Origin of the sequence: Arcticibacter eurypsychrophilus, assembly GCF_001730525.1 — a bacterium.
Taxonomy (GTDB): domain Bacteria; phylum Bacteroidota; class Bacteroidia; order Sphingobacteriales; family Sphingobacteriaceae; genus Arcticibacter; species Arcticibacter eurypsychrophilus.
Genome location: NZ_MDFN01000017.1, coordinates 57,672 through 113,883, shown reverse-complemented (window position 1 = coordinate 113,883; position 56,212 = coordinate 57,672). Strand labels below are relative to the sequence as shown.

Here is a 56,212-nt window from a genome sequence, read left to right as displayed (position 1 = left end):
GCTTATTTTTAAATGAGTTTAATTTTTATCGAACAGCAATGAAAATAAATAAAAATTTCAGGGCTAACGTACCCTTATTAGTTACCAATCGCAATCCTCTAATGCATGACAGGCATAATATTCAAAAAGGTCTTAACCCTATCTATTAAAGTAAACCCGCTTATTTAAAGTAACATCAGGAACCACTTCCTTAACTCTAGTAATTTTGCTAATTATAACGGCCTGTTGACCTATACAGGTAGAGAGCCCCAACATCAGTAAATTACCTTTATAAAACATTTCAGAGATCTTCTCTTCCCTCCCTGGATATGAAGATGGTTCCATATCAACCTCTTTTAAAGGATAATCAGAAGGCTTTTCAGACTGGAAAGTTCCGATAATAGCACAAGGGCTGAACGCTGCACTATTCAGCAAGATCTTTTCATTAGTTTGACTAATAGTGGAATATAGCATCAGCGACATGCTTACTAATGCCAAACAATCCTGAGGAACCTTTTCAGTAAAAGTTACCACTTGTCCTTCAAAACTTTGAAACCCTTCCAGATCGACATCCTGAAAGCCCAGATTTTCATAGTACTCCTCCCTAAAGTTAAATGCAACCAGCATTAAACGTATACGGTGTTTCATATAAGCTCCACTGACATTTCGCGGCCTTTTAATCCCTGTTAGAGTATCCAAGGAACCTAAACTAACACTTACAAACCCATCCACACTTTTACTCACCGAATGGCTCATCTGCAGCACCTCATGCAGTTTACTGTTCGCATTAAAGTCCAGTCCCTCTAATAAGGAAAGATCCCCATCATGCAAATCCCTCTTCCCCTTCTCTCCAGTTACATTGTTCAATATCGACCGGTACACCACTTGCGTACTCCTGTAAGCCGCCGTTCCATCCTTAAAAAAACAAGCCGGTTCAAATGCTGTCCTGATCACTGCTGCCGCTGAACTCGATAGTCCAAACTCTGTAGCACTCCTGATCGTCTTTTCAGTTTGTTTAAATGCTTTTGCTTTCCCCTGGATGATGTTCTTTCCCCGGTACTCCCTGTAAATCACTGAACCTGCGGTTCCGTGTACCATTCCTTTTTTATCTATAGTTGCCATAATCTTTATGTTAATCACGTAAAGAAATGACTAAAGATTATTTAAAATAAAAAAACTGCTAAAATTTCTCAAATCTTCTTTATAACGACATGAAACAGCAAGAATTACCTATTAAGAGTTTCAGGATAAGGCCCCCTCAAATTCACAAAATAAAAAATACAAGGATAAACGATAAACTAAAACTTATTGAAACCAAAAACCAACTCACAACAATCCCTCCTAAGTCCGACTTAAACAAGCCCACCTTGGACTTATACCAGACTCATATCACTACCATACTAGAATAAAAAAAAAGAAGTTTAAATAGAAACCAGCAAATTACTCACAAAACCCACCAGCAAAGATTTACCGTGGATCTTCCGCTAATATCTCCATCTTCGGGTTTCTTAGATACTCTGCATACCACCTAATCGCCTCAATGACCAATAAGGGATCATTCCCGTCATATTCTGAGGTTTCAAATGCAAGCAGATCGCCATTATCATTGGCATAAAACTGGAGTTCGTCTTCCTGAGGATCAAACTTATCTGAACCCAAACAGTAGACTCTAATTCTTAACGATCCGTCACGATGCCTGATAACATCCTGACAATTGTTATGAGGGTCCTTTACCAATAAAAATACTGAATGATCCATACTATATAAATACGGAATTACCCGCGATGTTTTAAAAAAAATTAAGTGTGTTGATTAATAACTTGTTGCAATTGAACACTGGTCAACACTCCTGACTGCCTCCACTTTATTTCACCATTTTTGAACAAGATCAGCGTTGGAACACCTTGCACATTATAGGCTTGCGCCGCTGCTGGATTCTTATCTACATCTATTTTAATGATGGTCACGGTATCTTCCAAAGCGGCCTTGAGTTCGCTAAGTATAGGCGACATCATTTTGCATGGCCCACACCAATCAGCAGAAAAATCTACCAGCGTGGGTTTATCCGAGTGTATAATATCTGAAAAACTTGGTCTTGTGCTCATAATATTAATTTTACAAGTAACACCTGAGATACCTCCTTGGTTTAAAATATAAACTAGATTTTTATTCGCAAGCCATCGTAAGCTATAAATATCCCTTCCGGCAGGTCTTTACTTACGTCGGCATGCTTACCCATAGTATGACTGAGATGAGTAAAATACGTCCGTTCCGCTTTTATTTCCTGTGCTAATGCAATAGCTTCACTAAGCGTCAGGTGTGAAATATGCGACCCTTTTTGCAATGCATTCAAAACCAACACCTTCGAACCCCTTATTTTTTCTTTCTCCGTTTCCGAAATAGTCTTTGCGTCTGTAATATACGTAAAACCTTCAAAACGGAAGCCCAGGACAGGCAGCATATAATGCATCGCCTCTATGGGAATAATCGTTTCGCCTGCTGCAATAAAGGGTTGATCTTTACTGATATCATGCAGGATAAGCAAAGGAATTCCGGGGTACTTCTTTTCAGTAAATACATAATGAAAATCACGTTTAATAGACTCCTGAACCCTTGGATGGGCATAAATATCCATCGCCTGGTGTTGCATATGATTGAATGCCCTCACATCATCCAGACCTGCTATATGATCTTTATGCTCATGTGTAAACAGGATCGCATCGAGCCTTTTTACCTGCGCACGCAACATCTGATAGCGGAAATCGGGACCAGTGTCTACCACAATATTCTTTCCATTAATTTCGACCATCACCGAACTGCGCAAACGGTTATCTTTCGGGTCTGCTGAAGTGCATACCGCGCATTGACATCCGATTACCGGCACGCCTTGAGAGGTTCCTGTTCCTAAAAATGTAACGATCACAGTAGTAGAGTAAATTGTTTCAATGTGTAAAGAAACTGTTTTTGTTTATCATTCAGCACATTTTCGTCTAAAGGAATTTTCAATAACAATTGGGACAGTTCATTAATTTTACTCTCCAATGTGGAAAAGCGATTAATTACAATCACCTTGCTCTGATCTAACACACAGGCGGCAGTTTTAAAATTCCCCTTTTCATACCGCAATTGATAATGCTGGTCTTTCAGTACCGATTCAAGCTTTTCCAGTGTATGTTTCGTGTAGGTGATTGGCATTCTGTTGCTTATATTAACGTAAATCTACAACTTCTACTCCGGGATAACTCTGCGAATTGAATGAAAATATAGATTCTGCAATTTTTACCGGTAGAAGTGATTTGATCAGGTAGCTGTAACGGTTTCCGTTTTTGTCAAATATCATCGCCTTGTAAATTTGTTTATTCAGCTTATCGATGGTGAGTCTGATCTTGAAAAAATTATTTCCAGAGGCGGTTGGGGTAAGATCAATGACGTTATAGACTCTTGAATTTTCCTTGATATCGGGCATGGATACATATTTATACCCCTTTTCATAGATCGTAAAGATTCGTGCCGGATTAATAGAATTGCTGCTGTTATCCACATTGCTCAGGTTGACTTCCTTATCCTGTTTCAGATAGGTCCACTGACTTTTTCCATCACTGATCATATCCTGTGTAGAGGTGATAATTTTATATTTATTGGTCTTTGATTTCGTATAAAGCGTGCCTGACTCGGTTTGCTTAAGTTTACTTTGCGGATTTTCTATGGTGTAGGTAAAGTTTGCTTTGATGATATCGTAAGCGGAATATTTTTTACTTACAGCGGCAAGGATTGCCTTTGCTTTTGAATCTGTTTGAGCACTGCTTAGCGCAGATATGGAAAAGAGTATTAGGATAGTGAAGAGTATTTTTTTCATGTGTTGTTTTTTACAAATCCTGCATGATGTGGGCAGGTATTGGTATAGACTCTATTTGGAACGAATAGTTTAGTTATTTTTTCAGGTTTTCGAGAAAGCTCTCCAGTGCATAGTCATCCGGAAGTCGTACCTCACGGGCTTTGCTTCCTTCAAATGGACCTACCACACCTGCTGCTTCCAGCTGATCGATGATTCTTCCTGCACGGTTATACCCTAATTTAAGCTTCCGCTGGATTAATGAGGTTGATCCTTGCTGATGCATCACGATGAGTCGCGCTGCGTCTTCAAACAGTGGATCACGGTCGCTGGCGTCAAAGTCCTTAATACTTCCTCCATCTCCGCTTTCATCTACATATTCGGGTAACATCCATGCAGAGTCGTAACCGCGTTGCCCGCCTATAAAATCGGATATGCGTTCTACTTCAGGGGTATCTACAAAGGCACATTGTAACCTGATCAGTTCGCTACCTGTGGATAAAAGCATATCCCCTCGTCCGATGAGCTGGTCGGCGCCTCCTGAATCTAGTATGGTACGGGAGTCAATTTTAGAGAGCACCCTAAAGGCTAAACGGGCAGGAAAATTGGCCTTAATCGTACCGGTAATAATATTAACGGATGGACGCTGTGTGGCAATGATTAAATGGATTCCTACGGCACGGGCTAGCTGTGCTAAACGCGCTATAGGGGTTTCTACTTCTTTTCCGGCTGTCATCATCAGGTCGGCAAACTCATCAATGATCAGCACGATAAAGGGCATAAAACGGTGGCCTTCTTCGGGATTCAGCTTACGGTTGATGAACTTATGATTGTATTCCTTCAGGTTACGCACCTGGCCATTTTTTAGCAGGTCATAACGCAGGTCCATTTCAATACAAAGCGAATTCAGCGTATTAATTACCTTCTTCGTATCAGTGATAATGGCGTCTTCTTCTCCGGGAAGTTTAGCCAGGAAATGTCTTTCTATTTTACGGAACAGGGTAAGCTCTACTTTTTTAGGATCGACCAGCACAAACTTCAGTTGTGAGGGATGCATCTTATATAAAAGCGAAACAAGTATGGCATTGATTCCGACCGACTTACCTTGTCCGGTTGCTCCTGCTACCAGTAAATGGGGCATTTTAGCTAAATCGGCAATGTACACTTCATTGGAAATCGTTTTCCCTAATGCGATGGGAAGATCCATGGTTGTATTCTGGAACTTCTCGGTGTTCATGATGGAGCGCATAGGCACCATCTCCGGATTCTGGTTGGGCACTTCTATTCCTATAGTTCCCTTTCCAGGCATTGGGGCAATGATACGGATCCCTAAAGCGGCCAGACTAAGTGCGATATCATCTTCCAGGTTTTTGATCTTGGAAATCCGTACGCCTGGAGCTGGAATAATTTCATAAAGGGTGACTGTGGGGCCAATGGTTGCCTTAATCTTATCAATCTCGATATTGTAATGATTCAGCGTTTCGACAATTTTGTTTTTGTTGGCTTCCAATTCATCTGCGTCTACCGATATTTTATTCGAACGATAGTTTTCCAGCAGGTCGAGTGTAGGGTACTTATAGGAGGACAGGTCAAGCTTCGGATCATACTGTCCAAATTTTTCCACCAAATGATCAGCCGTTTTTTCTTCTTCTGTTTTGACTACAGTGAATGCAGGCTGCGGTTTTTCTTCTTCTTCCTTTGGTTCCTCATTGCGTTGCACATTTAGAGGAATAGCGGATGCGACAACAGTGGAAAGAGGTATTGCTGTAGATGCAGCAGCGGATGCTACAGCAGGGATCGTTTCAAATGGAATAGTTACTCTTGGCACGAGCGGCTTAGATTCAGCGGGTGCTTCGTATTCTAAAGGTCTTGTAATGCGTTCCTGCTGTAAAGGTAGATGAGATGCCCCCTCTTCGGGTTTTTGCTGTTCGCGGTTCAGGCGACTTCTCCGGTTTGCAAGAGGGAATTCGACTGCCTCACTTCGGTATTCTTCTTCAATATCAGGATCTTCTGCAAGAACTGGTTCAGTATTAGGAATCTTTTTCTCTCTTTCAGGGATCTTAAAGTCTATATTATAGGCGATGATCAGGGCCGTTAATGCTGCAAAACCTAATAAGCCTGCTATACCTGAATTACCAATCTCGCTTTGCAGCAAGCGGTTCGTCCAAAAGCCAAACTCTCCTTCGAGATAATGTGGATAATCGGAACTGAAACTATGAAAGAAGGCTAATGTAATGGAGATGAATATCAGCAGGAAAAAGGAATATCCTAATGATTTGGCCAATGGTAAAATCTGCACCTTAAATAAGAGGCGATAACCAATTATGAAAAGGATGCCTATAAAAATAAAGGATGCTACGCCAAACCATTGGTAGATAAACTGATCTGATAATAATGCACCCAATCGGCCTAACCAGTTTTCGACAGGTAATTGCTGAGGCCCTGCAAGAACAACGCCATCAGTGTGCCCGAATAATTTATTCCACCCCCCGTTTGGTCCGGATACATAACTCTGATCGTCCTGCCATGTAAAAAGGTAGGAACTGAAGGCAATTAGAAAGTAAATAGATAGGATTAAGAAAAATAAGCCCACAATTTTAATCAGTCTGCCGTTATTAAACGTAAACTGAGGTAAGGTTTCGGTTCTTTCTTTCGATAAACGCTCCTTTGCAGTAGGTTTTATCTTGCCCTCTTCCCTGAATGTATTTGATCTGAACTGATTTCCTTTTACCGGCATTTGTAAGCGGTTTTAACCGTTCAAATATATGAAAGATATTATTTTTAAGATTACGGTATTCGCATATGAGCGAAGATAACAGCGTGTATGAGTTTAAAAATCCCAGATCCGGGTGCGGATACGCTTCATATAGGTCCTGATACCCAGTACAAAGACCGCCAGAAAATAAAAAATGATTGGAAACCCTACCGCTAAAAAAGAGGAATAAATAAAAAACAAACGAATTTTGGAGATAGACATATCAAACTTTTCCCCAAGATAGGTGGATACCCCAAAAGAATATCGCTCAAAAAAGGTTAGTATACGTTGTATCATTTTAAGCGGAATTAATAATTCTTGCTCCGATTGCACAATTTAAGCATTTTTTTCTGTCGCAGTATGTTTTTTTTAATTGAAGTAGTGCTTGTGAGCTATCGGCACCTACAACTTTTACTCCTAATTCTCTATAACGCAATATAATATGATTTGTTTCAGCTGGAATATTTTCTAACAGGTCTAAAGCACGATTACTAATCTCTTCATTGGAAATGTATTTACCATAACTGAATAATAAAACAGATACCGTGTTGATTAAAATATTAATTATTGATTCCTTGCCAAGTGATAGGGAACCTGGACGACAACTTTTTCCGGGCTTATTATGGGTTTGCCAATAGGGGCTTACGTTGATGGAACCAAAAAGTGCCTTAATTTCTTTTGCACCCCGGGCATCAAGCAACTTGGAAAACAATTGAGTGGAATGATGAAGCAGGGCGGCAAACTGCGATAAACGGATTGCAGGGAAATTTTGAGGCCGCAACCTTAAGTACTTCCACAAATAAGAGTCGATGGGATGTAGCTGGTATTTGTGCTTCAGGTAATGGTACTCTTTTTGAAGCGTGCCTATATATTCATCTTCTGGTGGTTCTTCTAAAAAACCGGCTTGTCCAAAGATTAGAGCTTCGAGCTGGAAGGGGTTTGTTTTATGCTTTTCAAGAATTTTTGAGGTTAAGGAACGGGCTACTAATTCGAAGGGCAGTGCATTAAGTTTAAACCCGAAGTTACGGGCAAGCAGGACATAGAAAGTCTGACTCCAATCGCCTTTATTTTCTTCCAGAAGCGTATATACGGCATTTGATTTTTCCTCTAGTCGTTCTGCAAGCATGCGTTGCAAACAACTTTGAATATGTACGGGATCTACCAATGCCAATTGTTTTTCGCAAGGAATCCAGGTCATGTTCTCAATAAGGAGATGGTAGCGATTTTCTATATTTTCGTTTATATAGGGTTTGATTTCGAGCACGCAGGGTTCTGTGCCGTCTTCACGGAATGCACTGCCATCATGTTCGTATACGACATGGAGAATAACATTGTTATAGGCCTTGTCATGGGTATGCTCATGGCGTTCCCAGTCGGAAGTTCTGATATGTATTTCGGCACTCCCTACCCATGTGGTACTGCCGATCCTGACGTGTACATCAACAAAATCAGGACCGGCATGACTATTATATAATCCTGGAGAAATAATTTCTATTGATTCTCCTTTTGTGGTACAGAGGAGTTTTTGATTAAACAACCTGTACTTCCAGATAAAATTGATAAAGTCTTCATTCATTGTGCTATCGGCTATAGTTTATGTATAGCAGAAAACGCAACACTTACATCGCTTCAAGTATAATCGCCATTTCATTTTGAACCTTACGTGCTTCTTCACGTGCAGCTTGGGCGAAATCATGTCCGGAGGATGCATATATCACAGCACGTGATGAGTTGATGAGTAATCCGCAATCTTTATTCATTCCATATTTACAAACGTCTATCAGGCTTCCACCTTGTGCGCCAACACCCGGGACGAGCAGAAAGTGATCGGGTGCATGTTTCCGGATGGTTAAAAAGGCATCGCCTCTTGTTGCACCTACCACGAACATGATATTTTCATTGCTCCCCCAATCTGCTGCCTTTTGGATCACTTTTTCAAAGAGCTTATTATCAGGATCTGCCTGCAGGAATTGGAAGTCCTTGCTGCCTTCATTAGAGGTAAGGGCCAGGATGATAGCCCATTTATCTTTAAACGTTAGAAAAGGTTTAACGGAGTCGGTTCCCATATAAGGTGCTACGGTAACGGAATCGAAGCTCATTCCGGAGGATGCCTGGTCAAAAAATGCCTTTGCATACATCTCTGAGGTGTTTCCTATATCGCCGCGTTTGGCATCTGCAATACTAAAGGTGTCTTTGGGCAGGTAATTCCAGGTGTCGATCAGACTTTTCCAGCCGGCCAATCCACGGCTTTCATAAAATGCGGTGTTAATTTTATAGGATACGCAATATTCTTTTGTTGCATCAATGATCTGTTTGTTAAATTCGAGTACAGGGTCTTCGGTATCAAGAAGATGTGCTGGTATTTTGGTAATATCGGTATCGAGACCTATACAAAGGAAAGATTTCTTTAGACGGATCTGCTCAATTAGCTCTTTACGGTTCATAGTATTATTATCCCTCAAAGTAACCAAATAAGTCAAGGGCTTTAAAATTTTTTTTACTATTTTTTTGTTTTTTCCAATTTATTGATTTAAAATTGTGCTTTATCTCAAAAAAGCAATCCCCTCTTCATCAAGAAAATTCATTAAGCCTTCTTTGCACATGTGATTTTCTCTTATGATTGTGGATTAACTTCTTAAAAAAGAATCCTATATAATATTTCAAATTGAATGAAAAGTACTGAATTGAACGACAAGCTTGTGTCCGAGCTTCGTGAGATTGCTAAATCCTTTGGTGTCGATGGCGCTGATGTCTTAAGAAAACAAGAACTTATCACTAAAATAAAGGAGCATACCTCACAACCTGCGGTTGCTAGCAACAATACTCCAACAACAGAAGCAATAAGCCCAGTGCCTGTAGCAACTACTGAGGAGGAAAAGCCAAAAAAGCGTAGCCGGACTGTAAAAACGAAAGAAGAAGCTCCCAAAGAGCCTACTGTTGCACCTGTAGAGGCTGCAACTATACTTACTACTCCTACTCCGGTTGAAGAACCTGAAGTAGTGGTAAACCAAGTAGAAGCAACTCAGCAGCCTGTGGTTACTGAGCAACCTGCTGCTGCCGTTCCTAATTTACCCCGACCGAGAAGACAGATCACCATCAAACAGGAGCGTACAGTTTCTGCACCGGTTGAGCCTTCTTCAAGAAGAGTGGAACCATCAGGAAACACAGAAGCTCCATCCCGAAGAGTGGAAGCGCCTTCAAACGCTGAAGTTCCAACCAGAAGGGAAGAAAATCAATTGAATGGGGAGTCTGCTTCTGCTGAACCCAGAGCACCACGGTTTGAGAAAAGGTTTAATACCGCTTCTGGTAGATCTGTTGAAAGCCGTCCTGTGGTACAGGAAACCCGTCTTTCTGATCAGAATGCTGCTGTTAATCTGGATTTTGATAATGTAATTGTGAATGAAGGTGTTTTGGAAATCATGCCTGATGGGTATGGCTTTCTGCGCTCTTCGGATTATAATTACCTATCCTCTCCGGATGATATTTATGTATCACAGTCGCAGATTAAGTTATTCGGTTTAAAAACCGGCGACACAGTAAGAGGTAGCATCCGTCCCCCAAAGGAAGGTGAAAAGTACTTTCCATTAGTTCGTGTGGAAGCCATTAACGGCCGCATGCCAGCTGAAGTACGGGATAGGGTTCCTTTTGATTACCTGACTCCTTTATTTCCTACGGAAAAGTTAAATCTTTTCATGGATACCACCCATAGTTCAACGCGTATTATTGACATGTTTACCCCGATTGGTAAAGGTCAGCGTGGTTTAATCGTGGCTCAACCGAAGACAGGTAAAACTATTTTATTGAAGGATGTGGCTAATGCAATCGCAAAAAACCATCCTGAAGTATATCTGATCATCCTGCTAATTGATGAGCGTCCGGAAGAAGTAACTGACATGGCAAGAAGTGTGCGTGCAGAAGTGGTTTCCTCTACTTTTGATGAGCCTGCTGAACGACATGTGAAGATTGCCAACATCGTGCTTGAAAAAGCGAAACGGATGGTTGAATGCGGACATGATGTTGTGATTTTGCTTGACTCGATCACTCGTTTAGCCCGTGCTTATAATACAGTTGCTCCTGCTTCAGGAAAGATTCTTTCGGGTGGGGTTGATGCGAATGCGTTACACAAGCCGAAGCGTTTCTTTGGTGCGGCACGTAACATTGAAGATGGCGGTTCGCTTACTATTTTAGCTACTGCACTGATTGATACTGGTTCTAAAATGGATGAGGTTATTTTCGAAGAGTTTAAGGGTACCGGTAATATGGAACTTCAACTGGATCGTAAATTGGCTAACAAACGTATTTACCCTGCAATTGATCTTACTGCTTCCAGCACACGTCGTGATGATCTTCTTTTAGATAAAGAAAGTTTACAACGGATTTGGATCCTTCGTAATCATCTTGCAGATATGAATTCTCAGGAATCAATGGAATTCTTGCTGAGTCAAATGAGAGGTACTAAGTCCAACGAGGAGTTTTTAGTATCCATGAATAGTTAACTATAATGAAAAAACATATACCTAACGCCATCACTTGCCTTAATTTATTAAGCGGGTGTGTTGGTGTTACGTTTGCCTACAGTAATAATCTGATCTATGCTGCTATCTTCATTTTTATTGCAGCTGGATTTGATTTTATTGACGGAATGTCTGCCCGGGTTTTAAAGGTACACTCCCCTTTGGGAAAGGAACTTGATTCACTTGCCGACATGATCAGCTTTGGATTTCTACCAGCCTCTATTGTATACCAGCTCTTTTTGCAGGCACCACAATTGGGAGAGATGAGTGTTTATTTAAACTACTCCGCATTTTTTATAGCGATGTTTTCAGCTTTACGGTTAGCAAAGTTTAATATTGACCCGCGTCAGGGGGATCATTTTATTGGACTTCCTACTCCTGCTGTGGCGATTCTAATTGCATCTCTGCCATTTATTACCGCCGGAGGTGGTAGTTTTTGGATGGCTTTTATACAGAATCCCTTCTTCCTATTCATCTTCAGTATTGGATCTGGCATTTTACTGGTCATGGAAGTTCCACTGATTTCTTTTAAATTCAGAAATTTTGAACTTAGAGAAAACCTGTTTCGCTATATATTGATATTATCTGCGGTGATCCTGATCTTAATCTTTAAGTTTGCAGCTGTTCCGATACTTATATTTTTATATATCGTTTTATCCATCATTCAATTTACATTTATAAGATGAAATTTATTGCCGAAATCAATGTAATGCCTTTAAAAGAAATTCTTGATCCTCAAGGTAAAGCCGTAACCGGTAGTATGAAAAACCTGGATCTTGCTGAAATTCAAAACATCCGGATAGGCAAACATATTACACTTGAAATAAATGCCGACACTGAAGAAATTGCACGTCAGAAAGTAGATACTGCTTGTAAAAAATTATTGGCTAACCTGATTATGGAAAGCTATGAGTTTGAATTAACGGCAGTTTAATAAAAGCTGATCGATACAGCTCTCATTTCATTAACTCAAGTTGCCTTTGTTTATTTGGCAACTTGAGTTTTTTTTTGCATCATTTTACGGTGCTTGTTCTGTTTTTTCCTCGTTCTTATTGGTATTGAATATTCCTTTAACCTTCCTTGATCCATTATCAGCAATAAGATACATACAAGGTACCAGGATTAAAGTAAGGAAAGTAGCGAAACTGAGTCCGAAGATCATGGTCCAGGACAAAGGTCCCCAGAAAGCGACGTTGTCTCCTCCGAAGTATAAGTGAGGATTAAACTCGCTGAACAGTAACTGAAAGTCGATATTTAACCCAACTGCTAAGGGAATTAATCCCAACATGGTGGCGGTGGCTGTTAGCAACACCGGGGTCATTCGTGTTTTTCCAGCTTCTATAGCCGCATCTTTTGTCGACATCCCCTGCTCGACCATCAGCTCTGTAAACTCCACTAAAAGTATTCCATTTCGCACTACAATACCGGCAAGGGCAATGATACCTACTCCGGACATGACGATTGACATTTCCATCTGAAAAATAACCACACCAAGCAATACGCCAATTACACTAAACAGTACTTCACTTAATATAATAAGTGGTTTGCTAATGGAATTGAACTGTAAGACCAGGATAATAAGTATTAACCCGAAAGCCGTCATCAGGGCACCTCCTAAAAAAGCGGCGGTTTCCATTTGTTCTTCCTGCTCACCGGCCATTTTTATTTCAACTCCATCGGGAGACTTAAACTGGTTTATTGAGGATTGAATGGATGCAACTACTTCATTGGAATTGTAATCGCCTAAAACGTTGGATGAAAGGATGATAATTCTTTTCTGCTGCTTCCTTTTAATTCCTCCATAGGTATTGATGTAGTCCATGTCGGCAAATGAGGACAAGGGAACCTGTCGTATTTGTCCGCCCATAGCCATATCCCGATAGGTAACCTTCATATTTCTTAAGGATTGCAGGTTATTGCGCTGGTCTTCTTTTGCCCTAACATTTATTTCGTAATCTTCATCATCGTCGCGAAACTTAGATACTTCCTTTCCATAAATGGCTGTACGAAGTTCCATACCGATCTGTCCGCTGGAAATACCTTCCCGGTTAGCCCTCTCCCTATTTATATTGAAAAGAATTTCCGGTTTGTTATTCTGAAAATCAGATTTAAGATCTTCTACTCCGTCGATATTTTGGGCATCAAGATATTTCTTAAGCCTGTCTGATGCTTTCACTATGGAATCGAGGTTATCTCCCGTTATTTCGATAGAAATAGGTTTTGCGGTAGGTGGTCCGGATTGCTCTTTAGTGACAGCGATAGCAGCTCCTGGAATTCCCTTTACTGCATTCCTCACTTTATCGAGATACAGGGAAGTATTTTCGCCATGGCGCTTGCCGAACTCCACAAAGGCTACTGTGACTTTCCCCCTGTTGGGGTATTCCCCCTGATCTTCATCCTGCGGATCGGTAACCCCTACTGTGACGTTGGAAATAATGGAAGAAACGATTTTATTATTTTTCCCTCCTACGGCCTGAGTGACCCGATCTTCGAGCTTTTTAATTACTTCATTGGTGTAGGCCTGATCGGTACCTACCGGTAACTGTGCGTAAACGTAGATAAAGTTGGGATCTGATTCGGGAAAGAACACTACTTTTGGAGGCACTACAGCTACCAGAAGAATGGACAGAATAAACAGTCCGATGGTACTGAATATTATAGTACGGGGGCGTTCAACTGCCCATGTTAATACCTGAACGTACTTTCTCTGAAAAGCAGGCCAGGCAGTTTCCTGGAATGACTTTACTGCTCGTGTAAAAAAGAAATGGTTAGCAAGATAAATAAGGGCCAAAAAGACAACAAAGTTGCCTAAGCCAAAGTTGAACAAGTAACATAGGCCCGCCAGAACAAGCATCACAACAAGGACACGTTTAACCGACCGATCAAATTTAGGTTTCTGATTCACCTCGTGCTCCTCATGCGATTCCATAAAATCTACCGCAAACACCGGGTTGATAATATAGGCTACCACCAAGGAAGCGAGTAACGTGATAATAAGTGTTACCGGAAGAAAAAACATAAATTCTCCTATAATTCCGGGCCAGAACAACAGGGGGACAAACGGAGCCAGCGTAGTTAATGTACCGGAAAGTACAGGAAGAAATACTTCACCAGCAGCCATTTTAGCGGCTCGTTTAATGGGAACTTTACCGTTGTCGAAAATCCGGTGCGTGTTTTCAATCACCACGATGGCATCATCTACAACAATACCTAGTCCCAACAAGAAGGAGAACAGCACGATCATATTCATCGTAAAGCTAAATCCAAACAGCGCTCCCAATGCAGGCATGGTTAAAAACGCGATGAACATGGATAAAGGGACTGACATGGCCACAAACAAGGCATTGGTCACTCCCATGAAAAACATCAGAATGACTGTGACCAGGATAAACCCAATAATGATGGTATTGATCAGGTCATGGAGAGTTACCCTGGTTTGATCTGACTGATCGCCGGTTACGGTAATCTCCAGGTTTTGAGGTAAGGTAGTTCCCTTCATTTCTTTGATTAGTGCATTGATCTTATCAGATGCTTCAATCAAATTTTCTCCACTTCGCTTTTTTACATTCAGGGTAATTACATTCTTTCCATATAAACGGGCATAACTATTTTGCTCTTTAAAGGAATCTTCTACATCTGCAATATCCTTGAGATACACAACAGATCCGGTTGCCGATTTCACTATAATATTTGAAATTTCTTCGGCACTGACGAAGTCTTTCTTTATATTCAGGGTACGACGAACACCGTCCATCTTTACTGTACCTCCGGAAATAGTCATGTTTTCATACTTTACCGCATTTTCAATATCGGTAAAGGAAATCTTTGCGGCAGCCATTTTCGGCAGGTCCACATTGATTTGCACTTCAGGGTCAAGGGCTCCTACAATGTCCACGCCTGAAATCTCTTTCAAACTTTCAATCTGATCCTCCAGGTCATCGGCGTACTTCTTTAAACTTTTCAAATCATAGTCACCAGATATATTGACGTACATGATGGGAAGATCAGATAGATTGATATCCTGTACATCCGGTTCGTTTGGCAGGTCGCTTGGCAGATCCTGCCGCGATTTGTCCACGGCATCTTTTACCCGCTGCTTGGCATCTTCAATCAGTACTCCGGTGTTGAACTCTGCTGTGATGATGGAAAAGTCCTGGTATGAATTGGATGTTATTTTCTTTAAACCTTTAATTCCTCGTAATTCCTTCTCGATCTGTTTGGTTACCAGATTCTCCATATTGGCAGGAGATGTACCCGGATAAATCGTCTGAATAAATATTTTAGGAATAATAATCTCCGGAAAGTTCTCCTTCGGCAGACTATTATAGGCTCTGATTCCCATCAGGGTAACAATAATAGTCAGCACATAGATGGCCATCTTATTATCTATTGCCCAGCTGGAGGGTCCAAATTCTTTATTTAAGTCTTTCATGTGATCGGTATTGTGAGGTAAGACCTATGAGCTTTTGAGAGATCTTAATTTAAATTTTAATCAAGTCGCCATCATTCAAATCCTGGAATCCTGCGGTGATAACCTTATCCCCTGCTTTTAATCCACTTAATACCTGAGCCTGTCCGGCTGATATTTTACCTGATTTGATAGTTGTCCGTTTCGCTTTTCCTTTTTCGGCAATGAAAACATATTCACCGCTTTCGGATCTTTGAATGCTATTGATCGGCACTGTTAGGGTGTTTTTGGATTCAAAATCTATAATTTTAAGAATTGCAAGCATATTGGGACGATAACTGCGTTTAGGAGGGAGTTTGACTTCTACCATAAAACTTCGGGAGGAGGGGTCAATAACCTTGGAGGCGAAGGTTACTTGGGTGTTTAAACTATCAGGAATATCAGGAAAAATCACCTTCACATCATCTCCTGAGTTCACCATTGAACCGTAAGATTCAGCAAGCTCTGCTTTAACGCGAAGATTACTGGCATTCAAGACTGTTATTCCAGGCATCCCTGGACTAACGGCTTGTCCCAGTTTAAGATCCATCCGGTCTACCGTCCCTGCTATTGGAGATTTCAGTCTAAATGTAGAAAGCTGAGATCGCAGTACGGCCATTTGTTTTTCTAAGCCATCTCTTTGTGCTTTAACATTCAGAAATTGCACTTCAGTACCTATTTTTTGGTCCCAAAGATTCTTCTGACGCTGAAAGATGTTCTTTGCCAGATCCAGTTGTGTTTGTACCTGTGCTACATTCTGAAGGAGTACCTTATTATCCAGCTGAGCCAGCACCTGTCCTTTACTTACGTTTTGTCCTGCCCTTACATAGATTGCAGTAATGACACCGGGAGATTCTGCGCTAACCTGTACATTTTCCTGTGCATCCACTTTTCCCTGCACCTCTACATAACTGTTGAAAGTCACCGGTTTTACTTCTGTAACCGCCACGTCTACAGTTTGCTGCTGAGGTTTGGTGCCGACTTCTTTTTCGAGATCAGCAATTTTGCTGTCAAGCGAAGTACGTGTTTTTTTTAATTGCTCTAATTCAGCTTTTTTGTCTTTGGGTTTTCCACATGCAACGATGAAAACCAGTACTGCCAAATAAATTAAGTTCTTCATTATTTTTCTATTTGCTCTTTTAATGGATCCGCCCATAGGCATTTTCTAAATCTACTTTGCTTATCAAAGCGTCATATAATGCCTGGATATAGTTATTTTCAGACTGCTCTAACTCTGTTTGAGCCTGGGTAACTTCAATACTTGAACCGACACCCTCCTGGTATTTTATTTTCGATACGCGCAGTACTTCACGAGCAAGCTCCATATTAGCTTGTTGATTTTTTAAAGATTTCACTCCATTCTGGTAGGTAATACGAGCTTGCTCCTGTTGGAGTAGAATTCCATTTCTAACATTATTGAGCGTATTATCTAACTTTTGAAGCTCTACCTGTGCTTGTTTAACTCGATATTTACGTTGGAAACCGTTAAAAATTGGAATATTAAGTTGTAAGCCTACTACTGTATTGGGGTATTTATTATCAAACAGATCGCCAAAACGGTTGGCCTGGTACTGATAGGATGAGCTACCGAAAGCAGAGAGTGATGGGAGGTACTCCGATTTTAAGTTTTGTAAATTGAGGTCATTCAGCTTCCGTTGAGTTTCTAATAAGCCATACTCAATTCTATTCCGGTAAGCTGTAGTATCTACCTCAATCGATGTGTTACTATCGAAAACCACGTCGACAATCTTATCCTTTACCTGTAAACTATCTGTAACAGTCATACCGATCTGGAACTTCAACAGTTGATTGGATAACACAAGCAATCGTTCTGTATTTTCTCTTGTAGTTAAAAGATTATTATAAAGAACCCTGATGCGGTCAAGATCAATTTTTTCAGCGAAGCCTTGTTTGTTTAATTCGGTAGTTTCTTTTACCTGCTGACCCAATTGAGTCACGTTCGCATTTAAAAGCCTCAATTGTTCATTGCTGACCAGAACCTGGTAGTAGGCTTTAGAAACCGCTACGTTTGTGGCGATCTTAGTCCGGTTAAAACTACGCACGCTTAGTTCTTTGTACGTTTTGGCTCCCTTTAAAGCAACGATATAACTACCGCTAAATAAAAGCTGACTAATTGATACCCCTGCACTGGATTGGTATTTTACGCCAAACTTTACTGGTTTAAATGTGCCGGGTTCATCAAAAAACTCTCCTGGAAGCAGCGTAGTAGGAATCTTTAAGAAATCCTGAAAGTCGGCGCTGGCGCTAAGCTGCGGTAAACCTCTTCCAATCGTTTCTTTTACTGCATAGTTCGCCTTTTCTATATCCAGTTTTGCATTTTTCAACGAGTCCTGGTTTTCATACGCATACTCGAGGCATTCCTGTAAGTTGAATTTAAATGTTCTTTCCGGGGAATATTTTTGCGCCTTTAAAGTGACGCTGCTAAAAAGCATGAAGGTGAGCAATAGGGTATTTCTCATAATCCTATATTATTCTTCTATTATTTGTTTGTATTCATTGATTAAGACATGTCCTTTTAAGGTGCATAAACCATATAAAAAATGCTCAGTAATTTCGGTCATTACCTCTGATAAGTCAAAATTACCAATAGGATAAACAATATGATTAAAAATTGCATCTACCTGATCCATACGCATTATAGAGAGTATTTCCATATTTATATTTCCCCTGTAAAGGCCTTCGCGAATACCTCTTTTGAAGTTTTTGATCAGGCAGCCCCGCATATTATCATAACGATGATTTTGGAACAGCTGCCATGTTTGAGGGTGAAACTTCTGAAGGTCATAAAATATAATTGGGTTCATTCTGGAGATGAGACCACTTAACTGTGCAACCACATGAAAGATCTCTTCTACTGCATTGTTTGTTTCCAGCTCATTCTTGGCCATTACACTGGTTTCCCTTCCAAGCATTTCTGTGATAAGCAAATGGACTAGTTCATCCTTATCTCTAAAATGGACATAGATGGTTCTCTTGGATATGCCCAGATCTTTGGCCAGATCATCCATAGTGATTCGCTTAATGCCATAGTGGCAAAACAAAACTTCAGCTTGTACCAAAATTCTTTCTTTTAATTCGGGTGTTGTCATCACGATCATCCTAATATAAAACTAGGAAAACTTTTTTGTTATTAAAAGTTTCCTAAAGAAATTGTATACTAAAAGGTGATATTAAGGTGTAAAGGATCATAATGTTGGTAAATAACTAATTTCAGAAATAGGCGCGCTCCTGATTTTTAAAGTCGCAAAGTCGTTATGTAAATTCTCTATTTTACCCGCAGCAGGAATAATCTGCTCAATGGAAAGAGAAAGGAGTTGAAAGAAAAAATCCTCAAAAAATACAGTGCTGATCAGACTTTATTTTTGAGGATTTGGAGCAAAAAATGCTTTAATCGTATGGATGTTTTGAAAACAATAAATAGCTTGAACTAGATCTTAGATAAAAGTTCTTGTTTGGCTTTCGCTAATCCTTCATAAATCAAGATACAGGTTTGATTTATTTCTAAAAAATCTGCTTCTATTGTATCTACATCGATTAATTTACGTGCATTGGATTCAATAACAGACATCATATCCTTAAGCTCATCGGCACCCACAAAAGCAAGTGTTGGTTTGATTTTATGCGCCAAATCAGCTGTAGCTTTCCAGTCTTTTTGCTGAATGGCTTCGCCTAATTGCGTAAAATAAATTGGAGTCTGCTCAATAAATATATCGATCATATCAATGATAAACTCTGTACTTCCTCCTGCGATGTCATTTAAATAGGCGAGATTTACGTCAAATATCTTTGTTTTCATGTTGTGTATGGAAAAATTTGTATACGTGCAAGTTATCTAAAAGTTGTTTAAATAGTTCAGCTATTTGCATTTTTAGAACAGGATGCATTAAGGATGGGGCAATTTCATTTAAAGGAGCAAGTGTAAACCTCCGTGTATGCAGCAGAGGATGGGGAATAACAAGGTCTGGTGATTGAATATGTTTCTGGTCATAGAATAATATATCAATATCTATAGTGCGTGAACCCCACTTTTCGACTCTTACTCTACCTAGCTGCTTTTCAATAAACTGTATCGCATGAAGCACTTGTTTAGGAGTTAGTTTAGTTTCGACCTGCATCACTTGATTTAGATATTTTGGCTGATCCTCTATTCCCCATGAAGCCGTTTCATAGATAGATGATTTCTTTATGATCATACCAATGTCTTCATGTATTAATTGAGCTGCTTGTTCCAGATAATATATTCTGTCTCCAAGATTGCTTCCGAGTAACAAATATATAATGTGCATAAAACTTAATAAGCATGTAACGTTTCAAATATATTCATATCTAATTGCATATAATTGTATTACTATTAAAGTTTACTTCCATGAAGGGTTTTTTTAAATTTGTTTTCGCTTCCATGCTTGGGTTTATCCTGTCGTTTATCGTACTGGGATTACTACTTGTAGTGGGTATTGTTGGTTTAATTTCTTCTGCTGGTGATGAACCTGCTAAAGTGGAAGCTAACTCGGTCATTCATTTCTCTTTAAATTATCCGATTGTAGAACGGACTATAAAAAACCCGCTCGACAATATTGATATTGCAGGTATTCATGGCGATAAAACCCTTGGATTGAACGACATCCTATCGGCACTAAAACGTGCTAAAAGCGATGAAAATATTAAGGGAATTTACCTGGACCTTTCTGGTGTTCAGGGCGGTATGGCCACCTTGGAAGAGATTAGAAATGGCCTTCTGGATTTTAAAAAGTCCAAAAAGTTTATTCTTGCCTACAGTGAAGTATATTCTCAAAAGGCGTATTATTTAGCTTCTGTAGCAGATAAAGTGTATATTAATCCGGAAGGAATATTGGAATTTACGGGTTTAAGTTCGCAATCTCCCTATTTTAAAGGTGCGTTGGAGAAACTTGAAATTGAAGCTCAGGTGATTAAAGTGGGAACGTACAAAAGTGCGGTAGAACCTTTTATCCTGGATAAAATGAGTGATGCCAATCGTAAACAGGTTACCTCTTTTCTTGGTTCCCTGTATCAACATCTGCTTTCCGGTGTTTCAACCTCTAGAAAGATCTCCAGAGATTCACTTTTTGCAATGGCTAATCAGTTAAAAATACAAAAAGCACAGGATGCGGTAACTTATAAATTGGTTGATGGTCTTCGTTATAAAGATCAGGTGATTGATGAATTAAAGACAAGAACGGGTATTGATAAAAAAAATGATTTGAAATCTATCAGCCTGATGGATTACATGAAGGCGAATACGCCTGAAGAAGGTGACATGGATTCTCGTGTAGCTGTCGTATATGCCTCCGGAGAGATTACTGGTGGCGAAGGTGATGATGAGTCTATCGGATCTGAACGAATCTCCAGAGCTTTGCGCAAAGTGCGTCTGGATAAAAAGATAAAAGCAGTTGTCTTTCGTATCAATTCTGGAGGAGGAAGCGCTCTTGCATCTGATGTGATCTGGAGAGAAGTTGCCTTAACCCGTAAAGTAAAACCTGTAATTGTTTCTATGGGTGATGTTGCCGCTTCCGGTGGTTACTATATTGCTTGTGCTGCTGACTCTATATTTGCCCAACCCAATACCATTACCGGTTCCATCGGTGTATTTGGAATTATCCCTAATATGCAGAAGTTCTTTAATAATAAGCTGGGCATTACTTTCGATGGCGTTAAGACAGCGGAACATGCTGATCTGGGTACCACTTTAAGGCCTCTTACTGATTCAGAACGTTTTATTATTCAAACTGAAGTGAACCGGATCTATGCTACTTTTACTAAAAGAGTAGCGGATGGCAGAAAAAAGACCCAGGCTTATGTGGATAGTATCGGTCAGGGTAGAGTTTGGAGCGGTACCGAAGCGCTGAAAATAGGATTGGTAGATCGTTTAGGAAATATTGACGATGCTATTCGTTCCGCTGCTAAGATGGCTAAGATTAAAAACTATAAACTGGTTGCTTATCCGGCACAGAAAGATCCTTTCGAAGCGATATTCAGTGGGGGTGAGGATAAACTAAAAGAGCATTTCTCTAAATTACAGTTCGGAGATAACTATGTTTATTTTCAACAATTGCAATCTGCTTTAAAGTTAAACGGCATACAAGCCAGACTACCTTATACCATTTCTATCAGGTAGATACCACTAATCAAAAAAGAGAGGTATGCGGGCAAAACCTGTATGCCTCTTTTTTTTATACCTTTTTTCCTATTTTTGACGCGTATGGAAAACAAACCCATAGCACGAGTATTAAAATTATTGAGTCAACTGATGGAACTCCATGAGGAAAACTCTTTTAAGGTTAAAACTATTGCGACTGCTGGATTTACAATTGATAAACTGCCCTTTTCTATTGCAAAGAAAAGTCTGCAGGAGATGGAAGGAATCAGAGCAATTGGTAAAAGCGTTGCCGCAAAAGTGCAGGAACTGATTAAAACTGGCTCTTTAAAAGAACTGGATGACTTACTGGCAGATACCCCTCCTGGTGTGGTAGAAATAATGACTATCAAAGGCCTGGGACCGAAAAAAGTTCTGGTGATCTGGAAATCTCTGGGGATTGAAAACATAGGTGAACTCTATTATGCCTGTAATGAAAACAGGCTGATTGAAGCGAAAGGCTTTGGATTAAAAACGCAGGAAGAGATAAAAAAAGCAATCGAATTTAAGATGGCCAGCAATGGTCGCTTTTTATATGCGCAGGCGGAAAGCTTTGGTTATAATTTGCTCAATGACTTTAAAAAGGTTCTTACTCATGAATTAATTTCGTTTGTGGGTGCTTTCAGAAGGAAAGTGGAAATTATTGACGGCCTGGATCTATTGGTAGGAAGTCCCCTTAACACTTCAATTTTAGATTATTTTAACGCCCTAGACTATCTTAAAGTTATACAAACACAAGATAACAGCATTGAGGCAGAAAGTCCCGCCGGCATTAAAGTGTATATCCGTTTCTGCAATCCGGAGAATTATTACAAAACATTAGTGATCCAATCGGGAAGTACTGAACATATTAAAGAACTGGAGATCAGAATAGGGTCAGCTCTCCCTGATGTGGGATCAGAAGAAGAACTCTACACCTTAGCCGGCTTACCTTTTATAGAACCTGAGTTACGTGAAGGGGAATTTGAGTTTAAGCTGGCAGACCAAAAAGCATTACCGACTCTGATCCTGCAAACAGATTTAAAAGGCTCTTTGCATAATCATAGCACCTGGAGCGATGGCATTAATTCATTGGAGGAGATGGTTGTTTTTTGTAAAGAGGATATGCATCTGCAATACCTGGGAATCTGTGATCATTCTAAATCTGCTTTTTATGCAAAGGGACTAAGTGAAGAACGGGTACTGGCGCAACAAACAGAAATTGACTTGCTGAATACGAAATATGCCCCTTTCCGAATCTTTAAGGGAATAGAATCAGATATTCTCTTCGACGGGTCGTTAGATTATCCTGTTGAAATCTTATCGCGATTTGACTTTATTGTAGCTTCTATTCATTCCGTATTTAAGATGTCGGAAGAGAAAGCGACAAGCAGGCTGATTAAAGCGATTGAAAATCCATATACAACGATTCTGGGACATCCAACAGGACGTTTACTTTTAAGTAGAAGCGGGTATCCTGTTGATATTAAAAAAGTCATTGATGCTTGTGCTGAAAATGGGGTGGTTATTGAAATTAACGCGAATCCTTTACGCCTGGACATTGACTGGCGCTGGCATCAATATGCGATAGAGAAAGGAGTTATGCTTTCTATTAATCCTGACGCGCATAGTATTAATGGTTTCCGCGACACACATTACGGTGTCATGGCAGCAAGGAAAGGTGGGGTTTCGGCTGTAAACTGCCTTAACACACTTAGTATGGATGAAATCAATCTATTTTTTGAACGAAAACGATTAATTACAACGAATTGAAAATACTTATCATACGATTCAGTTCTATCGGTGATATTGTGCTGACTACGCCGGTAATTCGTTGTATCAAGCAGCAAATACCCGGGGTTGAAGTCCATTATATTACTAAAAAGGCTTATGAAAGTGTGTTGCAGTTTAATCCCTACATTGATAAGCTTCATCTGCACACCGGTTCTGTTGCTGACGCAGTTCAACTGCTTAAACCAGAAAACTTTGATTATATAATCGACCTGCATCACAACTTTCGGACACTTCGAATCAAGCGGGCTCTTGGCGTTCCCTCCTTTTCATTTAACAAGCTGAATATAGCCAAGTTTATACTGGTTCAACTGATGATCAACATCTTACCTCCTATACACATCGTAGATCGGTATCTGAATACAGTATCTGCACTAGGAGTTAAAAATGATGGAAAAGGTTTGGATTATTTCCTTGGTGAGGATTATTCACTCAAACAACTTTTGCCCGATACTCCTCATTCCTATATAGGCTTTGTCATTGGAGCACAACACCTTACAAAAAGGCTCCCTGTCCATAAGATCATCAGCATTTGCCAGTTAATTCAATCGCCCATCGTTTTACTTGGCGGAAAGGAAGATTTCAATACCGGCGAAGCGGTTGTATGTGCAACAGGAAAGCATGTTTTTAATGCTTGCGGGAAGTTTAATCTGAATGAATCTGCTTTTCTGGTTAAAGAGGCGCAACAGATCATTAGTCACGACACCGGATTAATGCACATAGCCGCGGCATTCAATAAGAAAATCATCTCCGTATGGGGTAACACTATTCCTGAATTTGGCATGTATCCTTACCTAGTTGAGGAGCATCATGCCATGGAAGTTAAGGGATTAAGCTGTCGGCCCTGCTCTAAAATTGGGTTTAAGAAGTGTCCAAGGGGACATTTTAAATGTATGAATAATCAAAATGAAACTGCAATAGCTGCAATTATTAATGCCTGATTAAAGCTCTGACAGAGGAAAATAATCCGGCATTACCACATTGAAGCTGATGCATAAATTTGTATTAAAAATTATAGCATGAAAAAATTACTTTTAATTCGCCATGGAAAATCAGATTGGAACAATCCAGATTTGAGTGATTTTGAGCGTCCATTGAATGAAAGAGGAATAAAAAACGCACCTATGATGGCGCAACGTTTACTGGACAATAATATAGTTCCTCAGAAGATAGTAAGCAGTCCTGCATTTAGAGCAAAACAAACCGCAGAACTATTTACTAAAACACTAGGAATTCCAAATACCGAGATCCAGTTCTCCAAGGAAATATACGAAGCTACTTCTACAGAATTATTAGGATTGATCAACATGTTTGATGATCAGTATAAATACATCGCGTTAGTTGGCCATAATCCAGGGATTACAGACTTGGCCCTCCATCTTTGTGACAGCGGTTTGTACAACCTTCCCACTTGTGGCATGGTCATGATTCATTTTCCTTTTACAAGCTGGGAAATGGTGAGTTATGAAACAGGGAGTATGACGTTTTTTGACTTTCCTAAAAGCGATACAGAAATAGATTCTATACTATCTTAACCGGTACATTTTACCGGGATGCACAACTATAATGTCCTGCATCTCCAGGTTTAATAATACCATGGCAAGTTTAGATTGCATCAGGCTGGTTGTATGTTGTAATTCATCTAAAGACGCCGAAACACGTGTCTGAAGAAATTCAACGATAACTTTTTCGTCACCATATAGATTTAATGGTAGATGAAGCTGATCATTTACTTGTTTAGGAGCAGCAGAGGGTAACCAATCGAGTATATACTCCACATCTTTGATACCTGTCACCAGGTGTGCTCGATTTGATTTGATCAGAAAATTACATCCGGCGGAGTAGATATCAGTTACTCTACCAGGAAATGCCATGACGTCCCTATCATAGGAATTGGCTAATTCGGCAGTGATCAGGGCACCCCCCTTTAACCCTGCCTCCACAATGATAGTAGCATCGGATAATCCGGCAACGATACGATTACGCTTAGGAAAATTTTCTTTATCGGGTTTGGTTTGAGAAATAAATTCAGTGAGTAAACCACCACAGCCTAACATACTTTCTGCGAGTGAACGATGCTGAGCGGGATAGATACGGTCCAAACCATGGCCAACTACACCAATAGTGGGCACACCATACTTCATACAGGCCCGATGAGCTGCTACATCAATACCATAGGCCAGACCACTTACAACGAGCACATTATGCTGCTGCAGGCCTTCAACGAGCTGATCTGTTAATTCTTTTCCATATCCTGTCGCATTCCGGGTTCCCACAATACTGATTACTTTGCTTTTATTTAGGTCTGAGTTGCCTTTGTAATATAAAAGAACCGGGGCGTCATAACAATTCTGCAAACGCTGAGGATAGTCCGGGGACGTACAAAAAAGCGTTTGAATCTTATATTTTTTTACAAACTGCAATTCTTCCTCTGCGCGATCCAGAAAGCTCTTTGAAAGAATGCTATCTGCTGTCTTGGGACCGATTCCGGCTATAGACATCAACTGCGACCGACTGGCTTTAAATACGTCCGCAGCATCTCCAAATTGATCTAAAAGCAAACGGGAAGTAACGACACCAACGCCGGGAATGAGGGTTAAGGCAATTTCGTATAAAGCGGACATAAGGTTCTATTGGGCAGGGCAATATACCACTAATTTTGTATCAAAAAACTCTTCTTCAAAGTATTTTGACAATGGATATATGGTCACCTTTTTCAAGCCAGAATCGGCTATTTCCTGCTCTAAATCTCCCCCTTTTAAATACAAGACCCCGTTGCTTAAAGAATTATGAGATTGCGATTCAAATTTACCTTTAATCCATGGGTAGAAATCCTTCAGTTGAGTAACGGCACGCGACACAATAAAGTGAAACTTGTCATCGATTTGCTCTGCGCGTGCATGAGTGGCCACCAGATTTTTTAAACCAATAGCCGAAGAAACTTCTTTTACCACTTTAATCTTTTTGCCAATTGAATCCACCAGATGGAACTGGGTTTCCGGAAACAAGATAGCTAGGGGAATGCCAGGAAAGCCCCCTCCGGTACCAACATCCAAAACCTTTTCTCCGGGTAAAAAAGAAATGATCCGGGCAATACCCAGCGAATGCAGGATATGTTTCAAGTACAAACTTTCGATGTCTTTTCGGGAAATTACATTAATTTGAGCATTCCAGATGCTATATAATTCTTCTAGCTGATTGAACTGATTCTTTTGTTCAATGCTGAGATCAGGAAAATAATGAGTAATAAGTTCAAAAGTCACTTGCGGGATTTTTTTTTCGGCGGGTTAAAATATTAGCTAAAAGATCTCGAGCACGGAACAGCTGTGCTTTGACTGTCCCAAGCGGAAGATCCAATTGCTTAGAGATCTCCTCGTAAGACATCTCTTCAAAATACCGGAGGTTGATTAAAACTTTGTAGCGCAATGGCAGCTTATCTACAATTAATTGAAGGGTTTCTTTTTGTTGTTTTTTAATAGAACGCTCTTCGGGGTTCAGTACATCCGATTTTATATCATAAAAGCGTTCCTCCCCTTCTTTGTCTTCCATTGCATTCATGGAAACAACATTGAGGCGCTTCTTACGTATAAAGTCAATGCAATTATTAGTCGCTATGCGGAATAACCAGGTACTGAATGCAAAATCAGGCTTATACTTTTCTAAGTTTTCAAATGCCTTTGCAAAGGTTTCAATAGTCAGATCCATTGCATCATCTCTATTATTCACCATCTTGATCGCCATAAAGTAAATGGAGTCCTTATAGCGCTGCATCAACTCCGCATAAGCCTTCTGATCTCCTTCTCTGGCACGTACTACCTGATTAAAGTCATTGATGGCATTACTTGAAAAATTAGGATTTACTTCCATTGGATTTTTCTCTTAAATGACGACACTATCCCTAGTACGATAATAAAGAAAATATAGAACAAATCCAAGATTGGAAACCACCAAATTAAATTTTTACATTTTAGCTTCCGCATGGAAGGAAAATAAACGATTACCTGAACGATTAGCCTTATAAAATAGATACTTAGCAATACCCACCAATGGATTTGCATAACAGCCATAATGCCCAATAAGATATAAAAGGCTATTGAAGAGCCTGCCTGAATGCTTAAAACTCGTATATGTTTACTTTTGTATGCCTTTCCAGCACCCATATGACGGATCTTTTGTTTCCATAGAGAAGCCCAGGTTTTTTTAGGTTCCGACCAGGTATGACTCTCCGGATCTATTTCAATAACCGTATTCATACGATTTGCATTTTCATTCACAAACAAATCATCATCTCCGGAAAGAATATGCATATGTGAAGCAAACCCTTTATTCTTAAAAAACAAAGTCTTGGTGTAACTCAAATTCCTTCCCACTCCCATATACGGATTGCCGGCCAATGAAAAAGAAAGATAGTTTAATGCTGTATTAAAAGTTTCAAAGCGGATAAAGGCATTTAAAAAGCCCTTTGATCTTTTATAAGGTGAAAAGCCTAAAACAATAGCCGTGTTTCCTCTGAAGTTGCTTTGCATGTGTCTAATCCAGTTCAAGGAAGACGGGCGACAGTCTGCATCGGTAAACAATAAGTGCTCATGTTGGGCAGCCTTAATACCAAGGGTTACAGCGAACTTTTTACCATGTTTATAACGGTCATGCTCATTCAGCGTAACCACTTTAAGATTTGCATACTGTTCGGAGAATTTTTTCAATATAAATTCAGAGTCGTCCGAAGAACAATCATTGACAACCACTACTTCAAAATAAGGGTAGTCCTGTTCCAGAAAGAAACTCAGGTTCTCCTTCAGGTTGACCTCTTCATTCCGGGCGCATATTATAACCGAGACCGGTAATAAAACATCTTCATTGGAATCAATTTTCTTATACCCTCTTAGGCGGCCATGGACCACTAAAATAAAGTATAGCTGTATAATAAGAGCTATTTGTAATAAAGCAAAAGCAAGTAAAAATGGGAAATTAGTCAAGGCGTATATTCATTTCTTCAGGCAAAGTTAAAAGTAAAGTTGGAACCTCAATCAAATTCTTACCTTTGCGTGTTTAAAATGAAATTCAAACTAGAGGCAAGTGATAAATTTTCAAAGGCAAGAGCTGGAGAAATCAGTACCGATCATGGTACCATAAAAACACCCATTTTCATGCCTGTTGGCACTGCAGGGTCGGTTAAAGCCGTCCATCAGCGGGAACTTAAAGATGATATTAAAGCGCAGATTATTCTGGGAAATACGTATCATTTATATTTAAGGCCTGGGTTAAATACACTGGAAAAGGCGGGTGGACTTCATAAATTTAATGGATGGGATGGGCCAATTCTGACCGATAGCGGCGGATATCAGGTGTATTCCCTATCAGATGTACGGAAAATCAAAGAAGAAGGCGTAACATTCCGCTCGCATATTGATGGCTCCAAACATTTGTTCACTCCAGAAGTTGCCATGGATATCCAACGCGTTATCGGTGGGGACATTATTATGGCTTTTGATGAGTGTACACCCTACCCCTGCGACTACAATTATGCAAAGAAATCTATCGACATGACCCATCGCTGGCTGAAGCGTTGTTGCGATCGGTTTGATACTACTGAACCCAAATATGGGTATTCGCAAACCCTTTTTCCCATTGTACAAGGCTCGGTATATAAAGATCTGCGGATTAAATCTGCGGAAGCCATTGCATCATTCGAAAGAGAAGGAAATGCCATTGGAGGTCTCTCCGTTGGTGAACCTGCAGAAGAAATGTATGCCATGACAGAACTTGTATGTGGCATTCTTCCTGTTGAAAAACCCCGTTACCTGATGGGAGTAGGCACGCCTGTCAATCTTTTGGAGAATATTGCACTTGGTATTGACATGTTCGATTGCGTCATGCCGACTAGAAATGCACGGAATGGCATGCTATTTACCAAAAACGGAATCATGAATATGAGGAATGAGAAGTGGAAAAACGACTTTTCTCCTATTGAATCGGACAGCGAACTATTTGCCGACCTGGTTTATAATAAAGCCTATTTACGTCATTTAATCACGTCAAAAGAAATACTTGGCGCACAAATTGCAACTCTTCATAATCTGCATTTCTATTTATGGCTGGTAAATGAAGCCCGTGAAAAGATTATTTCAGGTGAATTTTATGACTGGAAGAAGAAAATGGTTATCCAATTAGCTCAACGTTTATAAGAAAATGAATAGATACATCAAGATTATAGATTGGTATATCATCAAGAAGTATCTGGGTACTTTTGTATTTACCTGTGCTATTTTTACGGTGATCATTGTAATTTTTGACGTCTCCGAAAAGCTGGATGATTTCCTCAAACATTCAGCTCCTTTATCTAAAATCATATTCAATTATTATGCCGGGTTCATTCCCTTTTACCTCAATTTCCTCTGGCCGTTAATCAACTTCCTCGCCGTAATTTTCTTTACCGCAAAGATGGCTGATCAAACCGAAATAGTGCCTATCTTAAGTGGTGGAATGAGTTTCAATCGCTTCCTGTGGCCCTACTTTGTTTCTTCAATGATCCTTTTCGTCATTAGTTTCATAGCGAATATTTACGTTATCCCGCAAACGAATAAGCTGATGATCGGCTTTGAAAATGTGTATGTAAAGCCTGCTAACAATGATTCCAAGGCGGAAACACACATGCAAATTGATAAAAATACCCTCGTTTTTATTAAAAACTTTGATAATGTCCAGAAAGTAGGATATACCTTCATCATGGAGAAGTTCGACGGCGATAAACTAGTAGAAAGACTGATGGCTGACCGGATAACCTGGGATTCAGTTCAAACTAAATGGAGGATTGAAAATTATTCCATCCGAACCATCAACGGACTTAAAGAAACCATGACATCCGGCATTAAAAAGGACACGACACTGGATATGAGACCTGTAGATTTTGCTGTATACGACAATATTTATTCGGCTATGTCTACATCAGAACTCACCGAACGGATTAAAAAAGAAAAGACCAGGGGAACAGGAGTGATGCAGCTCTTACAGCTCGAGAAGTACAAACGCTTCGTAAACCCTTTATCAGCCTTTGTTTTAACCCTCATGGGAGTCTCTCTGTCCTCTCGAAAAGTGCGTGGTGGTATTGGATTACATTTAGGGGTCGGAATCTTTTTAAGCTTTGCTTACATTCTATTTATTCAATTTTCTACTATGTTTTCCCTAAAGGGAGGATTACCTCCTCTCCTTGCCGTATTTATTCCTAACATCGTGTTTGGTGCTCTCGGTGTTTATCTTTTGATTAAAGCGCCCAAATAAAAACATGCCATTTTTTTCCCATAATCGCAATCTTCTTATCCTCCACGGAACAGTACTCGTTTGGGGTTTCACAGGTATCCTTGGAGCGCTCATTAACCTTTCTGCAGTACACCTGGTTTGGTATCGTGTTCTCATCGCTTTTGTTACTTTATTCCTCTATTTTAAGGCCACAAAAACGTCCATTAAACTACCGGGAATAACCTTGTTAAAACTGTTTTTTACGGGTGCTTTGGTAGGCGGTCACTGGATCCTATTTTTCCAGGCCATCAAGAGTTCAACCATTTCCGTGGCCTTGGTTTGCCTTTCTGCATTAACCCTTTTTACTGCTATTTTAGAACCCTTTATCAGTCGCAAAAAGATCTCTAAACTGGAGATATTTACCGGCCTTCTAATCATCTCCGGAATCATTTTAATCTTCAAATTTGAGACTAAATATACGCTTGGAATATCACTCGGATTATGTAGCGCATTCTTTGCAAGTTTGTTCTCAATTATCAACTCCCGACAGGTACAAAAACACCCTGCAAGCCTCATCAGTTTCTATGAAATAGGAGGGGCCATCGTTTGGATTTCGCTCTATCTTTTAATCAGCGAAGGCTTCAACTCTTCCATGAAACTGCATAATTCCGACCTCATTTACCTGTTGATTCTGGGGATCATTTGCACCTCTGTAGCCTATGTTGCTGGGGTCTCGGTGATGCGTGAATTGTCGGCTTTCCGTGTTGCACTGATCACTAATCTGGAGCCTGTTTACGGCATCATGTTAGCCTTCCTCTTCTACGGGAAAAAGGAACACATGACCCTTGGCTTTTATGCTGGAGCAGTCATCATTATGAGTGCGATTTTCATCTTTCCTTACCTTAAAAACAAGATTGAAAAGCATCGGATTACTAAATTATTACCGCAGGTTTAAGCTTTAACTGGTATAAACTCTGCTGTTTTTAATGTCCATTTTGTAGTATTATCTTTACTTTTTCGTGAAAGCCTTACTGATTTAATCAAGCGAATCGGTAAGGCTTTTACTTTTTCATGCATAATGTTATTCAGTTACCCTTCCAATTTTTACTCTTGTAATGACGAATTACCGTCTTCGAGAGAGTAAGTTTGGGTTGCTTTATGGACCTATTTTTATTACTGGAAACCCATATTTTTTGCTACTAAACGTACGGATTCTTATTTCTATATAGAAGAATTGCTGCTGCGGGAGGAGCGAATCGTCCTTAAAAACCGGACGTATCCTTAGTGTTAACCTCCCAGTATTCTCATTATTAAACCCAGGATTGTTTGTTCCTAAACAGAAGAACAGACCATACTCAAAGGCTAAACCTATTTACTCAAATTGCTGATCAGAATCGAAACAAGTCAACTTGACATGCTTAAAGATTTTATATTTATGCCTTAGCAACAGGGACAATCCTCTCTATCAGTCTTTTCTATCTCTCTTCCTAAGCGTCAAATACATCAACATTCACCGGAACTATAAGCCCAGTTAAACTACCCCTGCCCCTCAGAAAACCTAATCCTTACCCTTTTTTAAACCTTATAATTAAATCAAATTATGGCTAGTTTAAATCCCCGATCTTAATTGTTAAATTTCAAATTCACCAAACAAATTAACATCCCTAACCATTATCAGGAAAAGACCTTGTACCCAAACGAGCCTAATTTTAAAAAGATTTGCCACCTTAATTAAAATATTACAGCGCTTCGGAAAGTATACCATCAAAATATTGATATTAATGCGTAAATTCAGATCAGCTAATGCAAATACGTATACCATTCAATATATATAAATTTTTAATAATGAATAATTTAATGATTCTATCTAAACAAACAAAGCACATAACTCACTCATTATCTTCACTTTTTAACTAAAATATTTAGCAAGTGACATTATTGATCTTTTTTAATAAATATATAAAACTACTGTCCAGCCTCTTATTCATATTTGGTTTAACTAATTTAACAGGTAAGTTAAATGCACAAGTATTTAACTCGGAGCAAAATCCCCCTTCCATAAAATGGCGACAAATTAATGCCGAATATCTTCAGGTGATTTACCCTATGGAGCTGGAGTCAGAGGCCCAACGCATCCTCTCCGTTCTTGAAGCCATTATGGTTAGGGAGCGAATCTCTATCAAAGCCAGGCAAAAGAAGATCTCCATTATATTACAAAACCAAGGCACTACTGCTAATGGATTTGTACAGCTTGCTCCCCGTCGTTCGGAGTTTTACACCACCCCTTCTCAAAGCTTCGACTTCCAAAGCTGGCTCAATAGTCTGGCTGTACATGAGATGCGCCACGTAATCCAATTTGACAAACTGACAGATAAACTCAATGCTCCGTTTTTTGAAGAACTCGCCCTTGCTATATTTGGAATTACCCTCCCCCCCTGGTTCTACGAAGGAGACGCAGTAGGTATGGAAACAGCGCTAACAGATGCAGGCCGGGGAAGGATTCCAGAGTGGAGTAATATCCTCCGGGCAAACACATTAAGTCACCGAAACTTCTCCTACTCCAAAAACTACCTCGGATCATTAAAAGACTTCACTCCCGGTTACTACCAGCTCGGTTACTTCATGACCAGCAAACTCCGAAAAGACTACGGGGCCAACATCATGGATTCGATCTACTCAACCATGACCCGAAACCCGCTAAGACCCTACAATCTGAGTCGTGCTATTCATAAACTAACCGGTATGAATACCCGGCAACTGCACGATGCCACCATCAAAGAACTTCAGGATTTATGGCAGGTACAGGCCGATCAATCGAACACGATATCCTACCCCAGCATCAACAAAAGAAAAACGAATACACCCGAGAACTACTACCTCCCGCAACCAGTAAAGGGCGGCAACATTCTTGCTCTGAAACAAAGCAAAGCCAGCACCCCCGCACTAGTCCTCATCACGCCAGAAGGCAAAGAAAAAAGAATACTAAATATCGGCTCCCAAGAGCTCCCCTGGTTCAGCTATGGTGGCGGCAAAATTACATGGGATGAGTACCGCTCTGATGCCCGCTTTCACCAACGTTCTTTCAACGTCATCAATGTCTACAATCTGACCACAAAAAGAGCAAGACAGATCACGTATAAAACCCGGTTATTTGCCCCTTCATTATCATCGGATGGCAAGCGGATCATTGCCGTTTCCGTCTCCTATTCCAACCAAATTTCCCTTGTAGAAATCGACCCTGAAAATGGACGTGAACTGAAGCGATACGAGAGTCCCGATAACAACATGCTGCAGATGCCATCCTTCAATCCTGACGGCTCAAAAGTAGTGGTAGTAGGCGTAAATGATCGAGGCAAAACGATCTATGAACTGGATCTAAAAACGGGCAGTTTTACCTCCCTCCTACCCTTCCAGTCGCAGGAGATCCTTCGTCCCGTTTATGGCAATCAGGACATTTTCTTCAAAGCACACTACAACGGAACCGATAACATCTACCGCTTAAATTTAACAGACAAGCAAACTTACCAGGTTACATCGGATAAAATCGGCGCATATAACCCCTTCTACGACACGATCTCAGGACGTTTAACCTTCAACACCTATACCGTATCTGGATACGACATAGCGGCTCTAAATACGAAATCCCTTTCAAATAAAAACACAAACACCCTTAAAAGTCATTTTGTCGATTACGGTGCAGCGGCCCAGGAACAAGAAGGCCACAATAATGTACTGCAAAACATCAACTACAAAACCTATCCAAGCCGCAAATACAGCGAGTGGAACAACCTGTTTTACTTCCACAGTATCATCCCCATTGTAGAGGACAATGCTTATTTCGACGACTCCAATCTGGGCATCGAACTCCAGTCAGACAATAAACTAAACACCCTTAGTTTCTACACCGGCTACCAGTTCAATAACGCTTTGCGGAAAAGCGAATACCTGGCCGGTTTCAGTTATAAAAGATTCTTCCCTATTTTTAATATTAACTACACCAACAGACCCCGATTAATTTACCGGCAGAGTACCGTGAATAAGATCACAACTTTCAGTCCGGTTACCTGGCGCGAAAATGAAATTAAAGCCGAGATGACCATCCCCTTCAACTTCAATCGCTTTAACCATTCTTACAGTCTGGGCCTCAAAACAGGAACCAGTTTCACCAACCGCTACAACATTGACAACGGAATGCCATCGCTCATCACGCGATTAAATTTCCCCATGCATTATCAGTTTTATGCCTCTCATAACACGCGGCGAAGCTCAAGAGACCTGGCACCAAAATGGGGACAGAATTTCAGCTTCCTCTACCGGCATTTTCCTTTTGAGGATCAGGTAAAAGGAAAACTATTTTCAGCAAAGAGCACTTTCTATTTTCCAGGCCTTGCACAAAATCATTCTTTTGCGGCAAGCTTCAATTACCAGGATGGCGACGGCAGTTACCAAAATACGGTGGACATCCCCAGGGTATCGGGGTATAGCTTTCTAACGCCAATAGGCAACACCAACAATACGCTACTTCTGGATTACCGCCTGCCGCTCTTTTATCCCGATTTTGCCATTGGCCCCCTCGCTTACATCAAACGAATTCAAGGAGGGCTGTTTAGCGATTTCGAAAACATTGGCAAAGGGAAAAGCTTTTCTCCACGATCCTATGGAGTAGAGCTCCGTGCGGATGTAAATATGCTTCGCTTTTTTCTTCCTATTTTTACATTTGGAGGAAAAGTTGTATTTTTAAATGAGAAACCACATCGTAATCCAGTATTTGAAACCATTGCAACCTATAGCTTTTAACGTATGAGAGTCAAAACCATTTTCATCATCCTGATCACTGCTTTGGTGACGATCATTTTAATGAACAATACCGAAGAAATCGATATGTGGATTTTTGGCGCCAAACGAATTTCCAAGCTTTACCTGTTTGCTGGCATCTTCCTTGCTGGCTTCAGTGTAGGTGCCCTTGCCATGCGTCCCCGCAAAAAGGTTATCGAACCTGATGAAGAAAAAGAATACCCTGTGGACGATGAAAACCAACCCTTAACGAACGTATACCACGGCAAACTAAGTGACGAAGACCGCGATTATATCAGCTAACCTCATTCCTCGCTTGTTATTCACAAAGCAAAGGCCTACATTTGTATGCTTTTGGTTCCCAATTCTTGATTGGGATTAAAAGGGAATCTGGTGAAAATCCAGAACTGTCCCGCAGCTGTAAGCTCTATAACTAAGGTACACATCTAGTGTCACTGTTCGCTCAGGCGGATGGGAAGACCGTACCATTAGGGAGTAAGTCAGAAAACCTGCCATCGCATTATAGATTCATAGCTTTCGGGGACTGAAGCTGGAATGTAAATACCAATGGTGTATTTCCATTTTATCGTATTCTCTTTGCCGTTTGCTGTGGATTAAACCATAGGTATGAAAACAAAATCGGGGGTGCGGAATTATTTTAAAAAGCTGACTTATTCAGTTTCAGTACTGTTGATGTTCCTGTCAGCAGAGGCATTCGCACAAGCAGACACTTCCCGTACCTTAAAAGAAGTCAACGTATCAACTCCTTCTATTCCACAAGTACAAACCGTCAATCCATCGCAACAAGTTAATTCAGCCGAATTTAAACGTTACAATGCCTTTAACGTGGCCGACGCCATTAAAAACTTTTCAGGCGTCAGCATCAAAGACTACGGCGGGATCGGGGGATTAAAAACAGTATCGGTACGAAGTCTGGGCGCCAACCATACCGGTGTGCTCTATGATGGCGTTCAACTCACAGATGCTCAAAACGGGCAGATTGATCTCGGAACCATAAATCTCGATAATGTAGAATCTATAACCCTCTTTAACGGAACTTCGGAAGTTATTTGTCAACCCGCCCGGTCATTTGCATCCTCAAGTGTATTGATGATCAAAACCGTTTGGCCTCGCTTTGAACCGCACAAGCCAACCCATCTCTCAGTAACTTATAAAACAGGATCGTTTGGATTGACCAACCCTTCCTTCGTTTGGCAGCAGCAGATTAGTAAACAATGGTCATTCAGCATGGCTAACAACTGGCAGAAGGCCAATGGTCGCTACAAATACAAGGTGAATGGAGATGGATCGGATACGCTGGCCATTCGTAACAACGCCAATTTAGAATCATTGCAAAGTAATGCTTCCCTTTTCTGGAGTCGCAACGACAGCAACCGCTTTCATTTCCGAATCAATTACTATCGTGCAGACCGCGGACTTCCGGGAGCAGTCGTTTATTACAACCCCACATCCAATCAGCATCTTTGGAACCGTGATTTATTTTTACAAAGCGGATACGAAAAAAAATGGGGCAATGGATTCCACCTGCTTCTAAATGCTAAGTACGCTAAAAACTATATTCGCTATCTGGATCCCGATTTCCTCAATGAAGCCGGAGAGCTCAACCAAAAATACACGCAGACTGAATTGTATCAGTCGGCAGCCCTATCCTACAAACCATTTGTTAATTGGGAGATCTCCTATTCGAGTGACATGACATGGAACCGTTTAAAAACCAATCTCTATCAATTTGATTACCCGGAACGATTTACCTATCTAAACGTACTGGCATCGAGGTTTAACTGGAATAAATTTGTTATCCAGGGAAACTTATTAAACACCCATATCACTGAACACGTACAAACCGGAACGGCAGCTCCTACTAAAACCGTTTGGTCTCCTGCCCTGTCCGCCACCTACAAACCAAGCGAACACTCCAATTTTCTCGTAAGGGCATTTTATAAAGACATTTTCCGCAACCCCACTTTCAATGATCTGTATTACACCCGTCTGGGCAACCGAACGTTAAAACCTGAATATGCCAAACAGGTAAACCTCGGCGTCACCTACAGCAAGGCCTACACACACCTGTTGAATTATTTAACCTTTACTGCCGATGCCTACTACAACCGGATAGATGATAAAATCATTGCCATTCCGAATAAGGATCTTTTTACCTGGACGATGTTGAACCTGGGGAAAGTGGAGATCAAAGGTTTGGATCTTGGGATAAAAACTGAATTGCCGTTTAGCTCTTCCATCCAGGGATCGATATCTGGAAATTATACCTACCAGAACGCGATCGATGTGACCGATCCAGCTTCCTCTGTGTACCTAAATCAAATTCCTTATACTCCGGAACATAGCGTTGCCTTAAATGCCGGGATCCATAACAATCGCTTTAGTCTATACTACAACCAGATTGTGTCCTCCTCCCGCTATTATCTCCGGGAGAATCTACCCGAGAACTATGTTCCCGGATTTACGGTAAGTGATGCATCTGCCAGTTACCAGTTTTTTGCAGGAGGAAACTCAATCAACTTTTCCACCGAACTCAATAACATTTTCAATAATTCGTACGCCTTCATCCGGAGTTTCCCAATGCCAGGGCGGTCTGTCCGGTTTTCTCTTCAAATAAAAATTTAACTGGCTAATCTTTAAAAATTTAAAATAAATCAATATGAAACAACTAAAACACAAATTCTTACTATTTTCTTTACTGTGCTTAACTATTCTTGGATCTTGTAAAAAGGATAGTGTAGATGACGGATCAAAACCTGATCCAACGGCAGAACGTAAGGGAATTTTTATCTTAAATCAGGGCAAGATGGGTGATAACAATTCAACACTCTCCTATTTTGATTTCAATAGTGCTACGTTTACTCTAAACCAGTTTAATAAAGTGAATGCCCGGGAACTTGGAGACACGGGCAATGACGCACAAGTGTACGGATCAAAAATGTATATAATCGTAAATATATCCAGTACAATTGAGGTGATTAATGCCCTAACTGCAGTATCAATTAAACAAATTAAGGTCAAAAACGGAACAGCCGAAAGACTACCTCGAAGTATTGTGTTCTATAAAAACAAAGCTTTCATCTCAAGTTACGATGGTACGGTAGCAGTAATGGACACTACATCATTAGAAATTGAAAAATACATTACAGTAGGTCGTAACCCTGAGGAGATGGCTATTGCAAACGACAAGTTATACGTAGCTAATTCGGGAGGACTCTCTTATGAGACTGGTAATTATGACAAAACCGTTTCTGTTATTGATTTAAATACACTTACTGAGATTAAAAAGATTACGGTGGTCGATAACCCCCGTTATGTCACTAAGGATCAATATGGTGACGTTTATGTTTTATCATCGGGTAATTATAACGGAATCAACTCCAGCATGGCCATAATTGACAGCAAAACTGATTTAGTAAAATCACAAAAGGAATTTCTCAGTGGACCCATGACCATCAGTGGCGATTATGCTTACATACCTAGTTGGGAGGGCACAGTCAAGTTATTTAATGTTAAAACGGAACTTCTTGAAAGAGAAAACTTTGTGAGCGATGGTACAAAGATAAAATCTCCATACGCAGTCGCTGTAGATGACATCTCCGGCGAAGTGTATGTAACCGATGCAAAAACATATGACATAAATGGAAAAGTGTTCCGTTTTAATAAAACAGGAAAAGTAATAGACAGTATCAATGCAGGTATAAGTCCATGGAAAGTGCTATTTATCAATAAATAAAAAAAGTATTGGCTTCAAGTTAAACACCTCTTGTTTAACAATTAAGAATCCCAAATAATAATCCCTGTAGTAATCACTATTTATTATAGATTCTTCTCTTCAATGCATTGCAAAATGACAAGTATCAGTAAAAAAAAGAATTTAAGTTTTCATTCCTGAATTCTAATCGAAAATTCAATATAAAAAAACCCGGTTAAGATGATTCTTACCGGGTTTTTTATATTGAAACTAATTAATTATCGTATTTAAATTAATTAAAGTTCATATTTATACTTGCCATTTAATTTAGTCCCTTTGATGCGACCAGCTTTAAATAAAGAAGCTAATTTAACAGTAACTGCTTTACCTAATTTATCTGTATCTTTTTCGGGTTCTAATTCTTGAATCTTACTAATCACATCCGTATTAAAAGCCGCACCTATATCTGATAATATATAAGCTAGTTTTTTATCCATTTTATCATTTGCATTAAATTCTTGGGGAACAGCTAGTGGCTTGCTTGGCTTCAATGCAAGAACTTTTTTCCCGCGAACAGATTTAACTTTTTCTACCAATGCATCTAATGTAGGCTTTGCATTAGCTTTAGGTGCTGATCCTGTAAATGCTTGTAAAGCAGCTTGAGCTTTATTTAATTCAGTTTGTAGAGCGCTGACTTTTTCCTTAAGAAAAGCAATAATGTCCTGCTCTGTAACTTTTGCCATATTGGTTTTTTTTAATAAGTGTGAATTGTAAATATGTGAATAAATTCTCTAAACGAAAAAACATTTAAAATAGTTTAACCTGATATACAGTTGTTACTCATATACAAAATTTTACATGCCTTAATTTTTCGTAAATCTTACAACAAAAAATTAATTCAATTTAGTTAATCATATAAACAAAACTAGTTTTCTATCCTGAATTTTTTTAGCATTATAGGGATTCAATAATTGGATTGTCATTTCAATCACGCATATTAAAAATCCCTGAATTAAGCTTTATGTGCCAGTTAATTATCTACAAATTGGTTAATTACAATACTATATGTCTTTAATTGCAAAATTCATAGTGAGATCCTTTTAAATGGTATTACCCAAAGATCTTTCTCACAAGTTTTAATACCTTCTTAGTTTCTTCGAATAATTAAACTGTATCATCGGTAAAGATCAAACCTTAAATTATTATTAAACCTGACTGGAGCCAGGTACGACCTACATGTATAAGGGTATGGAGATAAAATCGGCATTTGTGGCTTTCTTGTAGCTTGCTTCTGGCTTGCTTGTTCGTCTAAAGTCGAACAAGCAAGCCAGAAGCAAGCTCTGAGAGACGAACAACCAAGCGCTCGCTAATCCTGTTCTTTCGTCGCAGATATCTAATAGGTACTATGTTTTTATTATTTAAATAACGCCATCTTTTTACCAAAACAAACTTGAATATTACTATCTAATCCATCTAATCGTATTTATTAGGCTCTTAAATAAATGATTTGATTATGATGTTCAAGTTTTTAATTGCTTCAACTATCTGTTTTTAGACGTATAATCTATAGATAAAACACATTGTAACTTTCATCAAATGAAGGAAGTTCTGGTTTTTGCGCAAAGATCCCATAAACAGCAGCTCCACTTCCACTCATAGATACATATAAGGCACCGGCATCATATAAACTATTCTTCAATCCTTGAATAATTGGAAATGCTTTAAAAACAGATTCTTCAAAATCGTTTTTAATATCCTGCTTCCATTGACCTAGAGGCAGCTTAATTAGTTCTTGTAAAGGAGTCTCGGGAATGCGGCATTTTACTCCACGAAAAGCATCAGCAGTAGAAACAAACACTGGAGGCATAATCAGAACTAGCGAATAAGCGGATAAATCCAGACTTACATCCTTAAACTCCTCGCCCTTTCCATAAGCAAATACAGGCTTGCTCTCGATGAAAAAAGCACAGTCTGCACCCAGTTTCCTGGCGTAGTCCTGCATGACTGCTGTATCCAGTTTCAAATTAAACTTTTCGTTTAACAATCGAATAAAATAGGCGGCATCTGACGATCCGCCACCTAGCCCCGCGCCTATAGGGATTTTTTTATGCAGATGGATGCTTAACGCAGGTAGCTCAAAATCCTTTTTAATCAGCTCATACGCTTTTAAACAAAGGTTTTCTTCATCCCGACCTGGGATAACAATACCTGATGATTCGAAATGCAGAACAGGGGCTTCTACCGCTTCTAAAGCATCATATAACGGGATGGGATAAAAGACAGTCTCCAGGTCATGGTATCCATCGTTTCGTTTGTTCAGTATATTAAGACCTATATTTATTTTAGCGTTTGGGAATAAGATCATAGGGAAAGAAAAATTGCTGATGCAGTAAAAATACATTTATTTCCATACTTAAGACAAAGGTGTTAAATTCGGGGGCTCAATCTTTGAGGAGCAGGGAATAGAAAATGAAACAATATTTAGATCTGATGCAACAGGTGCTTGATAAGGGCACAAAAAAAGAAGACCGTACCGGCACGGGAACGAAAAGCATCTTTGGTGCCCAATTGCGTTTTAACCTGCAGGAGGGTTTTCCGTTGGTGAGCACAAAAAAGATGCATCTGCATTCTATTATACATGAATTGATCTGGTTTCTGAAAGGTGATACCAACATCAGCTACCTGAAGGAAAATAAAGTGCGGATCTGGGATGAATGGGCGGATGAAAATGGAGAATTGGGTCCGGTTTACGGCTACCAATGGCGCTCCTGGCCTACTCCTGACGGAGGTCATATTGACCAAATCACAGAGGTTATTAATCAGATTAAGAATAATCCGGACTCCAGGCGCTTGATTGTATCGGCATGGAATGTGGCTGATGTGGGTAAAATGGCACTTCCCCCCTGTCATTGTTTCTTCCAATTTTATGTCGCAGATGGCCGTTTAAGCTGTCAGTTATATCAACGCAGTGCGGATTTATTTTTAGGTGTTCCCTTTAATATAGCGTCCTATGCGTTGCTGACGATGATGGTGGCACAGGTATGTGGACTGCAAGCGGGTGAATTTATTCATACATTGGGTGATACTCATTTATATACCAATCATCTCGAACAGGCGAAGCTGCAAATTAGCAGAGCGCCTAAAGCTTTACCTTTATTAACTCTTAATCCGGAAATTAAAAATATATTTGAATTCCGGTTTGAAGATATCAAGCTGGAGAATTACGACCCTCATCCGCATATAAAAGCGCCAATTGCTGTTTAATATGTATTTGAATACCCATTTATGAACTTAAGTATTATTGTTGCCATTGACCAGAACTTCGCTATCGGGAAGGATAATCAGCTTCCCTGGTATCTGCCTGAAGATTTAAAGTATTTTAAACGTGTAACTACGGGACATACATTAATTATGGGACGCAAGACCTATGATAGTATGGGTAAGGCATTGCCAAACAGACGTAACATTGTGATCAGCAGACAAAAAAACCTATTATTGCAGGATGCCGAGGTAGTACATTCTATAGAAGAGGCCATATCTTTGTGCTCAGATGATGTGGAAACGTTTATCATTGGAGGTGCTGAGGTTTTTAAACAAGCGATTTTATTTGTTAAGTCTTTGTATATCACCAAAATAGATCATACATTTGATGCAGATACTTATCTCCGGGGGATTGATTTAAAGGAATGGAAGGAAGTTTACAGGGAGGATAAAAAGACTGACGAGAAAAACCATTTTTCTTATTCATTCATCAGGTACGAAAAGGCATAAATATAATTCAGAGTTTAAATTAATTTAAGAATTTTATAAATTAAAAATTTATTTAGATTTGCCCTCTTATTTAGAGTAGAGTATTATAAAATTACACTATATACAATAAACAGAAATGCAAGGTAAAGGTTTGATTAAATTCGCCGCTATCGCATTAACGATTGGATGTTTATATTCCTTATCGTTTACGTGGGTGGCTAAGAAGGTGGAAAAGGATGCGCGCGAATACGCAAAGGGTGATCCGGATAAAGAAAAAGCGTATCTCGATTCAATGGCTACGCAAACGGTGTATAACCTGGGTTTTGCCAAGTACAACTACCAATATGTAAAAGAACGTGAAATTCCTCTGGGGCTGGATCTTGAAGGTGGTATCAACGTAACGATGGAAATTTCCATGACAGACTTGATCCGCAACCTTGCAAACCATAATCCTGATGCTACATTCGCTGCTGCATTAAAAAATGCGGAAGGCAGATTGAGCTCAAGTCAGAAAGATATCATCACTTTATTTGGAGAAGAGTTTTCAAAGTTAAGTCCCAATGGAAAACTTGCTCCTCTCTTTGCTACCCGCGAAAATGCATCTTTAGTTAAAATTGATGCTACTAATAGCGAGGTTTTAGCTTTTTTACGTACACAATCAACAAGTGCTGTAGAACGGTCATTTAATATCCTGCGTACCCGTATCGATAAGTTTGGTGTAACATCTCCAAACATTCAGATGCAGAAAGGTACCAACAGGATCCTGATTGAACTTCCCGGTGTAAATGATGTGCAACGTGTACGGAAGCTGCTACAGGGAACTGCTCAACTGGAGTTCTGGGAAACTTATGATAACACAGAGATCTTCAGTTTAATTGAAAATATCAATAAAACAATCGCTGCGACTCAGGTTAGTACCAAAGACACTGTTAAATCGGGTGCTGCTACAGCTAAACCAAGTTCTGGAAAGCTGGCTCAACTTGGAGCTAGAAAAGATTCTACGGGAAAGGATACTTCAGCTACTTCGGCTAATCAGGCAGAACAGGCTCGTCAAAATCCTTTGTTTGCTGTATTGGCTCCTGCAACCTATCAAGGTGAAAATGGTCAGACTGCACTTCGCCCAGGTCCTGTTGTCGGTTATTCTGCACAAAAGGATACGGCTAAGGTGAATGCTTACCTAAACTCTCCTGCGGTTAAAGCACTAATTCCTCAGAATCTAAAATTGCTTTGGGGTGTTAAACCGGTGAGCGATGAAAGTAAAGTATTTGAATTATATGCATTAAAAGCTTCAGGCTTTAACGGCGAACCGGCTATGGCTGGTGATGTGATTACAGATGCTCGTTCTGATGTTGACCAATCTAATAATCCGGAAGTGGTCATGGTGATGACTTCTGATGGTTCACAAAAATGGAGAAAGGTTACTGCAACTGCAGCTGCTGATCCGAATAATAAAAAGAGCATCGCTATCGTATTAGATAATTATGTTTATTCTGCTCCTACGGTTCAAAATGAAATTTCTGGTGGTATATCTTCTATTACTGGAAAGTTTACTTCTAATGATACAAAGGATCTTGCAAACGTGCTTAAAGCCGGACGCTTACCTGCGCCTGCTAAAATTGTAAGTGAATATGTGGTTGGTCCTACTTTAGGTTTGGAGTCTATCCATAAGGGATTGGTTTCCTCTATTGTGGGTGTGATTGTGATCCTGTTGTTTATGGGCTTATACTACAGTAAAGGTGGCTGGGTAGCTAACATCGCTTTGATTGTCAACTTATTCTTCTTAATGGGTGTGATGGCTTCTTTAGGAGCGGTACTGACTTTACCGGGTATTGCGGGTATCGTGCTTTCTCTTGCCATGTCTATTGATGCGAATGTGCTGATATATGAGCGTGTGCGTGAAGAACTTTCTGAAGGAAAACCACTTAAGGTGGCTATTACTGAAGGATTCAGCAAAGCAATGTCTTCTATCCTTGACTCAAATATCACGACTTTCCTAACAGGTTTAATTCTGTTTATATTTGGTAGTGGTCCGATCCTTGGTTTTGCGACTACTTTAATGTTGGGTATTTTAACTTCCCTGTTTTCTGCCATTTTCATTACCCGTATCATTCTGGAATGGTTAATCGAGAAAAAACAGAATATTTCCTTCTCTATTAAAGCAACTGAGAATCTATTTAAAGACTCCAAGTTTGACTTTATTGCTGGAAGAAAGAAATTCTACGCCATCAGTAGCTTTATCATTATTGCCGGCTTAATTTCGATGTTCACCAGAGGGTTTAGTCTTGGCGTCGATTTTAAAGGTGGACGTTCTTACTTTGTAGAATTCGACAAACCGGTTAAAACGGATGCGGTTCGCGATGTGTTGTTAACTGAATTTGGAATTGCTCCAGAGGTGAAAACTTACGGATCAAGTAACGAGGTTAAGATTACAACATCTTTCATGGTTGATAATAGCTCTGAAGAAACTGAAGCTATCGTAAGTAAGAAACTGAATGATGGTCTTTCGAAAATTAGTCCCAAATATCTGATTAAGGATGCACAAACAGTGGGTCCAACTATCGCGAATGATATTAAGATTTCAGCCGTTTACTCCGTTATATTCTCGATACTCGTTATATTTCTTTACATATTTATCCGGTTTAAGAGATGGCAGTTTGGTGTTTCAGCTATCGTTGCCCTGTTGCATGATGTGCTGGTACTGCTTTCCATCTTTAGTATATTCAACGGTATCCTACCCTTCTCACTGGATCTGGATCAATCATTCATTGCAGCGATCCTGACCGTTATGGGTTACTCAATCAATGATACGGTAGTGGTATTTGATAGAATAAGGGAATATATTGATGAGGGTAAAGGAAAGAATCAGAGTGTGTCTACTGTAATTAATAGTGCGCTGAACAGCACGCTAAGCCGTACAGTGGTAACAGGTATTTGTACAATTGCGGTACTGATCATTATTTTCATCTTTGGTGGTGAAATTCTGAGAGGATTCTCTTTCGCCATGTTAATCGGTGTAGTATTTGGTACTTACTCGTCTTTATTCGTAGCCACACCATTTGTGGTTGAGTTAATTAATGAAAAAGAAATGAATAGTACTATTACCAAAAAGGTTGAAATACTTCCTTAAAACTTTTTTAACTAATTTATATAAAAGGTTGTATCATCGTCGGATGGTACAACCTTTTTTTAGTTTTTGACTTAGTTTTACATCCTCATTATATATTTACTCAACCTTTTTGCAAAATAACAGTTATCTACAAACACTACAAAACTATCTATGGATAAGGATACACTTCAACCCTCTGTTAATTTTCCTAAAGTTGTTATTATTGGGGGCGGCTTCGGGGGCATACAACTTACTAAAAGTCTTAAACATAAAGAAGTTAGTATATTAATGCTGGACAGGCATAATTATCATACGTTTCAACCTTTGCTCTACCAGGTAGCAACAGGTGGACTTGAAGCTGATTCTATAGCCTTCCCGCTTCGAAAGATCTTCAAAGGTCAAAAAAACTTTCTTTTTAGAAATGCGAATGTAGAAACCATTATTCCTGAGCGCAAAGTAATCGTTACCACTGTTGGTGAATATGCTTATGACTATCTGGTTATTGCAACCGGGTCTGATTCGAACTACTTTGGTTCAAAGGACTTGGAGCATTTTACAATGCCCATGAAAACTATTCCCGAATCTCTGAACTTAAGAAGCATGATCCTTCAGAATCTAGAGGAATCACTTGTAGAAAAAGAGCTTATAAATAAGGTGGCATTGCTTAATTTTGTTATTGCAGGTGGTGGTCCTACAGGTGTTGAAATGGCTGGATCTATCGCCGAATTAAAAAAACATGTACTCAAAAAAGACTATCCAGAATTGGATATTAATACGCTTAATATTTATTTAGTTGAGGGTTCCCCTGAGGTATTAGGACCTATGTCTAAAAAATCACAAGTGGGAGCAAAACAGTTTCTTGAAGAAATGGGAGTTACTGTTTTGTTAAATACCAAGGTAACGTCATATGATGGTGAAAAATTAGTTCTTTCTAACAATCAGGAAATATATACTAAGAATGTACTTTGGTCTGCAGGAGTGCGGGGAGTAATGCCAGATGGTATCCCCATGGATAAATTTGTTAGAGGGGGAAGAGTTAAAGTTGATGAATACAATAGGGTAGATGGGTATACAGATATATTTGCGATTGGAGATGTAGCTGCTATGTCTACGGATGGTTATCCGAATGGACATCCTGGAGTAGCTCCTGTAGCGATGCAGCAAGGCAGACTTCTTTCTAAGAACCTAATCAGACTTTTAAATAAAGAACAGCTTGTGCCTTTTAAATACAAGAACAAAGGTTCTATGGCCACTATAGGCAGAAATAGAGCAGTGGTAGATATTGGGAAAATCCATTTTCAAGGCATCTTTGCCTGGTTTGTATGGATGTTTGTGCACTTGATGAGCTTAGTGGGTTACCGTAATCGGATAATTGTGCTGGTCAATTGGGTGTGGAGCTATTTTAGCTATGACAGAGGCTCAAGATTAATCATCAGGCCCTTTAACAGGGAATCTATGACAGAAAAAACGAATAATAAATAGGGGATTAAATAAAAAGAGGCTACTGCAGTTCATGCGATAGCCTCTTTTTTGCAATTTATGTAAATTACAATTTACTGTTTACATCAAGACAATTCAAGTCTTCAAATGCTTGAGTTAAGCGCTTTACAAAGGTTTCTTCGCCTTTACGTAACCAAACACGTGGATCGTAGAATTTCTTATTCGGAGAATCTACGCCATCTGGATTACCAATTTGTGACTGTAAATAAGCTTCCTTAGATACGTAGTAATCTTTAATACCTTCCCAGAATGCCCATTGCATATCGGTATCGATATTCATTTTTACCGCACCGTAAGATATCGCTTCTCTTATTTCTGCTTGTGTGGATCCTGATCCGCCATGGAAAACAAAGTTAATTGGCTTATCAGCAGTAAGACCTAATTCTTTCTTTAAGTAATCCTGAGAGTTTTTAAGGATTACCGGTTGCAATTTAACATTACCTGGTTTGTAAACACCATGTACATTACCAAATGCAGCAGCAATGGTAAAACGGTGGCTTACACTATTCAACTCATTATAAGTATACGCTACTTCTTCGGGTTGAGTATATAAACGAGCGCTATCCACATCTGTGTTATCTACACCGTCTTCTTCGCCGCCAGTAACACCTAGTTCAACTTCAATAGTCATACCCATTGCTTTCATGCGTTCCAGGTATTTCTTACTGATTGCCAGATTTTCTTCCAAAGGTTCTTCAGAAAGATCCAGCATATGAGAAGAAAATAGAGGTTTACCATTTTGTTGGTGAAAACGTTCTCCATGAGAAAGCATTCCGTCTATCCAGGGTAAAAACTTTTTAGCAGCATGGTCAGTATGTAATATTACCGCTATACCATAGTGCTCTGCTAATAAATGTACATGTTTAGCTGCAGATACTGCACCTAGGATACATGCCTCAAGCTTTGAGTTGTCTAAAGTCTTTCCCGCGTAAAATTGCGCTCCCCCATTCGATAATTGAATTATTACCGGTGAATTAACAGCTTTAGCAGTTTCCATAACTGCATTGATAGTATTTGTACCTGTCACATTAACTGCAGGTAACGCAAACTGATGTTTTTTAGCCTGTTCGAATAATTCCTGAACGGCATCTCCATACAATACGCCTTTATAATTTTTAAGATTCATACTTGTTGTTTATTTGGATATTCGAAATTAAGAATTATAAACAAATCGCAAATGATTTCTATCATTAAATTTACTGCTTTAATGCTATTGTCTAAGTTATTTTCTTAAAATTTCGTTTCTTTGCAACCTTATTCCATAGAAATGGCTTGGTTCAAAAGAGATAAAAAAGGAATTATTACATCAACACAAGATAAAAAAGAGGCTCCAGATGGCATCTGGAATAAATGCCCGCAATGCAAAAAACCACTGCACTATGCCGAACAAGTTGAAAATAACTATGTATGTCATTATTGCAATTTCCATTTGAGGATAGGCTCTGCTGAATATTTTTCTCTCCTATTTGATAATAACGAATATACTGAGCTCTTTGGAAACTTGATGTCTGCTGATCCGCTGAGTTTTGTCGATACTAAAAAATATACAGAACGTATTATAGATAGTATTGCCAAGACAGGACTTAAAGACGCAATAAGGGCTGCTCATGGCAAGATCAAGGGACAGGACATCGTTATCGCCTGTATGGATTTTAATTTCATAGGAGGCTCTATGGGCTCTGTTGTGGGAGAGAAAATTGCCCGCTCCATTGATTACTGTATTGAGAAAAAGGTCCCTTTTTTGCTTATATCTAAATCAGGTGGAGCAAGAATGATGGAGGCTGCGTTTTCTTTAATGCAAATGGCTAAAACAGCCGCTAAACTAGCCTTGTTAAGCAGAGCAAAAATACCATACATATCGTTATTAACCGACCCGACAACTGGTGGAGTAACCGCATCTTATGCAATGTTGGGTGATATAAACATTGCTGAGCCGGAAGCTTTAATTGGCTTTGCAGGCCCCCGGGTAATTAAGGAGACTATTAAAAAAGACCTTCCTAAAGGATTTCAAACTTCTGAATTCGTTTTAGAACATGGGTTTCTGGACTTTATTGTTGACAGAAGAGAGATGAAAAACAGGATTGCAAGCTTTATTTCTTTAATGAACAATTAAATCGAATGGAGATAATTATATAAATTGAAATTCCATTAAAAAAAAGCACTGTTGATTGGTCAACAGTGCTTTTTTTTTAGAAAGGAAATTACTACTTTTTTAATCGGGCAGGAATTAAAATTAAAAATTTAAACACTCCCCTCTGCTCCTGTACCTGGCTCATGTCCCAACATTGAACCGGAATTACGCGATTCTCTATGTGAACTAAGCCCAGTGTTGTCGGGGCTGAATGTTTGAGGCGCCTTGGTTTCTGTTGTAGCGTCATCGTCATCTACCGTCTCATCATCAAGATCAGCGTCATCGTCACTTGAAAAATCGTAGTCATCATCATCCGGATCTGTTACATCCACGATCTCATCCTCATCATCGTCAAGAACTTGTTCTGTTTCTACATCCCAATCCTCTTCATCGTCAGACAATATTTCATCATCTTCGCCATCGTCATCGGACAATAATTCATCATCTTCATCGTCCTTAGGTCCAAAATAGACATTATCTACTCTTTCTCTTTCCTGGTCTTTTTTATCAAATAATTCCATGGGTAATTAAATTAAGTGTTAACATTAGCCATAACAGATATCCTTGGGTGTTTTGTTTGAAATAAAGTCAAATATTACAATACTTGTAAAAGGGCCTTTAATTTGCCTCTTTGATGATACAGCGTTAACAATAAACAGGTTAACAAATTATTAAGATCGTTATAATTAATATGAAATTACATTTTTTAGTTTTTCAATTGTATAGTCAATTTCTTCCTTAGTGGTGAATTTACTGAAAGAAAAACGAACAGCAGGACGATTAGGGTTAGCACCAACTGCTTCCAGAACATGCGAACCAATGTTTGTACCCGAACTACAAGCACTCCCTCCAGAAGCTGAAATACCCGATATATCTAAATTAAACAACAACATATCCGCCATTTCCATCTCTGGAAACGAAACATTTAAAATCGTATAGAGACTTTTGTTACTATCTTCTTCGCCATTATAAGTGATTCCCGGAATGCTTGCCAACTGTTGAACCATATATGTTTTTATACCCTGAATCTGCGTTTGGTGAGCATCCATTTCGGTATAAGCTGTTTCTAAGGCTTTAGCAAGTCCCGCTATTCCATAAATATTCTCTGTACCCCCACGCATATTTCTTTCCTGTGATCCCCCATTGATCAATGGCTCAATTTTTACCTGATGACTGATATAAATGAAACCCACCCCTTTAGGTCCGTGCAACTTATGTGCCGCACAAACCAGGAAATGAACCTTCAACTTTTGTACATCATGCGGATAATGCCCCATTGTCTGTACCGTATCACAATGAAAAAGTGCCTGATGTTTTTCGCATATATCACCAACAGCTTCAATATCGGTCAAAGTTCCCAATTCATTATTAGCATGCATGAGAGAAACAAAACTGCGTTCCTGAGAAATTAACTCTTCTAAATGAGCCAGGTCAACATTCCCTTTATCATCAACGCGTACATAACTTAATCTGATCTGACCGCTTTTCTCCATCGACTCTAGTGTATGCAATACGGCATGATGCTCTGTTTTAGAGGTTACAGCATGTTTAATACCATAACTAGTAATTCCGGAACGGATAGCCATATTATCTGCTTCAGTACCACCAGAAGTAAAAAATATTTCTGAAGGAGAGGCATGGATTAAATTAGCTATTGTTTTACGGGCTTTTTCAATCAGCGATCTGGCTTCTCTACCATGCCCATGGATGGATGATGGATTGCCATAATAATTTTCCATTACCGCAACCATTTCCTTTAAAACTTCACTATCAAGCTGAGTGGTGGCAGCATTATCAAGATAAACACGCATTTTATATAATTAAGCTCCTAATATTTCATTCATATCTGCAATTAATCTAGTAGCCAAATTATTTGCATTTGCTTCAGAAGTAGATTCCGAATAGATTCGAATAATCGCTTCTGTGTTCGATTTTCTTAGATGAACCCATTCCTTGCCAAATTCAATTTTCAAACCATCAATTGTGGAATGAGGCTGATCTATATATTTATCCTGAACTTTTTTCAGGAGTCCATCGATATCCATTCCCTCAGTAGGGGTCATCTTATTTTTAGATATAAAGTACAAAGGATAAGACGCCTTTAATTGAGAAACAGACTTCCCTAATTGAGCCAGATGTGTTAAAAAGAGAGCTATTCCAACCAATGCATCACGACCGTAATGCAACTCCGGATAAATTACTCCGCCATTTCCTTCACCTCCTATAATAGCATGTGTAGCTTTCATCTTGTTCACGACGTTGACTTCACCCACAGCAGAGGCATTATAAGTAAATCCAGCCTGCTCGGTTACATCGCGTAAAGCGCGGGTAGATGATAAATTAGAAACCGTATTACCACCCTGAGCTTTTAAAATATAATCCGATACGGCTACAAGGGTGTATTCTTCCCCAAATGCCACTCCATCTTCTGCTATAAAGCAAAGGCGATCAACATCCGGGTCAACTGCAATACCAAAGTCTGCCTTTTTAGCTAGTACTTCTTGCGATAGCGCAACCAGATTCTCAGGTAGTGGTTCCGGATTGTGCGGAAAGTTTCCATCCGGCGTACAATAAAGTTCGTGAATAGTCTCCACTCCAAGTGCTTTCAACAAAGCAGGTACGAAAATACCGCCGGTAGAATTAACACAATCTATCACCACCTTAAAATTCGCTTTTCTGATGAGTTCGACATTCACCAAAGGTAGAGCCAGGATTTTATCAATATGCTTTTGCAAATAGGTACCATCTAAACGAACACATCCCAGTTCATCAACCTCCGAAAAATTGATCGTGTCCATGGTTTCCGCCAATTCCAATACATCCTTGCCATCCTGATCACTGATAAACTCCCCATCTGCATTTAGCAATTTGAGCGCATTCCACTGTTTGGGATTATGACTGGCCGTAATGATGATTCCTCCACCAGCCCTTTCTTCAGTCACGGCAATTTCTACGGTAGGCGTAGTAGAAAGACCCAGGTCTACCACATCTATACCGATACTTTGTAAAGTACCTGCTATCAGATTCCGCATCATTTCGCCTGAAATACGTGCATCCCGACCAATAACAATTTTATTTTTACCTGTCTTGGATACGATCCATTTGCCATAAGCAGCCGTAAATTTTAATATATCTACCGGAGTCAGACCTTCGCCTGCCTTACCTCCTATAGTACCTCTGATTCCTGAAATTGATTTTATGAGAGTCACGCTATGTATTTAAAATGTGTAAAACCCAAAATTAATAATAAATGGCTTAATTCACTCAAATCATCTTTAATACCTATTCCTAACCCTTCCTTAGAGAGCAATAAAATTTACGTAAGTTTGCACCTTTGTAAATAATATAAAATATGCCTGATAAATGGTATCAAAGCTGGTTTAACTCCCCTTATTATCACATTCTATATAGTCAGCACAACGATTCGGAGGCAGAATTATTTATCGATAATCTTTGTTCAAAACTACACCCTGATGCAATTGCCTCAATTTTGGATATTGCTTGCGGTAGAGGCAGGCATTCCATTTATTTAAATAAAAAAGGATTTGACGTAACAGGGATTGACTTATCTCAAGCGAACATAGAATTTGCCAAAGCTTACGAGAATGAAAAACTTCATTTTTATGAGCATGACATGCGGCACTTACTGTATATTAACTACTTCAATCTGGCACTCAACCTATTCACTAGTTTTGGCTATTTTGAAACAGAAAAAGATCATATTAATGCACTGGTATCCTTCCGTAAATCTCTAAAGCCTAATGGTTTATTAGTATTGGATTATTTTAACAGTACGAGAATACTGAGTGATCTAACGGATAGGGAAACCAAAACTATTGATGGTATAGATTTCCATATAACTAAAAGGGTGGAGAATAGCAAAATTATTAAGACCATTGACTTTGAAGATAAGGGCCGTGCGTACCACTATACCGAAGAAGTTGTCGCTTTCTCTTGCGCAGACTTTGAAAGATTATTCAAGCTAAGCGGATTTGAAATAATTAATACTTTTGGAGATTACGCATTGAACGCGTACAACGAGAGCACATCAAATAGACTAATATTTATTTGCCGTAAAGCAGATGTTTGATCAATTATTACAATTAGACCACCAGTTGTTTCTGGAAATCAATCAGAGATTGGCAAATCCTTTCTTTGATTGGGTTATGCCTTTGTTCAGGAACAGATACTTCTGGGCACCTCTGTATTTATTCCTAATCGTTTTCCTGGTCAGAAATTATAATAAATATGGCTGGATCTGTATCATCTTTTTACTGATCACATTTGCTATAAGCGATTTTGTTAGCGCCTCAATGGTAAAACCCTTATTTGAACGGTTAAGGCCATGCAATGCACCCGACTTTAAAGAAGAAGTACGCTCTCTAATCAGTTGCGGCAGTGGATTCAGTTTCCCTTCCTCACATGCCACCAATCACTTCGCTATAGCTGTCTTTCTGATCGTTGTATTTTATCATCGTTGGAAACCTATTTTGCCATTGGCATTAGGATGGGCATTTTGTGTCGCCTTTGCACAAGTCTATGTAGGCGTCCATTTCCCTATTGATGTCACCACCGGTGCCTTACTAGGTTCAGTCGTTGGCTATATCACAGGTTCAACATTTCTAACACTTTACACTAAACAAATATGGAATACTGGAAACTAATTATATTATTTTCTAGCTGCTTCTTCGGAGGAATAAGTGTATTCCTTTTCCAAAAAGAGAATCCCAAACGAATAAAGCTTCTGCTTTCCTTTAGTGGAGCCTATCTGTTTTCGATTACCGTTTTACACCTTATTCCCGATGTATACAAGGTAGCAGACCATTATATCGGCCTGTTCATCTTAGGCGGGTTTCTCTTCCAGATCGTTTTGGAACAATTTTCAGATGGTATAGAACACGGGCATGTACACCGTCCGGAGCATAATCAATACGTATTCCCTTTTGCCATCATGATCAGTCTCTGTCTTCATGCTCTCTTGGAAGGCATGCCGCTCACACAAGGACATCAAAATGAATTGTTATTTGGAATAGCCTTACATCATATCCCCGCCTCTTTTGCCCTTGCCAGTGTATTACTACAAAACCGGGTGAACAAAAATATGATCATTGGCATGATCGTTTTATTTTCCCTCATGACTCCTGGTGGCTATTTATTAAGCGCCGGAATCAGCAATGGATCAATGGGAAATATCGATGCTTATTTCAATAGAATAATGGCTGTAGTAATCGGTATTTTTCTACATATCTCTACAACCATACTATTTGAATCAAGCGTGGATCATCATTTCAATAAACGCAAATTGGTTGCCGTACTTGCAGGAACCAGTATTGCATTAATAGGCTTTTTGTTACACTAACCGACCGACCTAGCTTTCTATAAGCGGGCTTTCTGCTGCATTGATCAACCCCTAAGTTTATCCAGCAGCACATTAAGCTGATGCGCTTCTTCTTCTGTGATGTTCTTTTTCAGAATATCTTCAGGAGTAACAATAGGATCCAGATAGGCTAAAACATCAAGTCCAAGTTGCGTAATAACAATATCTACTGCCCTGCGATCAACTGAATTAACCGTACGGGTAACCAACTCCTTTTGAACTAAGCGCTCCACAATTCTGGACGCATCCGACATTTTATCCAGCATCCGTTCCTTAACCAGGTTGATTGTTGCTGGCTTAGGGTACTGTCCCCTCAAAATCCGCAATACATTATATTGCTGCAAGGTAACCTGTTCTGTGCTCAAACGCTCTTTTACAAGCCCTGTAATCCAACTGTAGGAATAAATCATATTCACTACCAGTTTATGATAGTCATTTTTAAACCTTACCTGATGAATCTCCTTCTCTAGTTCCATTTTTTAAAAAAATTAACGGTTAATCACTTTTATTTCATCTGATTGTCCGTAATTCCATGGGCAGTGTATGCATTTGTTTTTGCAGCAGTATCCTCTTTTTAGATGATACAACTGAGTTAAGACCATTTTCCCTTCTTTATTAAAATAATAATCCTGCTTTTCTATCAGCATTACATTAAAATTTTAACCGGTAAAACACCTGAAAAATGCTTTCTAAGATGCTCGCCGTCCCCATGAAGAGTCCATATTTCTGCAGGATTAACTTCCTGTATATATTTCAAAATATCATTCCAATCTGCGTGATCCGATATATATAATTCCAGGTCATTGCTGGCCTGTAATTTTTTCCATCCAGAGGCAAACGCCCTTAAAACTCCTTTAGCCCTAAAATAGCAATTAAAGGTAAGTGGAGGAACGATATAAACAAATCCCTTATCGGGAAACTTCATCAATTTTCTGTTATAAGGCTGATAATCTCCTGGATTAAATCCATAATCCTCGTAAATCTTTGTAATACCGAGCATTGAATGATGCAAAAGTACACTTCGTTGAGGACAATATGCTGAAATAAGATGAATTAACCGCTGACTTTTCCCTAAAGCATAAGAACCGAGCAATACATTATGGTTTGAAGCATTTAATTTCTTAATTTCTTCTA

At 39.5% G+C, this 56,212-nt stretch carries 52 protein-coding genes and 1 riboswitch (1 of these 53 running past the window's edge); of the genes, 22 read left to right on the top strand and 30 right to left on the bottom strand.

The annotated features are described in order from the left end of the window. Positions 1 to 138 precede the first annotated feature (138 nt). The 10 genes from BFL47_RS11085 to pyrF form a co-directional block, all read right to left on the bottom strand. The gene (locus BFL47_RS11085) at positions 139 to 1,101 is read right to left on the bottom strand and encodes a hypothetical protein (RefSeq protein WP_069659858.1); all 963 of its coding nucleotides are present in this window, start codon (positions 1,099 to 1,101) and stop codon (positions 139 to 141) included. A gap of 345 nt (positions 1,102 to 1,446) precedes the next feature. Further along, the gene (locus BFL47_RS11075; RefSeq protein WP_069659856.1) at positions 1,447 to 1,737 is read right to left on the bottom strand and encodes a hypothetical protein; all 291 of its coding nucleotides are present in this window, start codon (positions 1,735 to 1,737) and stop codon (positions 1,447 to 1,449) included. Between the two features lie 41 nt (positions 1,738 to 1,778). Beyond that, positions 1,779 to 2,084 (bottom strand): thioredoxin, encoded by a 306-nt coding sequence (gene trxA / locus BFL47_RS11070; RefSeq protein WP_069659855.1) that lies wholly within the window; start codon positions 2,082 to 2,084, stop codon positions 1,779 to 1,781. 53 nt (positions 2,085 to 2,137) lie between these two features. After that, positions 2,138 to 2,902, bottom strand: coding sequence for an MBL fold metallo-hydrolase (locus tag BFL47_RS11065; protein WP_069659854.1), 765 nt, complete (start codon positions 2,900 to 2,902; stop codon positions 2,138 to 2,140). After that, entirely contained in the window at positions 2,899 to 3,174 is a 276-nt protein-coding gene (locus BFL47_RS11060; RefSeq protein ID WP_069659853.1) for a hypothetical protein, read from the bottom strand. The genes BFL47_RS11065 and BFL47_RS11060 overlap by 4 nt, the downstream gene beginning before the upstream one ends. Before the next feature lie 13 nt (positions 3,175 to 3,187). Further along, the gene (locus BFL47_RS11055; protein ID WP_069659852.1) at positions 3,188 to 3,835 is read right to left on the bottom strand and encodes a LolA family protein; all 648 of its coding nucleotides are present in this window, start codon (positions 3,833 to 3,835) and stop codon (positions 3,188 to 3,190) included. Positions 3,836 to 3,908: 73 nt separating this feature from the next. Continuing rightward, positions 3,909 to 6,548: an FtsK/SpoIIIE family DNA translocase gene (locus tag BFL47_RS11050; protein WP_069659851.1), complete on the bottom strand. Its 2,640-nt coding sequence runs from the start codon at positions 6,546 to 6,548 to the stop codon at positions 3,909 to 3,911. 93 nt (positions 6,549 to 6,641) lie between these two features. Then, positions 6,642 to 6,863: a hypothetical protein gene (locus BFL47_RS20240; protein WP_016195122.1), complete on the bottom strand. Its 222-nt coding sequence runs from the start codon at positions 6,861 to 6,863 to the stop codon at positions 6,642 to 6,644. A gap of 1 nt (position 6,864) precedes the next feature. After that, positions 6,865 to 8,142: a DUF2851 family protein gene (locus tag BFL47_RS11040; protein ID WP_069659850.1), complete on the bottom strand. Its 1,278-nt coding sequence runs from the start codon at positions 8,140 to 8,142 to the stop codon at positions 6,865 to 6,867. 43 nt (positions 8,143 to 8,185) lie between these two features. Next, positions 8,186 to 9,010, bottom strand: coding sequence for an orotidine-5'-phosphate decarboxylase (gene pyrF, locus BFL47_RS11035; protein ID WP_069659849.1), 825 nt, complete (start codon positions 9,008 to 9,010; stop codon positions 8,186 to 8,188). A 225-nt stretch (positions 9,011 to 9,235) separates the two neighbouring features. On the opposite strand from pyrF, the gene rho reads away from it, so the two are divergent. The 3 genes from rho to purS are packed head-to-tail and all read left to right on the top strand — an operon-like array spanning position 9,236 to position 12,014. Beyond that, positions 9,236 to 11,062: a transcription termination factor Rho gene (gene rho / locus BFL47_RS11030; RefSeq protein ID WP_069659848.1), complete on the top strand. Its 1,827-nt coding sequence runs from the start codon at positions 9,236 to 9,238 to the stop codon at positions 11,060 to 11,062. Between the two features lie 5 nt (positions 11,063 to 11,067). Further along, complete coding sequence (locus tag BFL47_RS11025; RefSeq protein ID WP_069659847.1) at positions 11,068 to 11,766, top strand: CDP-alcohol phosphatidyltransferase family protein; 699 nt, start codon at positions 11,068 to 11,070, stop codon at positions 11,764 to 11,766. Beyond that, positions 11,763 to 12,014 (top strand): phosphoribosylformylglycinamidine synthase subunit PurS, encoded by a 252-nt coding sequence (gene purS / locus BFL47_RS11020; protein ID WP_069659846.1) that lies wholly within the window; start codon positions 11,763 to 11,765, stop codon positions 12,012 to 12,014. The genes BFL47_RS11025 and purS overlap by 4 nt, the downstream gene beginning before the upstream one ends. 84 nt (positions 12,015 to 12,098) lie before the next feature. Here purS and BFL47_RS11015 read toward each other — a convergent pair whose 3' ends face one another. The 6 genes from BFL47_RS11015 to folK all read right to left on the bottom strand — a co-directional run bounded on the left by BFL47_RS11015 (position 12,099) and on the right by folK (position 19,819). Continuing rightward, positions 12,099 to 15,512, bottom strand: a complete 3,414-nt coding sequence (locus BFL47_RS11015) for an efflux RND transporter permease subunit (protein WP_069659845.1) — start codon at positions 15,510 to 15,512, stop codon at positions 12,099 to 12,101. A 49-nt stretch (positions 15,513 to 15,561) separates the two neighbouring features. Continuing rightward, positions 15,562 to 16,647, bottom strand: coding sequence for an efflux RND transporter periplasmic adaptor subunit (locus BFL47_RS11010; RefSeq protein WP_069659864.1), 1,086 nt, complete (start codon positions 16,645 to 16,647; stop codon positions 15,562 to 15,564). A gap of 19 nt (positions 16,648 to 16,666) precedes the next feature. Beyond that, entirely contained in the window at positions 16,667 to 18,007 is a 1,341-nt protein-coding gene (locus BFL47_RS11005) for a TolC family protein (RefSeq protein WP_069659844.1), read from the bottom strand. 9 nt (positions 18,008 to 18,016) lie between these two features. Beyond that, positions 18,017 to 18,637, bottom strand: coding sequence for a TetR/AcrR family transcriptional regulator (locus BFL47_RS11000; protein ID WP_069659863.1), 621 nt, complete (start codon positions 18,635 to 18,637; stop codon positions 18,017 to 18,019). Between the two features lie 338 nt (positions 18,638 to 18,975). Next, positions 18,976 to 19,344 carry an Hpt domain-containing protein gene (locus BFL47_RS10995; RefSeq protein WP_069659843.1) on the bottom strand — a complete coding sequence of 123 codons (369 nt, stop codon included), beginning with the start codon at positions 19,342 to 19,344 and terminating at the stop codon, positions 18,976 to 18,978. Continuing rightward, positions 19,325 to 19,819 carry a 2-amino-4-hydroxy-6-hydroxymethyldihydropteridine diphosphokinase gene (folK, locus tag BFL47_RS10990; RefSeq protein WP_245681352.1) on the bottom strand — a complete coding sequence of 165 codons (495 nt, stop codon included), beginning with the start codon at positions 19,817 to 19,819 and terminating at the stop codon, positions 19,325 to 19,327. The genes BFL47_RS10995 and folK overlap by 20 nt, the downstream gene beginning before the upstream one ends. A gap of 95 nt (positions 19,820 to 19,914) precedes the next feature. Here folK and sppA point away from each other — a divergent pair, with 95 nt between their 5' ends. From sppA to BFL47_RS10970, 4 genes are all read left to right on the top strand, one after another. Further along, positions 19,915 to 21,681 (top strand): signal peptide peptidase SppA, encoded by a 1,767-nt coding sequence (gene sppA / locus BFL47_RS10985; RefSeq protein WP_069659841.1) that lies wholly within the window; start codon positions 19,915 to 19,917, stop codon positions 21,679 to 21,681. 84 nt (positions 21,682 to 21,765) lie between these two features. Next, positions 21,766 to 23,451 carry a DNA polymerase/3'-5' exonuclease PolX gene (locus tag BFL47_RS10980; protein ID WP_069659840.1) on the top strand — a complete coding sequence of 562 codons (1,686 nt, stop codon included), beginning with the start codon at positions 21,766 to 21,768 and terminating at the stop codon, positions 23,449 to 23,451. Continuing rightward, positions 23,448 to 24,410 carry a glycosyltransferase family 9 protein gene (locus BFL47_RS10975; RefSeq protein WP_069659839.1) on the top strand — a complete coding sequence of 321 codons (963 nt, stop codon included), beginning with the start codon at positions 23,448 to 23,450 and terminating at the stop codon, positions 24,408 to 24,410. The genes BFL47_RS10980 and BFL47_RS10975 overlap by 4 nt, the downstream gene beginning before the upstream one ends. 78 nt (positions 24,411 to 24,488) lie before the next feature. Continuing rightward, positions 24,489 to 25,004 (top strand): SixA phosphatase family protein, encoded by a 516-nt coding sequence (locus BFL47_RS10970; protein WP_069659838.1) that lies wholly within the window; start codon positions 24,489 to 24,491, stop codon positions 25,002 to 25,004. Here the strand turns inward: BFL47_RS10970 and dprA are convergent. From dprA to BFL47_RS10950, 4 genes are read right to left on the bottom strand one after another with little or no spacing between them, the layout of a single operon-like run. Then, on the bottom strand, positions 24,996 to 26,093 hold the full coding sequence (gene dprA / locus BFL47_RS10965) for a DNA-processing protein DprA (protein WP_069659837.1): 1,098 nt from the start codon (positions 26,091 to 26,093) through the stop codon (positions 24,996 to 24,998). The genes BFL47_RS10970 and dprA overlap by 9 nt on opposite strands. A gap of 6 nt (positions 26,094 to 26,099) precedes the next feature. Continuing rightward, a complete protein-coding gene (gene rsmG / locus BFL47_RS10960; protein ID WP_069659836.1) occupies positions 26,100 to 26,732 on the bottom strand; it encodes a 16S rRNA (guanine(527)-N(7))-methyltransferase RsmG in 633 nt (210 codons plus the stop codon). After that, positions 26,722 to 27,336 (bottom strand): RNA polymerase sigma factor, encoded by a 615-nt coding sequence (locus BFL47_RS10955; protein ID WP_069659835.1) that lies wholly within the window; start codon positions 27,334 to 27,336, stop codon positions 26,722 to 26,724. Before BFL47_RS10955 ends, rsmG begins: the two co-directional genes overlap by 11 nt. Continuing rightward, positions 27,327 to 28,445: a glycosyltransferase gene (locus BFL47_RS10950; protein WP_069659834.1), complete on the bottom strand. Its 1,119-nt coding sequence runs from the start codon at positions 28,443 to 28,445 to the stop codon at positions 27,327 to 27,329. Before BFL47_RS10950 ends, BFL47_RS10955 begins: the two co-directional genes overlap by 10 nt. 78 nt (positions 28,446 to 28,523) lie before the next feature. On the opposite strand from BFL47_RS10950, the gene tgt reads away from it, so the two are divergent. The 3 genes from tgt to BFL47_RS10935 are packed head-to-tail and all read left to right on the top strand — an operon-like array spanning position 28,524 to position 31,660. Beyond that, positions 28,524 to 29,654: a tRNA guanosine(34) transglycosylase Tgt gene (gene tgt / locus BFL47_RS10945; protein ID WP_069659833.1), complete on the top strand. Its 1,131-nt coding sequence runs from the start codon at positions 28,524 to 28,526 to the stop codon at positions 29,652 to 29,654. 4 nt (positions 29,655 to 29,658) lie between these two features. Beyond that, positions 29,659 to 30,747: an LptF/LptG family permease gene (locus BFL47_RS10940; protein ID WP_170827307.1), complete on the top strand. Its 1,089-nt coding sequence runs from the start codon at positions 29,659 to 29,661 to the stop codon at positions 30,745 to 30,747. Between the two features lie 4 nt (positions 30,748 to 30,751). Continuing rightward, positions 30,752 to 31,660, top strand: a complete 909-nt coding sequence (locus tag BFL47_RS10935; protein ID WP_069659832.1) for a DMT family transporter — start codon at positions 30,752 to 30,754, stop codon at positions 31,658 to 31,660. Here BFL47_RS10935 and BFL47_RS20365 read toward each other — a convergent pair. Next, entirely contained in the window at positions 31,657 to 31,782 is a 126-nt protein-coding gene (locus BFL47_RS20365) for a hypothetical protein (protein ID WP_262482887.1), read from the bottom strand. The genes BFL47_RS10935 and BFL47_RS20365 overlap by 4 nt on opposite strands. A gap of 852 nt (positions 31,783 to 32,634) precedes the next feature. Here BFL47_RS20365 and BFL47_RS10925 point away from each other — a divergent pair. The 4 genes from BFL47_RS10925 (at position 32,635) to BFL47_RS10910 (ending at position 39,256) form a co-directional block, all read left to right on the top strand. Beyond that, on the top strand, positions 32,635 to 35,502 hold the full coding sequence (locus BFL47_RS10925; RefSeq protein WP_083257125.1) for a TolB family protein: 2,868 nt from the start codon (positions 32,635 to 32,637) through the stop codon (positions 35,500 to 35,502). Positions 35,503 to 35,505: 3 nt separating this feature from the next. Continuing rightward, entirely contained in the window at positions 35,506 to 35,802 is a 297-nt protein-coding gene (locus BFL47_RS10920) for a hypothetical protein (RefSeq protein ID WP_069659830.1), read from the top strand. Between the two features lie 35 nt (positions 35,803 to 35,837). Continuing rightward, positions 35,838 to 36,030: riboswitch (cobalamin riboswitch) on the top strand. A gap of 96 nt (positions 36,031 to 36,126) precedes the next feature. Continuing rightward, positions 36,127 to 38,145 (top strand): TonB-dependent receptor plug domain-containing protein, encoded by a 2,019-nt coding sequence (locus BFL47_RS10915; RefSeq protein WP_069659829.1) that lies wholly within the window; start codon positions 36,127 to 36,129, stop codon positions 38,143 to 38,145. 34 nt (positions 38,146 to 38,179) lie between these two features. Continuing rightward, positions 38,180 to 39,256 (top strand): YncE family protein, encoded by a 1,077-nt coding sequence (locus tag BFL47_RS10910; protein WP_069659828.1) that lies wholly within the window; start codon positions 38,180 to 38,182, stop codon positions 39,254 to 39,256. A 254-nt stretch (positions 39,257 to 39,510) separates the two neighbouring features. On the opposite strand, the gene BFL47_RS10905 is transcribed toward BFL47_RS10910, so the two are convergent. Continuing rightward, a complete protein-coding gene (locus BFL47_RS10905) occupies positions 39,511 to 39,957 on the bottom strand; it encodes a hypothetical protein (protein WP_069659827.1) in 447 nt (148 codons plus the stop codon). Positions 39,958 to 40,778: 821 nt separating this feature from the next. Beyond that, positions 40,779 to 41,579 carry a 4-(cytidine 5'-diphospho)-2-C-methyl-D-erythritol kinase gene (gene ispE, locus BFL47_RS10900; protein WP_069659860.1) on the bottom strand — a complete coding sequence of 267 codons (801 nt, stop codon included), beginning with the start codon at positions 41,577 to 41,579 and terminating at the stop codon, positions 40,779 to 40,781. Between the two features lie 104 nt (positions 41,580 to 41,683). On the opposite strand from ispE, the gene BFL47_RS10895 reads away from it, so the two are divergent. The 4 genes from BFL47_RS10895 to BFL47_RS10880 all read left to right on the top strand — a co-directional run bounded on the left by BFL47_RS10895 (position 41,684) and on the right by BFL47_RS10880 (position 47,552). After that, complete coding sequence (locus tag BFL47_RS10895; RefSeq protein ID WP_069659826.1) at positions 41,684 to 42,478, top strand: thymidylate synthase; 795 nt, start codon at positions 41,684 to 41,686, stop codon at positions 42,476 to 42,478. Positions 42,479 to 42,499: 21 nt separating this feature from the next. Continuing rightward, the gene (locus tag BFL47_RS10890; protein ID WP_069659825.1) at positions 42,500 to 42,985 is read left to right on the top strand and encodes a dihydrofolate reductase; all 486 of its coding nucleotides are present in this window, start codon (positions 42,500 to 42,502) and stop codon (positions 42,983 to 42,985) included. 115 nt (positions 42,986 to 43,100) lie between these two features. After that, positions 43,101 to 46,091 carry a protein translocase subunit SecDF gene (gene secDF / locus BFL47_RS10885; RefSeq protein WP_069659824.1) on the top strand — a complete coding sequence of 997 codons (2,991 nt, stop codon included), beginning with the start codon at positions 43,101 to 43,103 and terminating at the stop codon, positions 46,089 to 46,091. A 150-nt stretch (positions 46,092 to 46,241) separates the two neighbouring features. Continuing rightward, positions 46,242 to 47,552, top strand: coding sequence for an NAD(P)/FAD-dependent oxidoreductase (locus BFL47_RS10880; RefSeq protein WP_069659823.1), 1,311 nt, complete (start codon positions 46,242 to 46,244; stop codon positions 47,550 to 47,552). 64 nt (positions 47,553 to 47,616) lie between these two features. Here BFL47_RS10880 and fbaA read toward each other — a convergent pair whose 3' ends face one another. After that, positions 47,617 to 48,696: a class II fructose-bisphosphate aldolase gene (gene fbaA / locus BFL47_RS10875; RefSeq protein ID WP_069659822.1), complete on the bottom strand. Its 1,080-nt coding sequence runs from the start codon at positions 48,694 to 48,696 to the stop codon at positions 47,617 to 47,619. A 141-nt stretch (positions 48,697 to 48,837) separates the two neighbouring features. Here fbaA and accD point away from each other — a divergent pair, with 141 nt between their 5' ends. Next, positions 48,838 to 49,683, top strand: a complete 846-nt coding sequence (accD, locus tag BFL47_RS10870) for an acetyl-CoA carboxylase, carboxyltransferase subunit beta (RefSeq protein ID WP_069659821.1) — start codon at positions 48,838 to 48,840, stop codon at positions 49,681 to 49,683. A gap of 128 nt (positions 49,684 to 49,811) precedes the next feature. On the opposite strand, the gene BFL47_RS10865 is transcribed toward accD, so the two are convergent. From BFL47_RS10865 to glmM, 3 genes are all read right to left on the bottom strand, one after another. Further along, positions 49,812 to 50,135 (bottom strand): hypothetical protein, encoded by a 324-nt coding sequence (locus BFL47_RS10865; protein WP_139125809.1) that lies wholly within the window; start codon positions 50,133 to 50,135, stop codon positions 49,812 to 49,814. A gap of 252 nt (positions 50,136 to 50,387) precedes the next feature. Beyond that, a complete protein-coding gene (locus tag BFL47_RS10860) occupies positions 50,388 to 51,512 on the bottom strand; it encodes a cysteine desulfurase family protein (RefSeq protein WP_069659819.1) in 1,125 nt (374 codons plus the stop codon). 9 nt (positions 51,513 to 51,521) lie between these two features. Next, positions 51,522 to 52,910, bottom strand: a complete 1,389-nt coding sequence (gene glmM / locus BFL47_RS10855) for a phosphoglucosamine mutase (RefSeq protein ID WP_069659818.1) — start codon at positions 52,908 to 52,910, stop codon at positions 51,522 to 51,524. A 143-nt stretch (positions 52,911 to 53,053) separates the two neighbouring features. On the opposite strand from glmM, the gene BFL47_RS10850 reads away from it, so the two are divergent. Genes BFL47_RS10850 through BFL47_RS10840 form a run of 3 tightly spaced genes read left to right on the top strand, consistent with a single transcriptional unit; the run spans position 53,054 to position 55,060 of the window. Further along, positions 53,054 to 53,791, top strand: a complete 738-nt coding sequence (locus tag BFL47_RS10850) for a class I SAM-dependent methyltransferase (RefSeq protein WP_069659817.1) — start codon at positions 53,054 to 53,056, stop codon at positions 53,789 to 53,791. Next, a complete protein-coding gene (locus tag BFL47_RS10845; protein WP_069659816.1) occupies positions 53,784 to 54,365 on the top strand; it encodes a phosphatase PAP2 family protein in 582 nt (193 codons plus the stop codon). Before BFL47_RS10850 ends, BFL47_RS10845 begins: the two co-directional genes overlap by 8 nt. Next, complete coding sequence (locus tag BFL47_RS10840; protein ID WP_069659815.1) at positions 54,347 to 55,060, top strand: ZIP family metal transporter; 714 nt, start codon at positions 54,347 to 54,349, stop codon at positions 55,058 to 55,060. Before BFL47_RS10845 ends, BFL47_RS10840 begins: the two co-directional genes overlap by 19 nt. Positions 55,061 to 55,104: 44 nt before the next feature. Here the strand turns inward: BFL47_RS10840 and BFL47_RS10835 are convergent, their stop codons facing one another. The 3 genes in view from BFL47_RS10835 to BFL47_RS10830 are tightly spaced (at most 12 nt apart) and all read right to left on the bottom strand, a layout consistent with a single transcriptional unit that may run on beyond the window. Beyond that, complete coding sequence (locus BFL47_RS10835) at positions 55,105 to 55,554, bottom strand: MarR family winged helix-turn-helix transcriptional regulator (protein ID WP_069659814.1); 450 nt, start codon at positions 55,552 to 55,554, stop codon at positions 55,105 to 55,107. Positions 55,555 to 55,566: 12 nt separating this feature from the next. After that, complete coding sequence (locus BFL47_RS19795; RefSeq protein ID WP_170827306.1) at positions 55,567 to 55,725, bottom strand: DUF5522 domain-containing protein; 159 nt, start codon at positions 55,723 to 55,725, stop codon at positions 55,567 to 55,569. Then, on the bottom strand, positions 55,725 to 56,212 hold the 3' portion of the coding sequence (locus BFL47_RS10830) for an MBL fold metallo-hydrolase RNA specificity domain-containing protein (protein ID WP_069659813.1). Its footprint extends 454 nt past the window's final position; 488 of the gene's 942 nt are visible here — the last part of the coding sequence; its start codon lies off the right edge, out of view; the stop codon is at positions 55,725 to 55,727. Before BFL47_RS10830 ends, BFL47_RS19795 begins: the two co-directional genes overlap by 1 nt.

Coding starts and splice junctions, on each gene's coding strand:
- BFL47_RS10860 (WP_069659819.1), bottom strand. CDS start 51,512: ATGCGTGTTTATCTTGATAATGCTGCCACCACTCAGCTTGATAGTGAA.
- BFL47_RS10840 (WP_069659815.1), top strand. CDS start 54,347: ATGGAATACTGGAAACTAATTATATTATTTTCTAGCTGCTTCTTCGGA.
- BFL47_RS10915 (WP_069659829.1), top strand. CDS start 36,127: ATGAAAACAAAATCGGGGGTGCGGAATTATTTTAAAAAGCTGACTTAT.
- BFL47_RS10895 (WP_069659826.1), top strand. CDS start 41,684: ATGAAACAATATTTAGATCTGATGCAACAGGTGCTTGATAAGGGCACA.
- BFL47_RS10920 (WP_069659830.1), top strand. CDS start 35,506: ATGAGAGTCAAAACCATTTTCATCATCCTGATCACTGCTTTGGTGACG.
- BFL47_RS10890 (WP_069659825.1), top strand. CDS start 42,500: ATGAACTTAAGTATTATTGTTGCCATTGACCAGAACTTCGCTATCGGG.
- ispE (WP_069659860.1), bottom strand. CDS start 41,579: ATGATCTTATTCCCAAACGCTAAAATAAATATAGGTCTTAATATACTG.
- rho (WP_069659848.1), top strand. CDS start 9,236: ATGAAAAGTACTGAATTGAACGACAAGCTTGTGTCCGAGCTTCGTGAG.
- BFL47_RS10835 (WP_069659814.1), bottom strand. CDS start 55,554: ATGGAACTAGAGAAGGAGATTCATCAGGTAAGGTTTAAAAATGACTAT.
- BFL47_RS10980 (WP_069659840.1), top strand. CDS start 21,766: ATGGAAAACAAACCCATAGCACGAGTATTAAAATTATTGAGTCAACTG.
- BFL47_RS11085 (WP_069659858.1), bottom strand. CDS start 1,101: ATGGCAACTATAGATAAAAAAGGAATGGTACACGGAACCGCAGGTTCA.
- BFL47_RS11060 (WP_069659853.1), bottom strand. CDS start 3,174: ATGCCAATCACCTACACGAAACATACACTGGAAAAGCTTGAATCGGTA.
- secDF (WP_069659824.1), top strand. CDS start 43,101: ATGCAAGGTAAAGGTTTGATTAAATTCGCCGCTATCGCATTAACGATT.
- BFL47_RS11025 (WP_069659847.1), top strand. CDS start 11,068: ATGAAAAAACATATACCTAACGCCATCACTTGCCTTAATTTATTAAGC.
- BFL47_RS11015 (WP_069659845.1), bottom strand. CDS start 15,512: ATGAAAGACTTAAATAAAGAATTTGGACCCTCCAGCTGGGCAATAGAT.
- BFL47_RS11005 (WP_069659844.1), bottom strand. CDS start 18,007: ATGAGAAATACCCTATTGCTCACCTTCATGCTTTTTAGCAGCGTCACT.
- BFL47_RS10905 (WP_069659827.1), bottom strand. CDS start 39,957: ATGGCAAAAGTTACAGAGCAGGACATTATTGCTTTTCTTAAGGAAAAA.
- BFL47_RS10845 (WP_069659816.1), top strand. CDS start 53,784: ATGTTTGATCAATTATTACAATTAGACCACCAGTTGTTTCTGGAAATC.
- BFL47_RS20365 (WP_262482887.1), bottom strand. CDS start 31,782: ATGCATGAAAAAGTAAAAGCCTTACCGATTCGCTTGATTAAATCAGTA.
- fbaA (WP_069659822.1), bottom strand. CDS start 48,696: ATGAATCTTAAAAATTATAAAGGCGTATTGTATGGAGATGCCGTTCAG.
- dprA (WP_069659837.1), bottom strand. CDS start 26,093: ATGTCCGCTTTATACGAAATTGCCTTAACCCTCATTCCCGGCGTTGGT.
- BFL47_RS11010 (WP_069659864.1), bottom strand. CDS start 16,647: ATGAAGAACTTAATTTATTTGGCAGTACTGGTTTTCATCGTTGCATGT.
- BFL47_RS10850 (WP_069659817.1), top strand. CDS start 53,054: ATGCCTGATAAATGGTATCAAAGCTGGTTTAACTCCCCTTATTATCAC.
- BFL47_RS11040 (WP_069659850.1), bottom strand. CDS start 8,142: ATGAATGAAGACTTTATCAATTTTATCTGGAAGTACAGGTTGTTTAAT.
- BFL47_RS11000 (WP_069659863.1), bottom strand. CDS start 18,637: ATGACAACACCCGAATTAAAAGAAAGAATTTTGGTACAAGCTGAAGTT.
- BFL47_RS10910 (WP_069659828.1), top strand. CDS start 38,180: ATGAAACAACTAAAACACAAATTCTTACTATTTTCTTTACTGTGCTTA.
- BFL47_RS11055 (WP_069659852.1), bottom strand. CDS start 3,835: ATGAAAAAAATACTCTTCACTATCCTAATACTCTTTTCCATATCTGCG.
- BFL47_RS10880 (WP_069659823.1), top strand. CDS start 46,242: ATGGATAAGGATACACTTCAACCCTCTGTTAATTTTCCTAAAGTTGTT.
- tgt (WP_069659833.1), top strand. CDS start 28,524: ATGAAATTCAAACTAGAGGCAAGTGATAAATTTTCAAAGGCAAGAGCT.
- BFL47_RS10935 (WP_069659832.1), top strand. CDS start 30,752: ATGCCATTTTTTTCCCATAATCGCAATCTTCTTATCCTCCACGGAACA.
- trxA (WP_069659855.1), bottom strand. CDS start 2,084: ATGAGCACAAGACCAAGTTTTTCAGATATTATACACTCGGATAAACCC.
- BFL47_RS10940 (WP_170827307.1), top strand. CDS start 29,659: ATGAATAGATACATCAAGATTATAGATTGGTATATCATCAAGAAGTAT.
- BFL47_RS10995 (WP_069659843.1), bottom strand. CDS start 19,344: ATGAAAACAAAGATATTTGACGTAAATCTCGCCTATTTAAATGACATC.
- BFL47_RS10970 (WP_069659838.1), top strand. CDS start 24,489: ATGAAAAAATTACTTTTAATTCGCCATGGAAAATCAGATTGGAACAAT.
- pyrF (WP_069659849.1), bottom strand. CDS start 9,010: ATGAACCGTAAAGAGCTAATTGAGCAGATCCGTCTAAAGAAATCTTTC.
- BFL47_RS11075 (WP_069659856.1), bottom strand. CDS start 1,737: ATGGATCATTCAGTATTTTTATTGGTAAAGGACCCTCATAACAATTGT.
- BFL47_RS11050 (WP_069659851.1), bottom strand. CDS start 6,548: ATGCCGGTAAAAGGAAATCAGTTCAGATCAAATACATTCAGGGAAGAG.
- purS (WP_069659846.1), top strand. CDS start 11,763: ATGAAATTTATTGCCGAAATCAATGTAATGCCTTTAAAAGAAATTCTT.
- BFL47_RS20240 (WP_016195122.1), bottom strand. CDS start 6,863: ATGATACAACGTATACTAACCTTTTTTGAGCGATATTCTTTTGGGGTA.
- accD (WP_069659821.1), top strand. CDS start 48,838: ATGGCTTGGTTCAAAAGAGATAAAAAAGGAATTATTACATCAACACAA.
- sppA (WP_069659841.1), top strand. CDS start 19,915: ATGAAGGGTTTTTTTAAATTTGTTTTCGCTTCCATGCTTGGGTTTATC.
- BFL47_RS10955 (WP_069659835.1), bottom strand. CDS start 27,336: ATGGAAGTAAATCCTAATTTTTCAAGTAATGCCATCAATGACTTTAAT.
- BFL47_RS19795 (WP_170827306.1), bottom strand. CDS start 55,725: ATGCTGATAGAAAAGCAGGATTATTATTTTAATAAAGAAGGGAAAATG.